The sequence below is a fragment of the Actomonas aquatica genome (assembly GCF_019679435.2).
Classification (GTDB): domain Bacteria; phylum Verrucomicrobiota; class Verrucomicrobiia; order Opitutales; family Opitutaceae; genus Actomonas; species Actomonas aquatica.
In genome coordinates, this window is record NZ_CP139781.1 from 1,152,651 (window position 1) to 1,210,321 (window position 57,671).

38 protein-coding genes and 1 tRNA gene (2 of these 39 cut by a window edge) are annotated in these 57,671 nt (G+C 64.4%); 25 read left to right on the forward strand and 14 right to left on the reverse strand.

Features of this window, described 5'->3' with window-relative positions; genetic code table 11:
• The 3 genes from K1X11_RS04400 to K1X11_RS04410 all read left to right on the forward strand — a co-directional run.
• Positions 1-470 carry the 3' portion of an LpxL/LpxP family acyltransferase gene (locus tag K1X11_RS04400; protein WP_221031735.1) on the forward strand. Its footprint begins 448 nt before the window's first position, so only the last 470 of its 918 coding nucleotides appear in the window; its start codon lies beyond the left edge, outside the window; it ends in the stop codon at positions 468-470.
• 106 nt (positions 471-576) lie between these two features.
• Positions 577-1,554, forward strand: a complete 978-nt coding sequence (locus K1X11_RS04405) for an ABC transporter ATP-binding protein (RefSeq protein ID WP_221031736.1) — start codon at positions 577-579, stop codon at positions 1,552-1,554.
• Positions 1,555-1,575: 21 nt separating this feature from the next.
• Complete coding sequence (locus tag K1X11_RS04410; protein WP_221031737.1) at positions 1,576-2,556, forward strand: ABC transporter ATP-binding protein; 981 nt, start codon at positions 1,576-1,578, stop codon at positions 2,554-2,556.
• Between the two features lie 108 nt (positions 2,557-2,664).
• Here the strand turns inward: K1X11_RS04410 and K1X11_RS04415 are convergent, their stop codons facing one another.
• Positions 2,665-3,135, reverse strand: a complete 471-nt coding sequence (locus K1X11_RS04415) for a tRNA (cytidine(34)-2'-O)-methyltransferase (protein ID WP_221031738.1) — start codon at positions 3,133-3,135, stop codon at positions 2,665-2,667.
• A 123-nt stretch (positions 3,136-3,258) separates the two neighbouring features.
• On the opposite strand from K1X11_RS04415, the gene K1X11_RS04420 reads away from it, so the two are divergent.
• Positions 3,259-3,654: a response regulator gene (locus K1X11_RS04420; RefSeq protein ID WP_221031739.1), complete on the forward strand. Its 396-nt coding sequence runs from the start codon at positions 3,259-3,261 to the stop codon at positions 3,652-3,654.
• A gap of 34 nt (positions 3,655-3,688) precedes the next feature.
• Here the strand turns inward: K1X11_RS04420 and K1X11_RS04425 are convergent, their stop codons facing one another.
• From K1X11_RS04425 to K1X11_RS04435, 3 genes are all read right to left on the reverse strand, one after another.
• Positions 3,689-4,600, reverse strand: a complete 912-nt coding sequence (locus tag K1X11_RS04425; RefSeq protein WP_221031740.1) for a homoserine kinase — start codon at positions 4,598-4,600, stop codon at positions 3,689-3,691.
• Between the two features lie 43 nt (positions 4,601-4,643).
• Positions 4,644-5,117, reverse strand: coding sequence for an SsrA-binding protein SmpB (gene smpB / locus K1X11_RS04430; RefSeq protein WP_221031741.1), 474 nt, complete (start codon positions 5,115-5,117; stop codon positions 4,644-4,646).
• Between the two features lie 130 nt (positions 5,118-5,247).
• Positions 5,248-5,445, reverse strand: coding sequence for a DNA-directed RNA polymerase subunit omega (locus K1X11_RS04435; RefSeq protein WP_221031742.1), 198 nt, complete (start codon positions 5,443-5,445; stop codon positions 5,248-5,250).
• Between the two features lie 154 nt (positions 5,446-5,599).
• Between K1X11_RS04435 and cutA the strand changes: the two genes are divergently transcribed.
• From cutA to K1X11_RS04455, 4 genes are all read left to right on the forward strand, one after another.
• The gene (gene cutA / locus K1X11_RS04440) at positions 5,600-5,920 is read left to right on the forward strand and encodes a divalent-cation tolerance protein CutA (RefSeq protein WP_221031743.1); all 321 of its coding nucleotides are present in this window, start codon (positions 5,600-5,602) and stop codon (positions 5,918-5,920) included.
• Between the two features lie 33 nt (positions 5,921-5,953).
• Positions 5,954-6,109, forward strand: a complete 156-nt coding sequence (locus tag K1X11_RS04445; protein ID WP_221031744.1) for a small basic protein — start codon at positions 5,954-5,956, stop codon at positions 6,107-6,109.
• Between the two features lie 99 nt (positions 6,110-6,208).
• Positions 6,209-7,132, forward strand: coding sequence for a DUF368 domain-containing protein (locus K1X11_RS04450; protein ID WP_221031745.1), 924 nt, complete (start codon positions 6,209-6,211; stop codon positions 7,130-7,132).
• A gap of 89 nt (positions 7,133-7,221) precedes the next feature.
• Positions 7,222-7,296 (forward strand) — tRNA-Arg (locus tag K1X11_RS04455).
• 184 nt (positions 7,297-7,480) lie between these two features.
• Here the strand turns inward: K1X11_RS04455 and lpdA are convergent.
• Positions 7,481-8,878: a dihydrolipoyl dehydrogenase gene (gene lpdA / locus K1X11_RS04460; RefSeq protein ID WP_221031746.1), complete on the reverse strand. Its 1,398-nt coding sequence runs from the start codon at positions 8,876-8,878 to the stop codon at positions 7,481-7,483.
• A gap of 102 nt (positions 8,879-8,980) precedes the next feature.
• Positions 8,981-9,424 carry a phage holin family protein gene (locus K1X11_RS04465; RefSeq protein WP_324726092.1) on the reverse strand — a complete coding sequence of 148 codons (444 nt, stop codon included), beginning with the start codon at positions 9,422-9,424 and terminating at the stop codon, positions 8,981-8,983.
• Between the two features lie 52 nt (positions 9,425-9,476).
• Between K1X11_RS04465 and K1X11_RS04470 the strand changes: the two genes are divergently transcribed.
• From K1X11_RS04470 to uvrA, 3 genes are all read left to right on the forward strand, one after another.
• Positions 9,477-10,598, forward strand: a complete 1,122-nt coding sequence (locus tag K1X11_RS04470) for a glycosyltransferase (protein ID WP_221031748.1) — start codon at positions 9,477-9,479, stop codon at positions 10,596-10,598.
• Positions 10,595-11,362, forward strand: coding sequence for a DeoR/GlpR family DNA-binding transcription regulator (locus K1X11_RS04475; protein WP_221031749.1), 768 nt, complete (start codon positions 10,595-10,597; stop codon positions 11,360-11,362). The genes K1X11_RS04470 and K1X11_RS04475 overlap by 4 nt, the downstream gene beginning before the upstream one ends.
• Before the next feature lie 116 nt (positions 11,363-11,478).
• Positions 11,479-17,202, forward strand: a complete 5,724-nt coding sequence (gene uvrA / locus K1X11_RS04480; RefSeq protein ID WP_324726093.1) for an excinuclease ABC subunit UvrA — start codon at positions 11,479-11,481, stop codon at positions 17,200-17,202.
• 39 nt (positions 17,203-17,241) lie between these two features.
• Here uvrA and K1X11_RS04485 read toward each other — a convergent pair whose 3' ends face one another.
• Together K1X11_RS04485 and K1X11_RS04490 are read right to left on the reverse strand one after the other, a co-directional pair.
• Positions 17,242-17,637, reverse strand: coding sequence for a response regulator (locus K1X11_RS04485; protein ID WP_221031750.1), 396 nt, complete (start codon positions 17,635-17,637; stop codon positions 17,242-17,244).
• Complete coding sequence (locus tag K1X11_RS04490; protein WP_221031751.1) at positions 17,637-18,059, reverse strand: response regulator; 423 nt, start codon at positions 18,057-18,059, stop codon at positions 17,637-17,639. Before K1X11_RS04490 ends, K1X11_RS04485 begins: the two co-directional genes overlap by 1 nt.
• A gap of 119 nt (positions 18,060-18,178) precedes the next feature.
• Between K1X11_RS04490 and K1X11_RS04495 the strand changes: the two genes are divergently transcribed.
• Entirely contained in the window at positions 18,179-19,204 is a 1,026-nt protein-coding gene (locus tag K1X11_RS04495; protein WP_221031752.1) for an ankyrin repeat domain-containing protein, read from the forward strand.
• A gap of 169 nt (positions 19,205-19,373) precedes the next feature.
• Positions 19,374-20,687: a phosphopyruvate hydratase gene (gene eno / locus K1X11_RS04500; RefSeq protein ID WP_221031753.1), complete on the forward strand. Its 1,314-nt coding sequence runs from the start codon at positions 19,374-19,376 to the stop codon at positions 20,685-20,687.
• 79 nt (positions 20,688-20,766) lie between these two features.
• Here eno and K1X11_RS04505 read toward each other — a convergent pair whose 3' ends face one another.
• The gene (locus K1X11_RS04505) at positions 20,767-22,386 is read right to left on the reverse strand and encodes an exosortase/archaeosortase family protein (protein WP_221031754.1); all 1,620 of its coding nucleotides are present in this window, start codon (positions 22,384-22,386) and stop codon (positions 20,767-20,769) included.
• 151 nt (positions 22,387-22,537) lie between these two features.
• On the opposite strand from K1X11_RS04505, the gene K1X11_RS04510 reads away from it, so the two are divergent.
• The 3 genes from K1X11_RS04510 to K1X11_RS04520 all read left to right on the forward strand — a co-directional run bounded on the left by K1X11_RS04510 (position 22,538) and on the right by K1X11_RS04520 (position 26,436).
• Positions 22,538-24,250, forward strand: a complete 1,713-nt coding sequence (locus K1X11_RS04510; protein ID WP_221031755.1) for a hypothetical protein — start codon at positions 22,538-22,540, stop codon at positions 24,248-24,250.
• 80 nt (positions 24,251-24,330) lie between these two features.
• Entirely contained in the window at positions 24,331-25,485 is a 1,155-nt protein-coding gene (locus K1X11_RS04515) for a collagen-binding domain-containing protein (RefSeq protein WP_221031756.1), read from the forward strand.
• Positions 25,486-25,602: 117 nt separating this feature from the next.
• The gene (locus tag K1X11_RS04520) at positions 25,603-26,436 is read left to right on the forward strand and encodes a DUF4097 family beta strand repeat-containing protein (RefSeq protein WP_221031757.1); all 834 of its coding nucleotides are present in this window, start codon (positions 25,603-25,605) and stop codon (positions 26,434-26,436) included.
• Positions 26,437-26,468: 32 nt separating this feature from the next.
• On the opposite strand, the gene K1X11_RS04525 is transcribed toward K1X11_RS04520, so the two are convergent.
• Positions 26,469-28,064, reverse strand: a complete 1,596-nt coding sequence (locus K1X11_RS04525; protein WP_221031758.1) for an exosortase/archaeosortase family protein — start codon at positions 28,062-28,064, stop codon at positions 26,469-26,471.
• Between the two features lie 99 nt (positions 28,065-28,163).
• Between K1X11_RS04525 and K1X11_RS04530 the strand changes: the two genes are divergently transcribed.
• Positions 28,164-29,921, forward strand: coding sequence for a tetratricopeptide repeat protein (locus tag K1X11_RS04530; RefSeq protein WP_221031759.1), 1,758 nt, complete (start codon positions 28,164-28,166; stop codon positions 29,919-29,921).
• Between the two features lie 71 nt (positions 29,922-29,992).
• A complete protein-coding gene (locus K1X11_RS04535; protein WP_221031760.1) occupies positions 29,993-31,120 on the forward strand; it encodes a collagen-binding domain-containing protein in 1,128 nt (375 codons plus the stop codon).
• Here K1X11_RS04535 and K1X11_RS04540 read toward each other — a convergent pair.
• The gene (locus tag K1X11_RS04540) at positions 31,117-32,700 is read right to left on the reverse strand and encodes an exosortase/archaeosortase family protein (RefSeq protein WP_221031761.1); all 1,584 of its coding nucleotides are present in this window, start codon (positions 32,698-32,700) and stop codon (positions 31,117-31,119) included. The two genes, K1X11_RS04535 and K1X11_RS04540, sit on opposite strands and share 4 nt — an antisense overlap.
• A 187-nt stretch (positions 32,701-32,887) precedes the next feature.
• Here K1X11_RS04540 and K1X11_RS04545 point away from each other — a divergent pair, with 187 nt between their 5' ends.
• Together K1X11_RS04545 and K1X11_RS04550 are read left to right on the forward strand one after the other, a co-directional pair.
• The gene (locus tag K1X11_RS04545) at positions 32,888-34,531 is read left to right on the forward strand and encodes a hypothetical protein (RefSeq protein ID WP_221031762.1); all 1,644 of its coding nucleotides are present in this window, start codon (positions 32,888-32,890) and stop codon (positions 34,529-34,531) included.
• 107 nt (positions 34,532-34,638) lie between these two features.
• Complete coding sequence (locus tag K1X11_RS04550; RefSeq protein ID WP_221031763.1) at positions 34,639-35,775, forward strand: collagen-binding domain-containing protein; 1,137 nt, start codon at positions 34,639-34,641, stop codon at positions 35,773-35,775.
• A gap of 91 nt (positions 35,776-35,866) precedes the next feature.
• Here the strand turns inward: K1X11_RS04550 and K1X11_RS04555 are convergent, their stop codons facing one another.
• Both K1X11_RS04555 and K1X11_RS04560 read right to left on the reverse strand, forming a co-directional pair.
• A complete protein-coding gene (locus tag K1X11_RS04555; RefSeq protein WP_221031764.1) occupies positions 35,867-37,066 on the reverse strand; it encodes a class I SAM-dependent rRNA methyltransferase in 1,200 nt (399 codons plus the stop codon).
• Between the two features lie 79 nt (positions 37,067-37,145).
• Complete coding sequence (locus tag K1X11_RS04560) at positions 37,146-37,310, reverse strand: hypothetical protein (protein ID WP_221031765.1); 165 nt, start codon at positions 37,308-37,310, stop codon at positions 37,146-37,148.
• A 194-nt stretch (positions 37,311-37,504) separates the two neighbouring features.
• Between K1X11_RS04560 and K1X11_RS04565 the strand changes: the two genes are divergently transcribed.
• The 5 genes from K1X11_RS04565 (at position 37,505) to K1X11_RS04585 (ending at position 56,132) form a co-directional block, all read left to right on the forward strand.
• On the forward strand, positions 37,505-39,142 hold the full coding sequence (locus K1X11_RS04565) for a peptide chain release factor 3 (RefSeq protein ID WP_221031766.1): 1,638 nt from the start codon (positions 37,505-37,507) through the stop codon (positions 39,140-39,142).
• A gap of 456 nt (positions 39,143-39,598) precedes the next feature.
• A complete protein-coding gene (locus K1X11_RS04570) occupies positions 39,599-44,080 on the forward strand; it encodes a YDG domain-containing protein (protein ID WP_221031767.1) in 4,482 nt (1,493 codons plus the stop codon).
• A 42-nt stretch (positions 44,081-44,122) separates the two neighbouring features.
• Positions 44,123-46,327: a hypothetical protein gene (locus K1X11_RS04575; protein WP_221031768.1), complete on the forward strand. Its 2,205-nt coding sequence runs from the start codon at positions 44,123-44,125 to the stop codon at positions 46,325-46,327.
• A gap of 386 nt (positions 46,328-46,713) precedes the next feature.
• Positions 46,714-53,868, forward strand: a complete 7,155-nt coding sequence (locus K1X11_RS04580) for a beta strand repeat-containing protein (RefSeq protein WP_221031769.1) — start codon at positions 46,714-46,716, stop codon at positions 53,866-53,868.
• 32 nt (positions 53,869-53,900) lie between these two features.
• Entirely contained in the window at positions 53,901-56,132 is a 2,232-nt protein-coding gene (locus K1X11_RS04585; protein WP_221031770.1) for an autotransporter outer membrane beta-barrel domain-containing protein, read from the forward strand.
• Between the two features lie 36 nt (positions 56,133-56,168).
• Here the strand turns inward: K1X11_RS04585 and K1X11_RS04590 are convergent, their stop codons facing one another.
• On the reverse strand, positions 56,169-57,671 hold the 3' portion of the coding sequence (locus tag K1X11_RS04590; protein WP_221031771.1) for a 7TM-DISM domain-containing protein. Its footprint extends 1,917 nt past the window's final position; the window shows 1,503 of its 3,420 coding nt (coding positions 1,918-3,420); its start codon lies off the right edge, out of view — the gene reads right to left on this strand; its stop codon occupies positions 56,169-56,171.

Here is a 57,671-nt window from a genome sequence, read left to right on the forward strand (position 1 = left end):
CCCTCTACCGCGATCCCAACAACCGCGTCATCGCTTGGATCATGCGCCGCAACCGCGAGCGCCACCTCAAGACCGCCATCCCCTTCGAGGACCTGCGCGCCCTCCTCCGCACCCTCAAGAATGGCGGACTCGTTTGGTATGCGCCGGACCAGGGCAAAAAAACCAAGATGTCCGAAGTGCTCCCGTTTTTTGGTGAACCCGCCATCACCAACGTCGCCACCAGTCGCATCGCCCAGATGAGCGGCTGCCGCGTCGTGCCTTACTTCGCCCGCCGCCTGCCCGACGGCTCCTACGAACTCGAGGCCTTCCCGGCGTGGGAAAACTTCCCCTCCGGCGATCACAGCGCCGATGCGATGCGCGTAAACCACTTCATCGAGGAGCAGGTCAAACGCGCGCCGGAGCAGTATTTTTGGGTGCACAAACGCTACAAACGCCGCGGCGAAGGTTACCCCGACGTTTATCGCGATTGACCTGCGACTGCATGGCATCGCCCTTGCAGCACCGAAGGCACTTGCGCCGCCGCCCAATTTCCCGGTAGCTCCTGCCACACACACACAACTTGAGCCCTCGGATTTAATGCCGCTCCTCTCAGTCAACGACCTCCGCACCTACTTTCACACCCGTAACGGAATTTACCGCGCTGTTGATGGCGTCAGCTTCAGCCTCGATCGCGGTGAGACCCTTGGCATCGTCGGCGAGTCCGGCTCCGGCAAATCGGTCACCTGTTACTCCCTCATGGGCCTCCTCCCCATGCCTCCGGGGCGCATCGAAAGCGGCACCGCCATGTTTGATGGCGTCGACCTGCTCAACTGCACCCGCGCCCAGGCCCGCTCCATTCGCGGCAAGCGCGTGAGCATGATCTTCCAGGACCCGATGACCTCGCTGAATCCCTACCTGCGGGTCAGCGAACAGCTCATCGAGCCGCTGATGATTCACGAAAAAATCTCCAAAGCCGAAGCGTTGAAACGCGCTCTGGAGATGCTCGACGCCGTCGGCATCAACGACGCCTCCAGCCGTATCCACTATTACCCGCACGAGTTCTCCGGCGGTATGCGCCAGCGCGTGATGATTGCCATGGCGCTCATCACCAAACCCGAGCTCCTCATCGCCGACGAGCCCACCACCGCGCTCGACGTGACCGTGCAGGCCCAGATCCTCGAGCTCATCCAAAAGATGCAGCAGGAGATCGGCATGGCGGTCATCTTCATCACCCACGACCTCGGCGTCGTCTCCGGTCTCTGCGACCGCGTGCAGGTGATGTATGCTGGCAAGATCGTCGAGACCTCCGACACGCGCACCCTTTTCTACGAGCCGAAGCACCCCTACACCCGCGCGCTGCAACGTTCCATCCCGTCCATGCAGCCCAAGGGCTCCGAGCTCTACACCATCAAGGGGCTGCCACCGGACCTTTCGAAGCCGCTCGCCGGCTGCAGTTTCGCCCCGCGCTGTGAGTTCGCCACCGACGTCTGCCGCGAAGGCGACGCCCCCGCCCTCGCCGCCACCAGCGACCACCACCAACACGCCTGCCGCCGCGTCCAACTCGGCGAACTTTGATCCTTTTCCAAGGCCCGGACCATGCCTGAGACCATTCTTGAACTAAAGAACCTCCAGACCCACTTCCCGATCAAGAAGGGGGCGTTTATTAAAAAGACCGTCGGCACCGTGAAAGCCGTCGATGGTGTCGACCTCAAGGTGCAGCAGGGCGAAGTCCTCGGCCTCGTCGGCGAGTCCGGTTGCGGCAAGTCCACCCTCGCCCGCACCGTCATGCAGCTCGTTCCCACCACCGGTGGCACCGTGGTGCTCGAGGGCCGCAACCTCACCTCCAGTTCCGACTCCGACGTGCTCTCCATCCGCCGCGATCTGCAGATGGTGTTTCAGGATCCCTACGCGTCGCTCAACCCCCGCTCGACCGTCTTCGCCACCCTCGCCGAACCTCTGCTCGTCCACAAGGTCTGCAAGTCCTCCGAAGTCACCGCGCGCGTGACCGAGCTCATGAAAACCGTCGGCCTCGCGCCGCGCTTCATGCAGAAATACCCGCACGAGTTTTCCGGCGGTCAGCGTCAACGTATCGCCATTGCCCGCGCTCTCGCGCTGCGGCCCAAGGTGGTCATCGCCGACGAACCCGTCTCGGCCCTCGACGTCTCCATCCAGGCTCAGATCCTGAACCTGCTGGCCGACCTCGTGCGCAAGATGGGCCTGAGCCTTATCTTCATCGCTCACGACCTGTCGGTGGTGAAACACATCTCCGATCGCGTCGCGGTCATGTATCTCGGCAAGATCGTCGAAATCGGCAAAGCCGAGGACATCATCGAAAAACCCGCGCATCCCTACACCCGCGCGCTGGTAAGTGCGATTCCCACGCCGAACCCGGACGAAGAGCGCAACCGCAAGCGTATCGTGCTCCCGGGCGATCCGCCCTCTCCGATCAACCCGCCTTCCGGCTGCACCTTCCACCCGCGCTGCCCCCACGCCAAGGACGTCTGCAAGACCGAGCGCCCGCTCCTCGAGGTGTTTAAGGACCGCGAAGTTTCCTGCCACCTGAAGGCGGAAATCTGAATCGCGCTTTGCGCGGTAAATCCTAACCGAACAAATCCTAAATCCTAAAAGCTGAGAGGCGTGTAGTCGCCCTCTGGATTTAGGATTTAGCCCCTAGGATTTAGGATTTCAGCTTTGGCCACGTGGCCAAAGTTGCCGCACTGCTTCGTAGGTCGCCACTCCCGCGGCCGTGCTGAGGTTCAGCGAGCGCAGTGAGTCGTTGCGATGCGGGATCGTGAGGCGTTGCTCCTCGCCGATTTCGTCATGCAGCCAGTCCGGCGCGCCGTGACCTTCGTTGCCAAACACCAGACCGTCCCCATCGGCATACGTCACATCCCAATAGGACTGCTTCGTTTTGGTCGTAAATAACCACAAACGCTGTGGGGCAAACTCACTCGCCCGGAACGCCGCCCAATCGTCGTGATGATGAACATCGAGTTCATACCAGTAATCCATGCCCGCCCGTTTCAGGTGCCGATCAGTGATTTCAAATCCCAGCGGATGCACCAAATGCAGCCGACTCCGCGTCAGCGCGCACATACGACCAATATTACCCGTATTCTGGGGAATCTCCGGTTGAAATAACACCACGTGTAGCATCTTGGCGCGGACCCTACGTCCAAACTTCCCGGATACAACCGCAACCCGCCGAGGCGTTTCACCACCTCATGCTTTACTGCCACAAAATTACATCCAAACTCAACCGATCCTGCTTCCCCCGCTTTGACCGACTTTAATACACCGCACGCAATCATTGTTGATGACGAGCAATCCTACTTGGATCTGCTGGCTGTCATCTTGGAAGAGCACCTCGATTGCCCCGTATCCACTTTTGTTCGAGCCAGCGACGCTCTGGCCGCCATGCGGACTCTGCCGGTCGGCATCATCGTGACCGACTACTACATGCCAGACATCGACGGCATCGAGTTCCTGCGCCGTTCGGCCAAGGCGAAACCCGGCGTGCCGGCCATCATGATCACCGGTCACGCCGATGCCATATCGCAGGAGCAACGAGACAGCTTGGAGAACCTCCGCGCCGTCCTCGCCAAACCCTTCCGCGCCCAGGTGCTCGCGGATTCCATTCGCCAATTCTGGCCCGCCGCTGGCGGTCAGGCCTGAGTTTTTGGAGCGGCTGTCGTGCCCGCCGGGGCGCTTACTCGACGACCAACCCGTGGTTGTCGGCGCTCAGCACGTTGATCGCACTGTCGATGCCTTTGGCGGCAAAGGCGCTTCGCATCGCGTCGCCCACGGCCGCGGCGGTATCCACCAACCCCACACACAGCACGCTGGAGCCACTGCCGCTCAACCAGCCGCAGAGGGCGCCTGCCTTCACCCCGGCCGCGATGGCTTCAGCCGCGCCCACGATGCCGGGCAGTCGGTAGGGCTCATGCAAGAAGTCGCCCACCGCCCCGCGCAGTGATTCGTAGTTTTTGGTCGCCAGTGCCGCCGTCAGATAGGCTGCACTGTTTACGCTGCGCACCGCATCGAGATGACTGATTTCCTGCGGCAAGACCCCGCGGGAGGCCTTGGTGGCCACTTCAGTCACCGGCGATACGACCACAAAGCGCAGCGTATCCTCCAATTCGATACGCACCAGCCCTTGGTAGTCGGCCGGAGTCGGCGCGCAACGCGCCACACAGAATCCGCCCAGCACGCCGGCGGTGGCGTTGTCGGGGTGCCCCTCCAGGCGCGTAATCAATGCCGCCAGTTCCTCCCGAGTCAGCGCCTCGCCCGCCCAATGATTCACGCCGCCCAAAATGCCGGCGATCACGGTGACGCTGGACCCCAGCCCCCGGGCCGGCGGCACGTCACCTTCGATTCGGAAACGGAACCCCGGCAACTCCGCCGCCGCCGCCACGCGTTCGCGCCACGCCGCCAGCGCCTCGTTCACCAAACCGTTGGCGCGCTCGTCCGACGCCCGTTCGCCTTTCGCCGTGCCCGCCGGCAGCGAGACGTCCGGCGTAAGCGTCACCCGGTTATAGATCTGCAACGCCAGACCCAAGGTATCAAAACCGGCACCGCAGTTGGAGGTGCTGCCAGGAACGCGAACGGTGACAGGAGACATGAAGGGAACGGCGAAGGAAGGAAGCGAAGAAGGAGGACTCGGCTCAGCGTCGGGCCTTGATCGCACGATCGAGTTCCCGCTGGACGATCTTGTTTTTGAGGTCGTCGCGTTTGTCGTAAAGCTTCTTACCGGTGCAGATTCCCACCTCCACCTTCACGAGCGCTTCCTTAAAATACATGCGCAGCGGAATCAGCGAACGCCCGCCTTGGTTCAGGGCCTGATCGATCTTCCGCAACTCCGGTTTGCGCAGCAGCAACTTCCGCGTGCGCTTCGGCTCATGGTTCGAGTAGGTGCCAAACCGATACTCATCGATGTGCGCATTCACCAACCACAGTTCCCCCTTCTTCAGGCGGCCAAAGGCGTCGTTGATCTGCGCCCGGCCATCCCGAATCGCCTTCACCTCCGTGCCCTTCAACGCGATGCCCGCTTCGAAGCGGTCTTCCACCAAGTAGTCCCGCCCCGCTTTCGCGTTGCGCACTTCGGTGAAGCGTTGGGCGTCTTTTTTGGAACGAGCCATGGGAATAGATTAAGTCGACGAGCGGAGACTTTCAATCGACTGCCGCTCCGCGGGCAAAAAACAGGCGGCTCCGCATTCAGCGGGCCGCCCTAAAAGAGTGAAATGGGAACCGCTCAACGGTCCCCGGCAATCATTCCGCCGTCTCGAAGACGATCTTACCTTCGATCACTTCGCGCAGCGCGACATCCTCGGGCGACAGCTTCTCGAGCGACTCGACCAACGGACGGCTCCCGCGCTTGAGTTGCTTGACGCGACGGGACACGACATTGATGAGCAGATTGGGATCGGGCACTACGGCGAGGGCCTCTTTGATATAATCGTCACGCATGAATCGGAGGAAAGTTGTATCGACAGAAACCGACGAAAGCATGGCTCCCGCTGTCCACCGTCAAGGCGAATTTCGCGCCGCCCTCCCCCCTAACCCCTGATCGCCACCTCTTTATTGGGTTCGAATCCCCGCCCAGACCCGTTATCACTTCGCCATGCTTATCGGCTGGACCACCACCTCAACCGAGACCGAAGCGACCACCTTGGCGCGCGGACTCATCGACCGGAAGCTCGCCGCCTGCGTCCAGATCGACGGCCCCATGACCTCCATCTACCGCTGGGGAGGCACCACCGAAACCAGCACCGAATACCGCCTCACCATCAAGTTTTTGGTCAACCGCCACTTGGAGGTGGAAACCTACGTGCACAACCACCATCCCTACGACACGCCGCAGTGGATTGTCGTCCGCGCCGAACATGTGGCGGAAAAATACTTGTCATGGGCGCAGGCGAACTCTAGCTCCCTTCCCCTTTAACGCATCGCAAGCACCACTTTAACCGATAACACCATGTCCCAACACAAGTCTCTCCAAGGTCCCCGTGGCCTCGTCGTGAAGCGCAACGTGCTCAAGCGTTTTGAGCGAGTCGAACTCCTCAAGAAGCGTGGCCAGTGGAAGGAAGGCGACCGCGTCGTCGGCCTCAAGAAGACCATTCCCGCCGTCTAAGCGACGATTTATCATCACTTTACTTGGCAGGTCGATGCACTTCGGCCTGCCTTTTTTGTGGCCGCGTGCCGTGCCACGCCCCATCTCCTCCCTCTCCTCATGCGCAGCTTGTCCCACCTCCGAATCGCTCTGGTTGGTTTCCTCATGGGCTCGGCCGACGTCGTCCCCGGCGTCTCCGGCGGCACCATCGCCTTCATTTGCGGCATCTACGAACGCCTGCTCAACGGCATCAAGGCCTTCGACCTCACCACGCTGCGCCTCGTGCTCAAGGGCGATATCAAAGCCGCCTGGACTCGACTCCCCATCGCCTTCTTCATCGCTCTCGGCGCCGGTCTGCTCACCGCCGTGCTCTCCATGGCCAAGGTGCTCGAGCACCTGCTGGTGAGCCATCCCGCCGAACTCTGGTCCTTCTTCTTTGGCCTCGTGCTCGGTTCGATCGTGCTGCTCGCCCGCGAGACGTGGAAATGGCGCCCGGTCGACTTCGTGCTCTTCGCCGCCTTCGCCGTCGGCACCTGGCTGCTCGTGGGCATGCAGGCCACCCAGACGCCTCCCGGCCTGCCCTTTGTGTTCCTCGCCGGTGCCATCGCCATCTGCGCCATGATCCTGCCCGGCATCTCCGGCTCCTACTTGCTGCTCATCATGGGCAAATATCAGCAAGTCCTCTCCGCGGTAAATGACCGCGACATCGTGACGATCGCCGTATTCTGCGCAGGTATCGCCACCGGCATCCTCTCCTTTGTCCGCGTCGTGAGCTGGATGCTCAACCACTACCGGCACGCCACCCTCATCGCCCTCACCGGCGTGATGGCTGGAGCGCTGCGCACTCTGTGGCCGTGGAAGGAAACACTCACCACCCGCATCAACAGCGCCGGTGAAGAAGTGCCGCTCGTGCAGGTCAACATCATGCCCGGCGCCGAAGCCTCCATCGGCCTCGCCATCGCGCTCGCGGTGGCCGGCGGCCTGGCCGTGCTGCTGATCGAGCGCCTCGCCCGTGCCGAGCAAAAGGTCGCCCCGCAAAGCTGAATCATTGGCGGACCGAGCGACCGCCATAAAAACCGCTCGACACCGCCGCCTCGCCGCGGCCACTTTCTCGCCTCAGTCCTCTGGGCAACGCTCCTGTAGCACAATGGATAGTGTAGCGGTCTCCGAAGCCGTTGATGTGGGTTCGATTCCCGCCGGGAGCACCATCGATCTCAATGAGATCGATGCCCGCCGAAGCCCAACGGGCGAAGGAGGGCGGTGCCAAACCCGCACAACACGCCCCACACACACAAGAAAGCCGCGGTCTAAAACCGCGGCTTTTGTCGTAATTGGAATCGGAACTGTAGCCGGGGTCGTCGACCCCGGCCCTTTGCCTCTCGGCCCGTTCGCTCAGATGTGAATCGCTTCGCCCATCGAGGCGGCGGCGGCTTCCATCAGCGCTTCGCTCAAGGTCGGGTGCGCGTGGATGGTCTTGTGCACCTCTTCCACCGAGCACTCCAATTCGATCGCGAGGCCATACTCCGCGATGAGTTCCGTCGCTTCCGAACCGATGATGTGCGCGCCGTAGATTTCGCCCGTCTTCGCGTCGGTCACGACCTTCACGAAGCCTTCGGAAGAACCACCCGCGACGGCCTTGCCGGACGCGGTGAAGGGGAACTTGCCAACCTTGATATCGAGCTTCTTCTCGCGGGCCGCACGCTCGGTGAGACCCGTGCTGGCCACCTGCGGCTGGCAGTAGGTGCAGCCCGGAAAATTGGACACCCGACGCGGCTCGCCGTGACCAAACATGGCGTTCACCGCGTTCACGGCCTCGAAGGTCGCGATGTGCGCCAACCAGGGCGGACCGATGATGTCGCCGGCCGCGTAGATGCCTTTCACGTTGGTCTCGTAGTTGTCGTCGACCTTCACGTAGTTGCGGTCGAGTTCCACCTTCACGCCCGGAGCGAGCACGCCTTCGATGTTGGCAACGACGCCGATGGCGGAAAGCACCACGTCGGCTTCGACCACTTCCTTCACGTCGTCCTTCACCAGGTCGACCGTGACCGACTTTTCGCCCACGCGGAAATTCTCACACTTGGTGCCGGTGCGGATCTTGATGCCCTGCTTTTCGAAGGACCGTTCGAGGGTCTTGGAAATCTCGTCGTCCTCGATCGGCAGCACCGTCGGCAGCATTTCGACCAAGGTCACATCCGTGCCGAGCGCGTTGAAGAAGTAGGCGAACTCCACGCCGATCGCGCCCGCGCCGACGATGATGATCGACTTCGGCTGCTTCGTCGAAGCCAAGGCTTCGCGGGAGGTCATCACGCGCTCGCCGTCCACCTCGAGGCCAGGGATGCGACGCATCTTGCAGCCCGTGGCGATGAGGATGCGCTTGGCTCTGAGCACTTCACCCTTGGCCGCGCCGTCCACGATGGAGACCAGACCCGGCTGGCTCACCTGCGCCTTGCCGCGGATGTAATCGACCTTGTTCTTCTTGAAGAGGAACTCGATGCCCTTGGCCATTTGCCCGGCCACGCCGCGCGAACGCTCGATGACCTTGGCATAGTCGAAGGTGATGTCGCCCACCGTGAAACCGAACTCGTCGGCTTTCTTCATCTTGAGGTAGAGCTCGGCACTCTTGAGCAGGGCCTTGGTCGGGATACAGCCCCAATTCAGGCAGGTGCCGCCGGCACTCTCCATTTCGACGCAGGCAACCTTCTTGCCCAGTTGTCCGGCGCGAATGGCGCCTGCGTAGCCCGCAGGTCCGCCGCCGATGACGATGAGATCGTATTCCTTGGAATCAGCCATGGTTGGTAAGTTGGTAAAAAATTTGGCCGCAACGTCGCCCGGCCCTCCCCCCCGGTCAAATCGTTTCGCTATTCCCGTGGAATGCCGCTCGGCCGAACGACCTCAAATGTCGATCACGTCGTCGTCCCGCCGCGAACGTCCGGAACCGCCACCGCCACCACGACCGCCACGTCCCCCGCCTTTACGTTGCTCATCCTTGGCTTTGGCCGATCCCAGCATGCCCCCCAACAACATATTGGTGACACTCACAATGACCGCGCCGATGAGCGCGCTGCCAAAGGATTGCACGGTGAAACCGTCCACCACTTCGCCCACGAGCCAGAACAGCACCGCGTTGATCAGGATGATGCCCAGTCCCATCGTCACCACGATGAAGGGCAGCGCGAAGAGCATCAGCACCGGTTTGAGCACCGCGTTCAGAAAACTCAGCAACACCACCACGATGATCAGCGTCGAAAGCTCATTGCATTCGATGCCGGGCACCAGCTTGGTCGCGAGCGTCACGCCCAGCGCCAATACACTCCACCGCAACAACAGTTGTATCATCGGATGATTCATCCCTAATTCCGACCATCCTCCCCGGCTGGGGTTTCCGGCAATGAAAATACTCGTCGTCCAAGATCATCTGCGCAGCGGCGGCACCGAACGCCAAACGGTGCTCCTCGCCCACGGTTTCGCCACTGCCGGACACGAGACTCACCTCGTCACCTTCCGCCCCGGCGGCGCCCTCTGGCCCGACGCCGCCACCCTGCCCGCCGGCCTCCACCTGCGCTCCCTGCAACAACGCGACACCCGCCTCGATTGGTGGGCCCCCGGCCTCGTCCGCCACGCCCGCCAACTCGCGCCCGAGGTCGTGCTCCTCATGGGCCGCATGGCCAACTGTTACGGCAGCGCCCTCCAAAAAGCCCTCCCCGCCGCCGCCGTGATCGCCACCTTGCGCACCGGCAAACCGCTCCCGCGCCTCTTCCGCCGCTCGCTGCAACACGTCACCCACATCATCGCCAACAGCGAAGCCGCGCGGGCCAAAGTCACCGCCGAGCAAAACCTGCCTGCCGCCAAAGTCAGCGTCATCCACAACGCCCTCGTTTTCCCGCCCGCCGACGCCTCCACCGCCGCCAACGACCTGCGCGCCACCACCCGCGCCCAACACGGCGCCTCCCCCGAAACCGTCGTGCTCCTCGATGTCGCGATGTTTCGCCCGGAGAAAAACCAGATCGCCCTCGTCGACATGCTGGCGGAGCTCGACGCGCCCGTTCCTGTCCACCTCTGGCTCGCTGGCGACGGTCCGGCTCTCGCCGCCTGCCAGGCCCGCGCCACCGCGCTCGGCCTCGACGATAGCGTGCATTTCCTCGGCTGGACCGATGACCCCGCTCCGCTCTACGCCGCCGCCGACCTCGCCGTGCACGCCTCCCGCCGCGAATCCCTTTCCAACTTCCTCATCGAAGCCCAGGCCCACGGCCTGCCCGCCATCGCCAGCGATGCCCTCGGCGTGAGCGAAACCTTTCTCGACGGCGAGACCGGCGTCCTCATCCCGCCCGACGACCTCGCTGCCTTTCGCGCCACCGTCACCCGCTTCGCAACCGATCCGACCGAGCGCGCCACCATGGGTGACCGCGCCCGCCAGCAAGCCCGCGAACGTTTCTCGACGGATCGCCAGATCGCTGCCTACCTCCACCGTTTCACCTCGCTCTTGGCCCCGCCCCCTACCTCTGCTGCATGACCAATCGCCGCCGCGTCGATCTGATCGAAAAATACCTCCGCGAACACCGCTACGCCGACCTGCAAAGTCTCGCCTCCCGTTTCGCCATCTCCGTCTCCACCGTCCGCCGCGCCATCGATGAATTGGAATCGCGGGGCGTCGCCCGCCGCCACCACGGGGGTGCCTCCATCATCGAGGCCGACGAGGTCACCCGCGAATACGACTTCATCGCCCACGACCAACGCATGGCCGAAGAAAAATTCGCCATGGCTCGCTACATCGCCGAGCGCGTGATGCCCGGCATGACCGTCATCATCGACGGCGGCACCTCTCCCTACGCCGTCGCCCGCCTCCTCATCGGCAAACGCCTCAAGGTGATCACCAACTCCCTCCCCGTCGCCGGCCTGCTCAGTGACGTGAGCGCCATCGAGACCATCGTCACCGGCGGCACCATCTACAATCGCATCGGCGTCCTCGTTGGCCCCTGTTGCGACGAAACCCTCGCCCACCTCCACGCCGACATCGCCATCCTCGGCGCCGTCGGCGTCACCGCCGAGGGCCTCTGGAACCACAACCCCACCATCGCCGCCACCCAGCGCCGCATGGTCCAGTCGGCCGACCGCACCCTCTTCGCCGTCGACCATTCCAAATTCGGCCGCAAGGCCCCCGTGCTCGCCGTCCCCTTCTCCGACGACCAGGTCATCTTCACCGACCGCGAGCCCCCCGGCGACATCGGCCGCGCCCTGCGCAACGCCAACGCCACCCTCGCCCTCTGCCCGACCTGAGGACGCCCCTCCTTGGCTACGAGCGTGAGCGAGTGGCTCCCTCGCCTCACGCACTCATCTCCACAATTTCCCGAGCCCGCGCTTGCTCGTCGGCCACAAGCCCCCTTCGTGGTTCTGTGGTCAAATCCGCTCAGCCTTCCGCCCCCGATTGCATCCGCCTGCGCGGTGTTCGCCAGAACAACCTCAAGGGCTTCGACCTCGATCTGCCCCTCGGCCGCTACATCGTCGTCACGGGCCTGAGCGGCGCGGGCAAAAGCTCCCTCGTCTTCGACACCCTGCACGCCGAGGGCCAGCGCCGCTACGTCGAAACCTTCAGCGCCTACACCCGCCAGTTTCTCGATCTGCTGGACAAGCCCGCCGTAGATTCGATCGAAAACATCCGCCCGTCGATCGCCATCGAGCAGAACAATACCGTCAAAACCTCCCGCTCCACGGTGGGCACGATGACGGAGCTCACCGACTACGCCAAAGTCTGGTTCAGCCACGTCGCCCGCTGCTTCGACCCCGCCACCGGCGCCCTCGTCGAGGACGACACCCCCGCCACCATCTGGGAAAAAGCCCGCACCAACCACGGCCCCGACGCCCAGATCGTCGTCGCCTTCCGCATCCCGCGGCCGCCAAAGATCAAATGGGCCGAGATCCTCCAAAATCTTCGCACCCAGGCCTACGTGCGTGTCCTCCTGCCGACGGCGACATCCGCCGCCGCCTCCGGGACCGCCGAGCTGGCCCCGCACCGCATCGAAGACCTCGAGCAAGACCCGTCCCCGCTCGCCGACCTCGACCACCTTTTCATCGCCCAGGACCGCGTCCGCCTCGCCGACGCCGACCGCAACCGTTTCCTCGAAGCCGCCGAAACCGCCCTGCACTTCGGCCAAGGTGAACTCCATCTATTCACGCCCGCCGCCACCGGTCGCAACGTCTCCGCCGCCGGACATTTTTCCCGCGGTCTCCATTCGCCCGCCACCGGCCGCTCGTTCCGCCCCGCCACGCCCGCCCTCTTTTCCTTCAACTCCCCCCTCGGCGCCTGCCCGCACTGCCGTGGTTTTGGCCGCGTGATCGAGATCGACTACCGTCTCGCCATCCCCGACCGCACCAAGTCCATCGACGAGGGCGCCATCAAACCTTGGGAAGGCCAGGTTTACGGCGAGTCGAAGAAGGACCTGCTCGTCTTCGCCCGCAAAAAGAAGATCCCCACCCACGTCCCCTTCGCCGAGCTCACGCCCGAGCAGCAGACCTACATCATCGAGGGTGAACCCGGTTACGGCTCCGACGGCGTCGAATGGCCGCGCGCTTGGTATGGCCTGAAGGGCTTCTTCGACTGGCTCGAAAAGAACACCTACAAGATGCACGTGCGGGTCTTCCTCTCCCGCTTCCGCGCTTACAACACCTGCCCGCAATGTCAGGGCACCCGCCTCCAACCCGACGCCCTGTGCTGGAAATGGCAGGGAGTCACGTTGCCCGAGCTCTACGTCAAACCTGTCTCCGAACTACTGGAGCTGCTTAACGATTCGCCCGACGCCAATCAGCCCACCAAAGCCTCCGCCTCGCACCAGGCCGACATCGCCCACCACGCCATGCTGAGCCGCCTGCGCTACCTCGATCAGGTGGGCCTCGGCTACCTCACCCTCGACCGCCCCTCCAAAACCCTCTCCGGCGGCGAGGTCGAACGCGTCAACCTCACCTCCTGCCTCGGCACCTCGCTCGTCGACACCCTCTTCGTCCTCGACGAGCCCTCCGTCGGCCTGCACCCGCGCGACATCGATCGCCTCATTGGTATCATCCGCACGCTCACCGATGCCGGTAACACCGTCGTCGTCGTCGAACACGACGAGGCCATGATTCGCGCCGCCGACCACCTCATCGAGATCGGCCCGGAACCCGGCAGTCGCGGCGGCCACGTGGTCTTCCAAGGCGACCTGCCGGCCATGCTCGCCTCCGACACCAGCATCACCGGCCGCTACCTCTCCGGTCGCGCCGACCTCACCGCACCGACTTCCCGCCGCCCCATCGACAAAACCACCCCGCGTCTCACTTTCCGCGGCGCGTCGAAACACAACCTGCGCAACCTCGACGTATCCATTCCGTTGGGACGCCTGGTCTGCCTCAGCGGCGTGTCCGGTTCCGGCAAATCCACTCTGCTCGATCACGTCATCTACCAAGGCCTGCTCACCCACCGCCATCAACAGACCGAAGACGTCGCCACCATCAAATCCATCGAGGGCGCCGACCTCTTCGACGAACTCGTCCTCGTCGATCAAAGCCCACTCTCCCGCACCCCGCGCTCCAACCCCGCGCTCTACTGCGAGGCCTGGGACGGCATCCGCGCCCTCTTCGCCGCCGAACCCGCCGCCCAGGAAGCCGGCTTCACCGCGTCGTCTTTTTCCTTCAACGCCGGCGACGGTCGCTGCGATCACTGCCAAGGCCTCGGCTACGAACGCGTCGAGATGCAGTTCCTCTCCGACGTCTTTGTGCCCTGCCCGATCTGCGAAGGCCGCCGTTTTAAACCCGAGGTGCTCGCCGTCACCTGGCAGGGCCGCTCCGTCTCCGAGTTGCTCAACACCTCCATCGGCGACGCTCTGCCGCTCTTCGCCGAACACCCCGCCATTCACGCCCGTCTCCAGTCTCTGGATACCGTCGGCCTCGGCTACCTCACGCTCGGCCAACCGCTCAACACCCTCAGCGGCGGTGAAGCCCAGCGCCTCAAACTCATCAAATACCTCGGACTCGGAGACTTCACCGAATCGAAAGTCCCGAATCCAAAATCGAATATCCCCGGCGCCCTGCTCCTGCTCGACGAACCCACCACCGGCCTCCATCGCCACGATGTGGGTCGCCTGCTCGGTGTGCTCCAGCAGCTCGTCGAGCACGGCCACAGCGTCGTCGTGATTGAGCACAACCTCGACGTGCTCGCCGCCTCCGACTGGATCATCGAAGTGGGCCCCGAAGCCGGTGCCGCCGGCGGCCGCATCATCGCCGAAGGGCCCCCCGAGCACATCGCCGCCCTCCCCACCACCCAATCCACCGCCACCTCCCCCTACCTCGCCGCCACTCTCGATCCGGACAAATCTTGTCACCTATTAGGTGACGAGTCCCTGCAACTCGCTGCCGAAGCGCCGGTTGCTTACGGGGCGGGCCGGGCGTCAGGACTAAACATTGTGGGGGCGCGGGAGAATAACCTCAAAAATCTTTCGCTCACGCTGCCGCACAAGGAGCTCACCGTCGTCACCGGCGTTTCCGGCTCGGGCAAGTCGACCCTCGCGTTCGACATCATCTTCGCCGAGGGCCAGCGCCGCTTCATGGAATCAATGTCGCCCTACGCGCGGCAGTTTGTGGAGCAGTTGCCGCGGCCCGACATCGATCAGCTCGGCGGCATTCCCCCCACCGTCGCCATCGAGCAACGCGTCACCCGCGGTTCGCGCAAATCCACCGTCGCGACCATCACCGAGGTCGCTCAATACCTGCGCCTGCTCTACGCCCGCATCGGCATCCAACACCATCCCGACACCGACCGCGCGGTGCAGCCGCTCAGCCCCGCTCAACTCCAGCAACTCCTGCAACGCGTTCTGCGTTCGGCCAAAGCTCGCCGCGCCAAACACCTTTACCTCTGCGCGCCCCTCATCCGCGGCCGCAAGGGTCACCACGAACCGATGGCGAAGTGGATCGCCAAGCAGGGCTACGAACTCATGCGCGCTGATGGACGCGTGTTTCCCGTCAGCGCCTTCACCAAACTCGACCGTTACAAGGAGCACGACATCGAGGTCGTCGTCGCCGATCTCAAAGGGGCCAACGACGCCGCCGTCGACGAGGCCCTCAGCACTGCGCTGCGCCTCGGTAAGGGCGGTTGCTTCCTGCTCACGCCCAACGGCGAAGTCATTTCGTGGTTCTCCACCACCCGCACCGATCTTGAGACCGGCGAGTCCTTCCCGGAACTCGACCCCAAACACTTTTCGCACAACTCCCCGCGCGGCTGGTGTCCGGCCTGCCGCGGCCACGGCCGCATTTTTGGGTGGATGATCAACCAGAAGGACGACGAGGAACTCTCGCCTGAAATCGCCGACATCGCCCACGACCTCGGTGAGCTCGCCGACTCGTCCTCCACGCCGTGCCCGGAATGTCACGGCACGCGGCTCAACCGCATCTCGCGCGCCGTCAAACTTCACTTCCCCGGGCGCAAGGCCGCCATGTCGCTGCCCGACCTGCTCGCCGGCACCGCCAGCGAACTGCTGCACCACCTCTCCACCATCGCCACCGATCAGCGCGGCCAACTTATCCTGCGCGACATTCGCCCGCAGATCGAAGAGCGCCTCAAGTTCCTCGATCACGTTGGCCTCGGTTACCTTTCGCTCGATCGTCCCACCGCCACCCTCTCCGGCGGTGAAGCCCAACGCATCCGCCTCGCCGCCCAGCTCGGCACCAACCTCGCCGGCGTGCTCTACGTGCTCGACGAACCCAGCATCGGCCTGCACGCCCGCGACAACGACCGCTTGATCGAGACCCTCGAAACCCTGCGCGACAAGGGCAACTCCATGCTTGTGGTGGAGCACGACGACGAGCTCATGCTGCGCGCCGACCGCATCGTCGACCTCGGCCCCGGGGCCGGCACCCACGGCGGTTCACTCCTCGCCATGGGCACGCCCGACGAGATCAAAGCCAGCGACCGCTCCCTCACCGGCCTCTTCCTCGCCAAAGGCATCGCCCACCCGCTGCGCGGCGCGTATCGAAAAATTCCTGACAAAAACTCCCGCGCGCCCGGCACCTGGCTCAAACTCTCCGACGTCACCTTCCGCAACCTCAGTGGCTTTGACCTGCGTTTGCCGCTCGGCCGCCTCATCATGGCCATCGGTCCCAGCGGTGCCGGCAAGTCCACGCTCTTCCGCGACGTCCTGCATCCCGCCGTCGCTGCCGCGATCAAAGCCAAAAAGAAGCGCCTCACCGGCGCCGCCCTGCTGAAGACCGGCACCTTCCACGGCGCCGAAGAATGCACCGACGGCGCGCCGTTCGGCGAGCTCAGCGGCTCCATCCCCTTCAAGACGGTGATCGAGGTCGATCAATCGCCCATCGGCAAAACCCCACGCTCCACCCCGGCCACCTACCTCGGTATCTTCGACCTCATCCGTCAGTTTTTCGCCGCGCTTCCCGAAGCCAAAATGCGCGGCTACAACGGCGGCCGTTTTTCCTTCAACACCGCTGGCGGTCGCTGTGAAACCTGCTCAGGTGCCGGCCGCATCAAGCTCGAGATGGCCTTCATGCCGGACACCTTCCTGCCCTGCGACGATTGCGGCGGTTCGCGCTACGGCCCCGAACTCAACGACATCACTTGGAACGGCAAAAACATCGGCCAGGTCCTCCAACTCACGTTCGAGGAAGCCGCCGAGTTTTTCTCCTTCCACAGCCAGCTCGGAGAGGTCTGCAAACTCATGGTCGATTGCGGCCTGGGTTACCTCACCCTCGGCCAAAGTTCGCCCACCCTTTCCGGCGGCGAAGCCCAGCGCCTCAAACTCATCACCGAACTCTCCCGCGGCCTCGCGTCCTACACCGAACGTTCCCGCGGGCAAAAGCCGCAGAACCTCTACCTCCTCGAAGAGCCCACCATCGGCCTCCACCTGAGCGACTGCGAAAAACTCATCCACCTGCTGCACTCACTCGTCGAGCAGGGTCACACCGTCGTTGTCATCGAGCATCATCTCGATCTCATCGCCGAGGCCGACTACGTCGTCGAACTCGGCCCCACCGGTGGCCCCGCCGGCGGTCGCCTGATGTATCAGGGCAACCTCGCCGGACTGCTCAAAAGCAAACGTTCGCCGACCGCCCCCTACCTGCGCACGAAGCTCAAAAGCTGAGCCGCACTCCGAGTTCGACGTCCGCGCCCACCGCGCAGCTCAGACCGCCAACGCGCCCGCCACGGCGGCTTTGAGCTGCTGCGCGTTCACGGGCTTGATCAGGTAGGCGCTCAACTCCGCCAAGGTCTGCGCCCGCGAAATGAGTTCCGGGTTCAGATAACCGGTCACCAGAATGCGTTTGGTCTGCGGGAAGTGCTCCCGCACCCGCATCAGAAAATCCAGGCCCAGTTCGCCCGGCATCAGGTGGTCCACCAACACCACATCAAAGTGCTGCAGGCCCATCTGCACATCGGCCTCCGCCGCCGAGTTGGCGATCTCGACTTCGTAGTCGTCGGCCAAGCGCGCCGCCATGACGTCCAACAACGCGGTCTCATCATCGACGATCAGGATCGCCGGTTTTGAAGTCTCCGCGCCGTTGTCGGCCGCCGCGCTCATTATTCCGCCACGGACTGATCGTGCAGTTTCACGGCCTCCGAGGTCACCTTGACCAACTCGGTCAGCGACACCGGCTTGAGCAGGTAGCGGAACAGCGCCGCTTCATTCACGCTGCGCAGTAACATCTCCGGCTTCATGTAACCGGTGACCAGAATGCGCTGCATATGCGGATACTCTTCGCGGGCCCGCACCAGAAAGCTCATGCCATTGCCGCCGGGCATCAGATGGTCGGCGATGACAACTTTGAACTCCTTCTTGCGCAGAATAAATTCCGCCTCGCGCGACGAGGTCGCCGTGGTGCACTCAAACTCCGAAGAAAGCGCCGAGACGAAGATCTCCAGCAGGGAGGCTTCGTCGTCGACCAACAGGATCGGGTCACGCTTTTTGGGCGCGGGTGCTGACGGGGCGGATTCAGAGCTCATCGTTCTTCGGAACCGTGAAATGTTGCCTCTCATTGGCAAACTCTAAAGCGAGCCGCCCTCGCCCTGTTTTTTGTTTTGCGTCCTGTTTACGAGCACAGAACTCTCCCCTCACCAGCAGCATGGATAACAAGGAACTTCACGCAGCGCTGCGCAATGGCTCGATCACCGCCACGGAATTGGCCGCGATTGACCCCGCAGATTTCCTGGTGCCGAACGCGGCCGGCAGCACCCCGCTGCACACCGCCGCACGTTATGGTCGCTTGGCCGACCTGCCCACCACCGTGCTCACCGCCGAAAACATGCTGGTGAAAAACGACTCGGGTTACACTCCGCTGCATCACGCTGCGATGGGTGAAACGCTCGCCCAGGTGCCTGCCTCCTTGCTGAAGCACGACCACCTGCTCACGCGCAGCAACAGCGGCTACACCGTCTACCACGCCGCCGCCAGCAACGGCTGCCTCGGCTCACTTCCCGCCGAACTGCTCACCACCGAACTCATCACGACGCGCAACGACCTCGGCCAAAACCTCCTCCACGAGGCCGCCGAACAAGGTTCGCTGGATCGATTCCCGCCCCAATTCATCACCGCCGAGCTACTCGCCACCACCAACGCCAGTGGCGAAACCGTCATTCACGTTGCCGCTCTCAACGGCCACCTTGATCAGATCCCGGCCGAGCTGCTCACCGAGGAAGCCCTGCTCCGCAAAACCCACTCCGGCGACACCGTGCTGCACGCCGCCGCCATCGCCGGCAACCTGCGCCAGATCCCCGACGCCTGCCTGATCCACGACAATCTCATCATCGCCTCCAAGGCCGGCTTCACCGCCATCCACGCCGCCGCCGAAACCGGCCAGCTCGACCACATTCCCGCCGAGCACTTCACGCCGGACCTGTTGCTGCATCGTAACGACCACGGCGACACCCCCCTGCACGCGGCGGCCTACGAGGGCCACCTCGACCAGATCCCGGAACATCTTTTCACGCCCGAGCTCCTGCAGTCGCGCAACTACAATGGCGTGACCGTCCTGCGCACCGCCATCGTGCGCGGCTTCGACAAACAACTGCCCGCCGCCCTGCAACCCAAACCGCCCAGCGGTTTGCGCCGCACCCTCGAAAAGTGGGGCCTGCTTCGACCGCAGTATTAAACCGCGCGTGCTAGCGCGGCCCACCGCGCACCGCCCCGCCACCACGGCACTTCGCATATCTTGGCGTCCAATCCGCAGGCGTCCTCTTTGGACTTCCCTCGCCCGCCCCCTGTGCTTCACTGCTGGTTCGCGCCGCGTCCGGCGTTTCAACTGAAAACCCTTTCACCTCATGAATACCACCATCACTGCCATCAACGCCCGTGAGATCATCGATTCCCGCGGCAACCCGACCGTTGAGGTCGACGTGAAACTCGCCGACGGCACCCTGGGCCGCGCCGCTGTTCCCTCCGGTGCGTCCACCGGTGAAAACGAGGCTCTCGAGCTCCGCGACGGCGCCGTCAAGGGCCTCAAGGGCGCCAAGGCCAAGGCCGCCTCCGCGCGCTACCTCGGCAAGGGCGTGCAGACCGCCGTGGCCAACGTGAAGGGCTCCATCGCTGAGACCCTCATCGGCTTCGATGCCTGCGATCAGGTCGGCGTCGACACCGCCATGCTCAAGCTCGACGGCACCAAGACCAAGTCGAAGCTCGGCGCCAACGCCATCCTCGGCGTCTCCCTCGCCACCGCCCACGCCGCCGCCGCCTCCCTCGGCCAGCCCCTCTACAAGTATCTCGGCGGCCCGAACGCCAAGGTTCTCCCGGTGCCGATGATGAACATCATGAACGGCGGCGCGCACTCCGATGCCCCGATCGACTTCCAAGAGTTCATGATCCGTCCGGTGAACTTCAACACCTTCTCCGACGCTCTCCGCGCCGGCGCCGAAGTGTTCCACGCCCTCAAGTCCGTGCTCAAGGCCAAGGGCCTCCAGACCGCCGTCGGTGACGAAGGTGGTTTCGCCCCCAACCTCGCCTCCACCACCGACGCCCTCGATGCCATCGCCGAGGCCGTGAAGAAGGCCGGTTACAAGCTGGGCAAGGACATCATGCTCGCCCTCGACGTCGCCTCCTCCGAGTTCTACGACAAGAAGAAGAAGAAATACGTCTTCAAGAAGTCCTCCGGTCAGGAGTTCTCCGGTGATGAGTTCGTCTCCTACTACAAAGAGCTCGTCGCCAAGTATCCGATCGACTCCATCGAAGACGGTTGCGACGAAGGCGACTGGGACACCTGGAAGAAGCTCACCGACGCCATCGGCGACAAGTGCCAGCTCGTCGGCGACGACCTCTTCGTCACCAACGTCGACTTCCTCAAGAAGGGCATCTCCCTCGGCGTGGCCAACTCCATCCTCGTGAAGGTCAACCAAATCGGCTCCCTCACCGAGACCCTCGACGCCGTCGAACTCGCTCACAAGAACAAGTATACCGCCGTCATCTCCCACCGCTCCGGTGAGACCGAGGACACCACCATCGCCGACATCGCGGTGGCCCTCAACGCCGGCCAGATCAAGACCGGCTCCGCTTCCCGCACCGACCGCGTCGCGAAATACAACCAGCTCCTCCGCATCGAAGAGGAACTCGGCGCTTCCGCGATCTACGCCGGCCTGCTCTGAGCTTCGGATTAGAACCCTTCGTTCTTCGCTTTTTCAGCCGGTCCCATCACGGGGCCGGCTTTTTATTGGGTCCCGGCGATCATGACCCGTCCGCCACCAGCGGGCTGCGCTCGAGCACCCTCGCCATTTCGCGCTGCAACCACGCCACGGCCGCCGCATCACTGGCGGCGTCCTGCAGCGCCACCACCACCCGATCGATCTGGGCTTCGCGCTCGCGCTGCAGCACGCGATCCAGTCGCGCGTGAACTATGCCTCTGGCTCCACTTAAACCCAAACGCCCCAAAGGCTCATTCTGCCGCGCATCCCAAAGCAGGTTAAACACGTGCTGCGTGTGACCGCGGGTTTCGAAGACGTAGGCCGCAAACGGCAAATGGGCGCCATCGACATCCACCACGACCGGCGGCAGTTCGCGCACCATCCGCCCACCGATCGCCGGCATGCAGATCTCCGGACCGTGCCCGGCTGCCGCCCCCGCCCGATCCTGCGCGTCATCTATCCAACGCAAAACCATCGCGACCGCCCCGCCACTACCGCCTCCGCTGGCACGCCACGAGAGCTGTTCCGCCTCGCTGCACTGCAACATTTCCAGCACGCGATCCTCAATTTCCAAGCCGGTCCAGCCGGGCACGGTCTCCAAATACCAATGACGTGTCGGCTCGTCCTGTCGGCCGCCGCCATACCACCATTGCGTGCCCACCTCGGCGAGCACCACCACGAGTGTCGCGGTCACTAATGCCACCCGCGAAACCCGCGGAATCGCTTCAGTCCTCCGCTTCGGCGCGACGTCCACCTTCGCCGCTTCCGCCGCTTTGGCCACGCGATTGGCGTCCCACCAAACCACCGCCAGCGTCACCACCAAGGCCACGATTCCGAGCGGGTCGTGCCACTGGTCTCCCGCGGTCGCGCCGCCGTCCTCGATCTTCCACGTGAGCACCAGTGTGCGCCCCAAATTACTGACCCAGGCCACCACCAGCGCGACGACCACGATCCGAATGCGACCGCTGACTCTCAACTGAAACAACTCTCCAAAAAGCCAACCGATCATCCAAACCGCCTGCAGGGATCGCAATCCGCTGCACGCCGCCTCCACGCCGATCAAACCTGACTCCACTTCGATGACGTTGCCACGCACCACTGCCGCTTTGCCCGCCAACGACAACACCTCGGCGGCGATTTGCGCGTTGGACTGCATCAGCCATTGCATGACCGGCTCGCGCAACATCGTCGGCCACGCGATCGCCGTGTGCATAAAAAACAGCGCAAAGCCGGCCCACCGACACGCCGCCCATCCCCCCATCACCCAGAGCGCGCCCAGGGTCGCGACGATAGCCGCCCCCAACGCGCCCCACTGTGCGGTCGGCCACAAGCGATTGGCCTCCAGCACGGGCATCACCATCAGCACACCGCCAAGGCCCAACGCATAACCCCACCAGCCCCAGCTTCGGCCACGCGTTCTTTGGGCCGCTGTAGTCACCACTGAAATTTCAGCACGCCGCAGCCACAGTCCGTAGATCGCCAACAGCGGCACCAACGGACCGTGCAGCAAATCTTCGTCCACCGCCCATGCTGTCCGCCATCGCCAGACCACCGGTATCCAAACAATCGCTACAAGCGTGACCCAACCGCTTACGGTCCAGCGCCCTCTCGCGTCATTCGCCAGACGAATCGCGGGGAAGTTTTGGGATTCGGGAGCCGACATTGGCGCGATGTTTTCGAGCACCCATCCGGGTTAGCGCAAGCCGGCTTCGTCGCCGGCAACATTTTCACGCCGCCGCGGCACTTTTGCTCGAACCTTTTCGCCAAGTAGGGGGTCAACCATGCGGCACCCGAACTGCTCAGCTACTTTTCCGATGCGTCTTCTGCCGCCGTCCTGGCGTGAACGATTTGAATCTTACCTCACCCGCCTCTCCGCTGGTGAACGCGCGCGCGTGGGGGGATTGGTCGTTCTGGTGGCCTGCGCCATCTTGGCGATACCGGCATGGAAACTCCTCTCCCCGGTCTGGCGTGACTGGCGCGTCAACCGCGCCCTCGAGCAAGCCTCCGCCTCCGCCGAAGCCGGCAACTACCGCGCCCTGTTGCTCCACCTGCAACGCGCCTCGCAACTCGCCCCGAGTAACCTGGAAGTGTGGAGCGAGACCGCCGGTTACCTCTCCGCTCTCGGTCAACCCGATACGCTCGTCGCCTACGAAAACCTGCTGCGCCTCGGCCAGAACGACGTCGACACCCACTACCAACTCGCTCGCGAAGCGCTGCGCTTCGACTCGCCCGAACGCGCCCGAGACGCGCTCGCTTCGCTGCAGTCCACTCCCGACCTTACCCGCCATCAACTCACCGCCGCCGTCGCGCTGCGTTTGAACGAGCCGTGGGTCGCCTTGGCCGAGCTGCAAGCGGCCCTGGCCCTCGCCCCGGATAACCCGGAGGTTCGCTACAACCTGAGTGTGCTCCAACTAAACCTGCCCGACGCTCACGACGAAGCGCAGGCCCGACTACTGGATCTTCGCCACAACGCCGACTACGTCGTGCGTGCCTCGGTCGCGTTACTGCGCGACGCCGGCCGCCAGCGCGACGCGACGACCGCCTCCACGGTGATCACCGGCTTGGTTGGCGACCGCGCCAACACCTACCCCGACTCCGACCAACTCTTCGCGGCCTTCCTGCAAACGTTGCAATCACGCGCCACCACCCAACCCACCGATGTCGCCACGGTTGCCCGTTGGATGGTTGAAATCGGTCGCGTCGATTCCGCTCTTGAATGGATCACGACCCTGCCCACCGCAACCGACCCCTCCGCGGAACTGGCGCCACTCACCGCCGAACTCGCTCTGCGCGCCCGCCGCCTCGATGTCGCCGCGCCGCTGCTCATGCAGGGCACTCTCGGACCACTCGCTCCTGAGACCGTCGTGCTCGCCCTCGCGGCTCAAGAGCAACTGCGCATGAACAAAATCGACCGCGCTCAGTTCACGTGGAGTGATGCCGTCACCCAAGCCAACGCGGCTCCCTCCGTCGCCCAGCTCCGCACCCTGGCGCGCATCGCCGCGACCGGGAGCAACAACGAGCTGAGCCTGGCACCGCTGCAGAGCATTCTGAAACGCGACCCCACGGACACCTGGGCATTCACCACTTTGCTCGGCCATTTCACCACGACCGACCGCCGTCGCGACCTGCAGGAGTTGCTCGACGAACGTCTGCTTCACCAGCCCTCCGATTTGATCGCGCTGCAATGGGCTGTCCGCCTCCACGCGACCAGCCCGATCAAGTCCGCGACCTTATCCGATCCCGTGTCCCGCGCGCTGTCCACGGCGCCAGCCGATTCGCCGGTCACCCTCTTCTGCCGGGCGCTACTCGTTCAACGCCAGCACCACACCTCGGACGCCGCCGCGATCTGGCAACAAGTCCCCGCCGCGGCCCTCACCCTGCCTGAGTTCCGGCACTGGGGCGCCGTGATCGCGGTCGCTGCCGGCGACACCGCCACCGCTCGTCTGCTCCTGGCGGATCCGCCTTCAACCAAGTTGCTCAACGCGGAACGCGAGCAACACCTCCAACTCCTGCGTCAGCTGCAGTGACCCCGAGTCACGCGAACTTTTTTCATACTCGCGGCTCCCTATTGACAATCGTCCCACTTCCCTCGTTAGGTTCAATCATCATGAGGAAATCACCCTATACCGGGCTTATGGTCGCCGCATCCGTTTCCATCGGCGCCGCGACTGCGTTGGGCCAAGTCTCGCTCGAATCGGACATCGCCCAACTCGATTCCTACCTCCGAAACTACAATCTCATCAGCTTCGGCAACGCCTCCTTTGCGGGCTCACAGGACACCCACGGTGGTCTCGCGGTAGCCGGCGACCTCTTCCTCGGCTCCGGCACCGATGTTGCCCAACGCGACGATCTTTTTGGTCTTTCCAGTGATCCGACCCTCTACGTGGGCGGTCAACTCACCACCAACGGCACCGTGCATCTCGAGAACGGTTACGCCGCCCTCCCCGGACTCTCCGGCAGTTGGAGCTACGACAGCGTAACCCAGCGACTCAGCAACAACGGCAACAGCACCCTGCTGAGTTCTTCCAACGCCTACGGCGGCGGCACCACGCTCGCCGGCAGTGACCCCCGCGGCAACCCCACCCCGGCCGATTGGGATTGGAGCGCCATGTCCACCGCGGTCACCGGTATCTCCACCAACATCGCCAACGCCACCGCCAACGGCACGATGTCCCTCAACAGCGGCGCCCTCACCTTCGACGCGGGTGCCATCACCGAAGGTGTTGTGGTCTTCGATCTCGATCTCAGCCGCTTCAACAACGTTGTCTACGACTTCAACGACGACGGCGTCTTCGAGTTCAATTCCGAGAAAGTCGACCGCATCGTCATGAACATACCGGACGACGTGGTCTTCGCCATCAACGTCCGCAACGGCACCGACGGCGACGTGCTCTTCGGTAACTCCATCGGCATCAATTTTAACGGCGGCGACAACATGGACCAGTTGCTCTGGAACATCGTGCCCGACTCCGATCCGCTCACCACCGACTCCATGTCACTCGGCGGAGGCGCGTCCTTCTACGGCACCGTGCTCGCGCCCCTCGTCGACTTGAGCAACATCGGCAACGTCGCCCCCAACGGCCAAATCATAGCGGCCAACTACTCCCACAATGCCAACGCCGAGCTCCACTACGTCGGCTTTGATGCTCCCGTCAGCTTCTCCGCCGTGCCGGAGCCCCGCACCTGGAGTTTGATCGCGCTGGCTTTCGCCGCCGTGGCCATGGAGTTTCACCGCCGCCGCCGCCGCCGAATCGAGGCCTGAACGACGCCTCCCGCTCCACCCGATTCCCCCCCCCCGACTGCGCCGCTGAAATTTCAGCGGCGTTTTTCTTGGATTTCTTTGCAACTTCGACCGGGGGCGGCGGGTTCTTCCCATAACATGCTCCGCAAACTCCTGCTCCCCGCCCTTCTCCTGCTCACGCCGGCGTTTACCTTCGCCAAGATCAACCGCGAGGTTGAGCGCAGCTTCACGGTGCGTCCCGGCTCGGAAATCAAAGTCGATATCTCCGGCGGCTCCATCAAGGCCGAGATCGTGCGCGGCGACACCGCCTCGCTCACCCTGCACCAAACCTTTCACACCAACGACGAGCGCGACATCGCCGAAATCCTCGAGCGCTATAAAATCACCTTCGAACAGCAGGGTGACGACGTGGTGCTCGATATCGAATCCGCCAAGAGCGGCGGCTGGTTCTCCGGTTGGTCCAAGAAAAACCGCGCCAGCTTTAAGGTGACGCTCACCTGCCCCGACTACGTCGACCTCAACCTCGACACCTCCGGCGGCTCCATCTCCGTCGATGGTGAAGTCACCGGCGACCTTATCGCCGATACCTCGGGTGGTTCGATCAACGTCACCGGCGGCACCGGCTACCTCAACCTCGACACTTCCGGTGGCTCCATCTCCGTCAAACGCGCCCTCGGCCGCGTCCGCGCCGATACCTCCGGCGGCTCCATTCGCATCAACTACGTCGGCCCCGATGTCGAAGACGTGAACGCCGACACTTCCGGTGGCTCCATCAAAATCGGTCTCGATCCGGACGGCAGCTACGACCTTTACGCCGACACCTCTGGCGGCCGCGTCACCATCGACGAACTTGCCATCACCCCTCACAAGATCACCCGCACCCACGCCGAGGGTGAGATCAACGGCGGCGGTGCCCGCGTCCGCGCCGACACCTCAGGCGGCTCCATCACCATCTACGCCGCCGATCAATAAGCACGCCCGCCGCGCTCCCTGGAAAAAGTTACTCAGCCCCGTCGCTGCTTGCCCACCGTGGGCTTGAGCAGCCGCGGGGCTTCTCTTTGCAACCACGCCACCGCGGCCGGCACGGAGTAATCGCCCTCCAGCACCAACACGACGCGATCGCGATCGGCATAACGTTGGCTAGCCCAGACTCGCGCGAGCCGTTCGTCCTCCACCGTCACTCCGCGTTGCGCGCGCGGCATCGACTCGCCTCGCATCGCGTCCCACACCGCGTTGAAGACCGTCTGCACCCGCCCCTGCGTTTCGAAACGATAGACATCGAAGATCAACTCCCGCGCGCCCAGCTTCAGCGCCACCTCGCCGGGTTGATCGAGCAACCGCCCCCCCACCGCCGGCATGCACACCGAAGGGTCGTGGGAATTGGTCAGTGAACTCGCCGCGGTTTGATCATTTTCCCACCGGAAAATCGCCGCCAGAGCCGCCGTGCGACTGCTGGCCGAGGTCTGCAACTGCCGCGCACTGGTGCACAACAAAATCTCTCGCGTGGTCTCATGCACCGCTTCTGCCACCCAATCGGCCGAAGGGTCGCACAACTCCCAACGTTGCGTCACCACCGCGTCCTGCCCGCGTTCATACCAATGCCGCACCGCCACCTCGACCAGGAGAGTTTCGAGTAACACGGCCAACAGCGCCGGACGCCACACACGCGGCCACGCCCCCGGAGTCGCGGCGATCGGCGCGGCCGCTTTCGACCGCGTGAACCGACCCGCCTCCCACTGCGCATACACCACCGCCACCACCAAGGTGCCGATGAGCACGGCCATGCCGGCCTCGTCGTGCCAGACCTCGTTGGCGTGCAGTCCCTCCACCCCGATCCGCCAGGTCAAAAACACCGTGCGCATCACATTGCCGACCAATGCCGCGATCACCACGACCGCCAGCACGCGTAGTCGGCCCGCCACGCTCAGCAGATGCAGCTCCCCAAAAAAGAGGCCAAACATCCACACCGCCTGCAGCGATCGTAGTCCGGCACAAGCTTGCTCCACCCCCACCAAACCCGACGCCACTTCGATAACGTTGCCACGCACCACCGCCGGATAACCCAGCAGCGATACGATTTCCGCCGCCATCTCCGCGTGCGACTCGGTCAGCACCGAAACCACCGCCGTGCGCACAAACGTCGGCCACGACAACGCCGTGAACATAAACAAAACCGGAAAGGCATAATGCCGCACCCGCGGCCACCCACCCGACCAATACAACACCCCCAAGCTGCCGGCCGTCGCGAACCCCGCCCCCACCCACTGCGCCTTCGGCCAGAGCGCATTGATCTCCAGCACGAGCGCCATGGCCCAGCAGCCCACCAGGCTCACGATCAAAACCACGATTCCAATCCACGCCGTTCCAACCTTCCGGCCTCCGGTCCGTTCCCCGACCCGCGCACGCTGCCACGCCAGATAGAGCGCCAGGAATGGCACCGCCACCCCGTGCATGAGCTCCGGATCCGCCCCCCATGCTTCACGCAGGCGCCACAGGATCGGCCCCCACAGGCACGCCACCAGCAACCCCACCGACCAGCGGTCCGCGCTCACCTCACGCCCCCGCTCGGGCGCCGCGACTGTTTCGATCTGGGATGACATTCAAGACTGGGCGAAATCCGCCGATAAACAGGGAGGAATCCCCTTCATGTATCGCCACATCCACTTCCCGATTGAGGCTAAATCCGGGGGACCGTCACCGTGATCGCCCGCTGGCAACGCCACTGGCACCTCTACTGGACCGGCTTCACCCACCGCCAACAGATCGCCGCCACCGCCGCAGCGGTCACCGCCCTGCTGGGCCTCGCACTCTGGCCCGTCGTGCAATTCTGGGGACTGCCTCGCCTGCAAACGTGGCGCGTCGACCGCACCCTCGCCCAGGCCAACGCCTTCGCCGCCGAGCAGGACTACCGCAACGTCCTGCTCGCCATCCGCCGGGCCTCCCAACTGGGCTCGCAAGACGTCGCCGTGTGGCGACGCATCGCCGATTATCTCACCCAACTCGGCTCCCCCGAGGCCCTGCAAGCCCGCCAGACTGTCACCGCCCTCGACCCGACCGACCTCCACGCCCGGGTGGAACTCGCCCAGACCGCCCTGCTCTTCGGCGATTACAAAACCTCCCAATCGGCCCTCGAGGCTGCCAAGGCCCTCGCGCCCTCCAGCACCACCTATCAGGAAGCCGCTGCCACCCTCGCGCTCTACTTGGGCGACGTTGATCAACTGAAAACCAATCTCACCGCCCTCGTCTCAGCCGACCCGTCCAACACACAGGCCGCCTACGACCTCGCCATCGCTCGCCTCTGGAGCCCCGACGCCACCGAACGTCGCAACGGCCTCGATACCCTCACCGTCCTCCTCGCCCAGCCCGAGCTGCGGGTGCGCGTCACCCTCGACCTGCTCAAGGACACCGCCCGCAACCAAGACCAACCCCAACTCGTCGCCCTCTTTCCGCACCTCGTCGACGCGCTCGACTACCCCACTGCCTTCACCGCCCGCACCACCAACCTCAACACCCTCATCCTCGGCCTCAAAACCACGGCACTCGACGACCCGGCCGACGTCGCCCGAGTCGCCGATTGGCTCGCCGATATCCGCCTCGGCCGGGACGCCCTGCAGTGGGTGCATACCCTGCCCGCCGAACTCCGCGAACACCCGCGCGTCGCCGAGATCGCCGCCGAGATCTCCCTGCGCGAGGGCATCCCGGCCGCCTCCGCTCATTACCTGCTGCAAAACGCCTTCGGTGACCTGCCGCCTGAAGCCGCCGTGCTCGCAACCGGCGCCCGCCAACTCGAAGCCCACAACCGCCTCGCCGCCGCTCAGGCCGCCTGGGACGAAGCCATCAATCTCGCCTCCGATGCCCGCGATCCCAACGCCCTGCGGGTCCTCGCCCGCGTCGGGGCTCTCTGGGGACGCAACGATTGGACTCAACAGGCCCTGCGCGCGGCCCTCAAACGCAACCCCAACGCATTCTGGGCCTACGCCGGCCTCCGAGACCAACTGCTCGCAGCCGACAACGCCAACGCCCTGTGGAAACTCTACCAGCAATGGATCGAACGGCAGCCAGACGATCTCACCGTTGTCATTCAGTGGATACGCCTGGGCACCTCGCTGCCCCAAGTCCCGACCGAACTCGAACGCGAGGCCACCCGTCGCCTCCTCGCCCTGCCCGCGAGTCCGCGCCGCGATGCCGCGCTCGCCGGGTGGCACCATCTCCACGGCGAAACCGCCCTTGCCCGCGAGCTGCTCCAGCGCGCCGGCAACGTGGTCGACCGCGAACCCGACGCCGCCTACTGGGCCGCTTTGATCGACCGCCCCCTCGACCCGAACCGCCGCTTCCCCGCCCTCTCCCGCCTGCTCCTCACCTACGAGGAACGCCGCCAGCTCTCCACCGACGACGACATGCCCGTCGGTGCTCCCCGCCCCGTCTCCACCAATTCCCACTCTCTGCACGTGAGGTAACTCCCCTGCGTAAAGATGCTCAGCTGCCGCCAATTGACCACCCCCTGCCCGGGCCCAAAATTTTCCTGCTCGTGAAGCCTCTTCGCCGTCCTCTCCAACTCCTGAGCCTCAGCGCCGCTCTCGTTTGCAGTGTCACCGCTCAGGTATCGGTGGACAACGCGGTGTGGACGGTCGACCAGACCATCCGCAACTACGGCCTGATCTCTTTCGGCAACGCCAGCTTCACCAACTACGGCGACACCTGGGGCCCCCTCGCCGTCGGCGGCGACCTCCATCTCGACGGCGGCTCCATCGCCCAGAAATCCTACCTGTTCGGCGCCTCCTCCGACCCCACCCTCTACGTGCAGGGCAACCTCACCATGAACAACTGGGTGCATTTGGAAAATGGATACGCCGCCCTCCCCGGTCTCGAAGGCTCGTTCTCCTGGGACAGCACCCAGCGCCGCCTCAGTGGCAGCAACGGCGTGCTGAGCACCAGCAACACCTCCGACCCACTCGGCGCCGTCGACCCGCGCAACAACCCCGGTCCCACCGACTGGGACTTCGCCACCATTCAGGCCGACCTCGCCCAAGCCTCCGCCGAACTCGCCAGCGCTACCGCCACCGGCCTCATTCAACTCTCCGGCCAAACGCTTTCCTTCAACGCCAATGGTCAGACCGAGGGAGTCGTCGTGTTCAACCTCGATATGAACGACTTCCAGGGCTACATCTACGACGCCAACGGCAACGGTCAGTTCAACCAAAACCAGGAGCGCGTGAGCCAGGTGAAGATCGATGTGCCCGACTCCGTCACCTACGTCATCAACGTGCTCAACGCCACCGGCACCACCATCTTCGACGGCATCAACTTTAATCAGGGCCAGAACAACAACCAGATCCTCTGGAACATCACGCCCGACTCCAACACCTCCCTCGGCGACTCTGTTTCCCTCGGTGGTCAATCCCGCTTCTACGGCTCGATTCTCGCTCCGCTCATCGATCTGTCCAACAGCGCCAACGTCGCGACCGAAGGTCAGGTCATCGCTGCGACCTACAGCCACAATAACGCCGAGCTGCACTACCAGTCTTTCACCACCTTCGTGTCGTTCACCCCGGTGCCCGAACCCCGCACCTGGGCCGCCGCCGGCATCGGGGCCGCCCTGCTCGCCATCGCCCTGCGCCGCCGCCAACGCCGCCCCGCCGTCGCGGAACTTAATTAACGCCCGTCCTGCAGTCGCAGCATCGCGCTCGCCGTGCGGCGCAGCCACGCCGCCGCGTCTGCCGGCGAGACATCGTCCTGCAGCACAAAAACCACCCGGTCTCGATCCGCGTAACGCCGCCCGCGTAGCACGCGGGTCAGCCGCTCGCTGTCCAAACTCGCCCCCACCACCGAGCGTGGCGTCGCCTCCCGACGCGACGCATCCCACACCGCGTTGAACACATACTGGCGCAGCCCATCGACGCGAAACTGATAGGCGTCAAACGCCAGCACGCGTCCCGCCACCTCCAGCTCGATCGGCTCATCCGTGGCAACCAGAGTCGCGCCTATCGCCGGCATACACACGCGCGGGTCGTGCACATTGGTCAACGTGCTTAACCCCGCCGCGTCCTCCTCCCAGCGAAAAAGCATCGCCAGACCCGCGACCCCATTCCACGTGCGCACCGTCGTGAGTTGCGTTGCCGAGCTGCACTGCATCACGGCCAACACGTCCTCCGAGATCGGATGCTCCTCCCAGCCATCGGGTGCCGCCACAAAAGCCCAGTGCTCCGCCCCGTCTTCGGATCCCTCCCGGTCGAACCACAGCCGTATCCCCGATTCCAATACGAGCACCGCCACCGCCGTCGCCACCACCCAACCAACCCGCGTCGAATGCCAAGTCGTGGTCGTGACACTCGCGCCCCGGTCCGCGCCCTCCGCATCATTGCTCCGCGCCAAGCGCAACGCGTAGAGCACGATCGTCAGGAGCGTGGCGATCATCACGGTCACGCCGGCAGGATCGTGCAGATCCGTCGCCGTCTCGCCGCTTTCACTGCCAACCATCCAAGTCAGGAACACAGTGCGCACGACGTTGAAGACCAACGCCGCCAGCATCGCCGCGCCGACCAGACGCAATCGGCGTATCCACCGCAGGCGATGCAGCTCACCAAAAAACCACGCAAACATCCACACCGCCTGCAAGGAGCGCAGGCCGCTGCAGGCGTCCTCCACACCGATCAGTCCCTGTTCCACTTCGATGATGTTGCCACGCACCACCGCCGCCCGCCCTGCCATCGTCACCACCTCTGCCGCCAGTTGCGCGTGCCACTCCGTCAGGGTGTGCACCACCGGCTGCCGCACCACCGAGGGCCACGTGATCGCGGTGAGCATAAAACACACCGGAAAGGCATAGCGCGCCATCGCCACCGCGCCGCCGCGGCGCCACAACCACGCCGCCGTCGTGCCCACGGCCGCCAGCCCCCCGACCCACTGCGCGCGCGGCCACAGTGGATTCACTTCCAGCACCACCACCGCCGCGGCCACCACCGCCGCCCCGCCCAACATCACCACCAAGGCCCACGGATGCGGCCGCTGCGCTTCCGCCACATCCACTTGGCGCAGCCGCGGGGACGCGAGTGCGCGCTGCCATGACAAATACAACGCCAACACCGGCACCGCCCAGCCGTGCGCCACCTCCGGGTCGACCGACCACGCCGCCGACCAGCGCCACAACAGCGGTCCCCACAACAACGCCAGCCATGCAAAATCGGTCCACTGCCACACCGGCGACGCGGTGGGGCACGCCTTGTGCTCGACTGCCATTGGTTGTCTTGAAGCCATTTTGTGCCGACGTCGTTTGCCTAAGAACGCACATCGTCTTCCGCTTACAAGATCCGGTTCCATAATTCCCGGTCCAAAACGTATGGCCCTCGCCGATCACCCACTAGTTCGACGCCTCGCAGAGACGTGGGAAAACCGTTCGTCCGCCGAACGCTTTTCACTTATCGCGATGGGAGCCGCGATCCTCGGTTTGCTGGTGCTGCTCCCCCTGTATACGTTGGCACTAAAACCGGCGTGGCGTCACTACCGCCTCGAGCGAGCGCTGGACCAAGCCGCCACCTTCGATGCCGAACAGGACTACCGCAACCTGCTCCTTTCGCTCTACCGCGCCGCCCAACTCGGCCAGGACGACATCGAGGCCTGGCAACGCATCGCCGGTTACCTTTCCAAAGTCGGCGACGAGCAGGCCATCTCCGCCCGCCAACAGGTCGTCGATCTGGCCCCGGGTAATATGCAAGCCCGACTCGACCTCGCCGCCGACGCCCTGCGCTTTGGCCGCTTGAAGGTGGGACAGGACGCACTCGATCCGGTCGTCCTCAGCGCCGCCGAACTGGACGCCCGCTACCTGCGCCTCGCCAGTTCGATCGCGCTGCACCTCGGCGATATCGAGACCATGAAGGCCCACCTGCGTGAGCTGCTGCGACTGACGCCCGACGACACCCAAGCCGCCCTCGATCTTGCCATCGCCCAAGCGTGGAGCCCCGACGCCACCGAGCGCGCCGCCGGCCGCTCCGCTCTCGATGATCTGCTCGACCAACCCACCGTCCGCGTGCGCGCCGCCCTCGAGTTACTCAAGGATGCCGCCCGCCAACAGGACGGCCCTCGCGCCGCCGCCTTGGTGGAGCGCCTGCTTGCCACCTTCCCTGCTCCGCCGACCACCACCGACCGCCCCGCTGTTCCGCTCGCCCCGCTGGAGGACGTGATCGCCCGCCTCAAATACAGCGCGCAGGACCACGATACCGACGTCGCCGCCCTCGCCGCGTGGTTGTCCAGCGTGCGCCGCTCCGATGAAGCCCTGCGCTGGCTGCAATCGCTAGCACCCGCGCGCATCCATGACAGCGCCATCACCGAGATCTACACCGAGCTCCTGCTCAGCACCGGCCAACTCGGCCTCGCGGTCGACCCGCTGCTCGACGCCACCTTCGGCCCCATATCATCCGACACGCTCCTGCTCGCCACCGGCGCCCAGCGCCTCGCAGTCACCAACCATCCCAACGCCGCCGATGTGGCTTGGACCGAAGCGCTCACCATCGCCAAGACCGCCTCGCACAACGGCGAACTGCGCGTGCTCGCTCGCCTCGCCTCCATTTGGCAACGACCTGCCTGGGGCGAAGCGGCCCTGCAAGCCGTCGTGACCCGCTCCCCGCAAGCCTTCTGGGCCTACGCCGCTCTGCACGACCAATGGGTCGCCGCCGGCAAGACCGAACTCGTCTGGTCGCTGCTCAGTCAGTGGGTGCAACGCGACCCGCACAACATCGACGTCGTCACCGCGTGGCTGCGCCTCGGTTTGGCGCGGCCGGAAACCCAGGGCCGCATTCGCTCCCTCGCCGCCGAACGTCTCGAGGGCCTGCCCGCCAGTCCCCGCACGCTCGCCGCCCAAGCCGCCTGGGCCTGGCTGCGTGAAGACTCGGCCAAAGCCCGGGAACTCCTGCAAGCCGCCGGGCCCGGCGCTCGCCAGAACCCCGACGCCGCCTTCTTCGTCGCCCTCATCGAGCGCCCCGCCCGCCCGCTGGAAAGCCTGCCGGTTCTCCGCCAACTTCAGTTGCTGCCCGAGGAACGAAACCTGCTCACGCAAGGGCTGCCCAAACCCTAACCTCTCGGCCGGCAAATGCGCACTACTACGAAGTCCCTGTTCATCACGATTGCGTAAGGCCCCTCCATTGACCCGACGCAGCTCTTGAATCATAGTAAGGACACAACATGAACCGTCTTTCTTTCCGTTCCTGCTTTTCGGCTGCCTGCCTCCTCGTCGTTGGAGTCTGGGGCACCTCCGCGCTGCATGCGCAGGTGGCAGTGAACAACGCCGTCTACGCCTACGACCAGGCGATGCGGAACTACGGCCTCATCACCTTCGGCGATACCACTCTCTCGAACTACGGTGACACGTGGGGACCGCTCGCCGTCGGCGGCAACCTCACCCTCAACGGCTCCGGCTCCATCGCCCAAAAGCCCGAACTCTTCGGCGTAACCAGCGACCCGACCCTCTACGTCGCCGGCCAGCTCAACCTCACCGGCGACACCCAGCTGCACAGCGGTTACGCGTCCACGCCCAACCTCACCGGCAACTGGTCCTACACCTCCAACCAACGCCGCCTCCAATCTCCCGGCAACGGCCGCCTCTACTCGGCCAACAGCTCCGACCCGCAGGCCGCCTTCGACCCGCGCACCAATCCCACTCCCGCAAACTGGGACTTCGCCAATCTGGAGAACGGCCTCGTCGCCATCTCCCAGACCCTCGCCGCCGCCACGCCGACCGGCAGCATCTCGCTCCAAGGCCAGACGCTCAACTTCAACGCCAACGGTGCCACCAGCGGCGTGGTCGTGTTCAACCTGGACATGAACCTCTTCAATGGCGTGCTCTTCGACGCCAACGGCAACGGCTCGTGGGACCAAAACCAAGAGCGCGTCAGCCAGGTGAAGATCGATGTGCCCACCGACGTGACCTACGTGATCAACGTCCTCAACGCGACCGACAAAACCATCTTCGGCGGCATCAATTTCAACTCCGGCACCAACAACGAACAGCTGCTCTGGAACATCACGCCCGACTCCAACGGCAGCCTCGCCGACTCAGTGAGTTTGGGCGGTGGTGCCCGCTTCTACGGCTCCATCCTCGCCCCCGAGATCAATCTGAGCAACAGCGGCAATGTCGCGCCCGAGGGTCAAATCGTGGCCTCCAGCTACACCCACAACGGCGCCGAGCTGCACTTCAAGCCCTTCGATTCCACCGTCGGATTCACTCCGGTCCCCGAGCCGCGCACCTGGGGCCTCATCACCGTCGCCCTCGCCGGCGCCATGATCTGGCACCAACGCCGCCGCCAAAAGCGCACCGCTTAAACCACGTAGGGTCGGCCTTCAGCCGACCCTTTTTGTTTTAACTCACTAGCCGCGTTGGAGCGCAGCGACAACGTGGTCGCGGGTCGGTCGCTCAATCCACCCGCAGCACGTAGCCGCGCAGGTATTCGCTTTCCGGCATCGTCACCAGCACCGGGTGATCCGCCGGCTGGTGGCAATACTCCACGATGTGCACCCGTCGCCGCGCATCCGCCGCCGCGCCCGCCACTACCTGGCGCAGCTCCGCATCCTGCATGTGGTGCGAACAGGTGTAGGTCGCCAGCAGCCCGCCCGCATTCAGGCTCTGCAACGCGCGCAAATTGAGCTCCTTGTAGCCGCGCATCGCGCCGTCCAAGGCCTTCTTCGACTTCGCAAACGGCGGGGGATCGAGCACGATCACGTCCCACTTCTCGCTCCGGTTGGCACTGAACCAGTCGAATACATTCGCCTCGGCAAACCGACAGGTATCCGCCACGTCATTACGCTCGGCGTTAAGCCGCGCCTGCGCGATGGCATCTCCGGCACTGTCGAGCCCGAGCACTTCGCCTGCCCCGGCCCGCGCCGCCTGCAGCGCAAAGGCACCCTGGTTGCAAAACGCATCCAGCACCCGCGGCTTGCCGCCGCCGCGCCGCGCCAACTCGGCCACCCACGCCGCCACTCGCGCGTGCTGTTCCCGCTGATCCAGATAGAAGCCGGTTTTCTGGCCAGACATGAGATCCAACCAATAATCAAAGCCATCAATCGTCGCCCACCGCGGCTCCCAGTCCCGCCCCGAGCGGGTGCGCACTTCGTGCGGCAATCCTTCAAATCGACGAATGGACGCATCGTCGCGATGGATGACCTCTCGGGCACCGGTGAGCTCGATCAGGATGTCCGCCAAGACGTCCTTCCAGCGCTCGAACGCCAGGGTTTGCACCTGCATCACCAGCGTGTCGCCAAATTGGTCGACCACCACGCCCGGCATGCCATCGGCCTCCGACCAAATGAGCCGGCGGTAGGTCGAACGACTGCCCAGCGCCTCTCGGCGGGTCAGCGCAGCCTGGGCCGCATGGCGCAGGTAACGTTCATTAAGCGGGGCCGGCCCGCCGTCCAAGCGCCGCCAAGCGATCTGCGACTGGCTGTTGTAAATGCCCACGCCCAGGCGTTTGCCGCGTCGATCCCGACACTCGAGAACTTCGCCATCAAATTCAGATCCCGCCAGCTCTGTCAGTTCGTTGCCAAACACCCACGGGTGCCCGAGCAATACACGCCCCTTGGCGTTGGGTTTGAGTTGGAGGAAAGGCAGGTCCGACATGGACGCGCACTATCGCGGCCCCAGCGTCACGGCGGAAGCCCATTTTACGCAACTCGGCGCCCCGATCGGGCGCACCGCCTCACAGCTTCGCCAAGAGCGAATCGGTCGTCGAACGCTCCAACGGGCGTTCGCCGTTATGGAATCCTTGGTCGTCTTCATAACCGACGGGCGCACGACGCACCATCAAGGCGATCAACAGCGCGATCGCGACATAACCGAGGAGGATGAAAGTAATGAGGTTCACGGTTCTAAGGGTTTCCTGCAGACTTTCGGCACGCTGGATTTAAACCTTAAGCCGGAAAGTTACGCATTTAAGTGCTATAACTACGCACCTGCTAACAGGATGTAGGATATAGCCCCTATCCCATCTGGGGGCCTACCCCCAAGGGTCCACTCTTGACGGTCTTACATCGGCACCGGACGCTCGCCGGTTTAGCCATGACGCCCGCCCAGGAAATCGCTCGCCGCCGCACCTTTGCGATCATCTCGCACCCCGACGCCGGTAAAACCACCCTCACCGAGAAGTTTTTGCTCTACGGTAATGCCGTGCATTTGGCGGGTTCCGTCACGGCGCGCAAAAACCAGCGCGCGACCACCTCCGACTGGATGGCGCTCGAGAAACAACGCGGCATTTCCGTCTCCTCCACCGTCCTGCAGTTCGACTACGAGGGCCACGCCGTCAACCTGCTCGACACCCCTGGCCACAAAGACTTTTCCGAAGACACCTATCGCGTGCTCACCGCCGTCGATGCCGCCCTCATGGTCATCGACTCCGCCAAGGGCATCGAGCCGCAGACCCGCAAGCTCTTCGAGGTGTGCCGCCGCCGCGGCGTGCCCATCTTCACTTTCATGAACAAGTGCGATCGGCCGACCCTCGACCCGCTCGCCTTGCTCGACGAATTGGAGTCCGTCCTCGGCCTCGAACCCGTCGCCGTCACTTGGCCGCTCGGCAATGGCCCGTCCTTCAAGGGCGTTTACGACATCCGCCAGAAACACGTGCACCTCTTCGAACGCACGCCCGGCGGCGCTTTCCGCGCCCCTGAAAAAGTCTCCGACCTCAGCGATGAATCCCTCCGCGAGGTCCTCGATCCCGATGCCTACGCCGCTGCGGTGGAACAACTCGAGATGCTCGATGGCGCCGGTCACCAATTCGACCTCGCCGCCGTGCACGCCGGCCAGCAGACCCCCGTGTTCTTTGGTTCGGCCGTGAACAACTTCGGCGTCGAGCTGCTGCTGCAAGGCTTCCTCACCGACTCCATCCCGCCGACCCCGCGTCGCTCCGTTGCGATGCACTCGCCCGGTCTGCCGGCTCCCACCGAAGCCCGCGAGTTGCCCGTCACGCACGAGAAGTTCTCCGGCTTCGTCTTCAAGATTCAGGCCAACATGGACCCGAAGCACCGCGACCGTATCGCCTTCCTGCGCGTGTGCACCGGCAAGTTCCAGCGCGACATGGTCGTCACCCATCAACGCACCGGCAAAAACGTGCGCCTCTCCTCCTCGCACAAACTCTTCGGCCAAGAACGTGAGACCGTCGATGAAGCGTGGCCCGGCGATGTCATTGGCCTCGTCGGTCACGACGCTTTCGGTATCGGCGACACCCTCACCGAAGACCGCACCATCGCCTTCGACGAGATCCCGCGCTTCGCGCCCGAGGTGTTTGCCTGGCTCACCAACCCGACGCCCGCCGACGCCAAAAAATATCGCTCCGGCCTTGAGCAGCTCCTGCTCGAGGGCGTCATGCAGTCCTTCGAGGTGCGCTTCTCTCCGCCCGGCGCGACGCTGTTGGCCGCGGTCGGCCCGCTGCAGTTTGAGGTCGTGCAGGCGCGCTTGGAAAACGAATACAACGCCAAGTCCCGCCTCGCTCCCGCCCCCTTTGAACACCTGCGCTGGATCGAGCCGCACCCGTCGCTCGATTCCCCGGAGACCTTGCTCATGCCCGGCGGCGTCCACCTCGGCACCGACAAGTTCGACCACCCGGTGGTCCTCTTCCCCAACGACTGGACGATGGATTACTTCACCGAGAAAAACCCGGACCTGAAGCTGCACGCCCAACCGATCGAGTTGGCGACCACTTAGGGCGTGCGCCCCTTCGCGCCCCCGCACGCGCGCTATCACCATCGCCTCGCTGCCTCATGAGGCAGCGAGTCACATCGCATATTTGCGCCGAGACTTTATGTATCCCATAATCGGATACACTGATCCGCCGCCCGCCTTAAACTGAGTGCTTTTTCACCCCATAACCATTCATAATTTCGTATCCTAAACATTAATACACTGGACAGCATTTTTCCCATTCGCGCCGCTTTTTCGGCACTTCGCCCCTTTCATTCGATTTCACTACAGTTCCCCCCCATCGGGTCGTAGGTCGCAGGTCTGGATTCATGAAATTCATGGATCTGCAAACGACTGACGACCCCGATGACTCCTTCCCAATTTGCTCGAAACGCAGCAAGCAACGCATCCGCATGGCTCCTGCATTTTTCCAACTTCGGACAACGCGCCTCGGCCGTAACCGCCTTTTTGTTGCTCCTCGTGTTGGGCCTCACAGCGACCGGGCTAGACGCTGAGCAAACCGTCGTTTCCAACTACTCCGGCGCCTCCCTTTTTGTCGTCGATCTCAACACCGGCGAGCGCACCGAGCTATCCTCCGCCACGCTCGGCACCGGCCCAAATTTCAGCTCCCCTTTGGGCACTGCCAAAGGGAGTGACGGTTACCTCTACGTAGCCAGCCGCGGCACCGACTCCATCATCCGGGTCGATCCGGCCACCGGCAACCGCACCACCGTCTCCTCCAGCACCGTCGGCACCGGTCCCTCCTTCAATGATCCGTGGGCTCTGGCCATTGAGGCCGACGGCAGTATCCTGGTTGGCGACCAAGGCAGCGGCTTCAATCTCTACCGCGTCAACCCCACCACCGGCGACCGCTCCTACGTCGCGCAGAACTTTGCCTCTATCACCGGCCTGTGGGTCGAAGACGACGGGAGCATTATCGTCGTCAACATCGGGAATCTGAATTCCGAGAACCCCATCATTCGCGTCGATCCTGCCACGGGCGCCCAAACCACCGTCACCACCCTCGCGCCTTATTTGAACCGCCCCACGGCCTTGGTGGTTCGTCCCAATGGCCACTACCTGGTGACCAACGAAAGAGGGAACAACCTCGTCGATGTCGACCCTGCCACCGGCACCCAAACCCTCGTCTCGGGAGATTCGCTGGGCACCGGTGACTCCTTGAGCTCCTGCTACGCTCTGTCGATCACGAATGCCGGCGACATCTTCGTCGCTTCCTACGGCCGGAACACGATCTATTCGATCGACCCCGCTACCGGCGACCGCACCGCCGTTTCCAGTTCCAGCGTTGGATCCGGGCCCGCCTTCAACGGCTTGCTTTCCATCATGGGCGCCGCCGTCACCTCCGTGGTCGGCCCCAGCAACACCGCCCCCACCGACATCGCTCTGAGCTCGAGCTCCGTGAATCAGTCCAGCGGCACCAACGCCACCGTGGGCACCCTCTCCACCACCGATGCCGACAGCGGCGACAGCCACACTTACACGTTGGTCGCGGGCACTGGCGACACGCACAACGCGTCTTTCAACATCAACAGCGACAGCCTCCGCGCCAATGACGCCTCCGCCCTCGCTGCCGGTTCCTACTCCGTGCGCGTCCAAACCGACGACGGCACCGACACCTACGCCGAGAGCTTCACCATCACCGTGGTCGATGACGTCGCCCCCGCCGCTCCCTCCACGCCCGACCTGAGCAGCGTCTCCGACTCCGGCACCTCCAATTCCGACAACACCACCAACGACACAACTCCCACCCTCACGGGCACCGCCGAAGCCGGCACCACCGTGACGCTCTATGATACCGACGGCACCACGGCCCTCGGCTCCGGGATCGCCACCGGCGGCAATTGGTCCATCACCACCTCGGTCCTCTCCGAGGGAACTCACACCGTCACCGCCAAAAGCTCCGATACCGCCGGCAACACCTCCGTCGCCTCCAGCGGACTCGCCGTGACCATCGACACGACCGCGCCGGCCTTCACCAGCGCAACCACCGCCAACGCCACCTACGGCACCTCCGTCAGCTTCTCAGTCACCGCCTCCGGCAGCCCCACCGCCTTCAGCACCGCCAGCATGCCGTTCGGCCTCGCGCTCAACAGCTCCACCGGCGCCGTAACCGGGTCGCCGTCATCGGCTGGCTCCTCCGCCGCGACCATCACCGTCACCGACCTCGCGGGCAACACCGCCCAACAAACCCTCACCATCGCCGTCGCCCGCAAACCGGTGACGCTCATCGGTCTCGGCGTGGCCGACAAGGTCTACGATGCCACCAACGCTGGCACCTTCAACAGCACGCCACTCGTCGACGGCTCCGTCTTCGGCGACGACGTCTACTTCGATGACACCAGCGCCACGGCCACCTTCGCCTCACCCAACATCGGCTCAGGCATCGCGGTCACCGTCGCGGGCTTCGGTCTCTCCGGCACCGATGCGGGCAACTACGCGCTGAGCCAACCCACCGGTTTCACCGCCAACATCACGGCCAAGCCTCTCACCATCACCGGCGTCACCGCGGAGCACAAAGTCTACGACGGCAACAACACCGCCACCCTCGACGTCAGCGCCGCCTCCCTCGTCGGCGCGATCTCCGGCGACGATGTGAACCTCTACCCGAACGCCGCCACCGGCACCTTCGCTTCCACGTCGGTCGGCACCGGCATCACCGTGACCACCGCCGACTTCCAATTGGCCGGCACCGCCAACGGTAACTACACCCTCACCCAGCCGTCCACCTCCGCCAACATCACCGCGCGGCCGCTCACCGTCACCGGCATCACCGCCCAGTCCAAGGAATACGACGCCACCGATGTCGCCACCTTCGACTTCTCCGGTGCCGCGCTGCAAAACAGCGTATCCGGCGACAACGTGAGCCTCGATTCCAGCTCCGCCTCCGGTGCCTTTGCCAACGCCTCCATCGGCACGGCCAAGACCGTGACCCTCTCCGGCCTCGGCCTCAGCGGCACCACCGCGGGCAACTACACCCTCACCACGCCCACCGGGTTCACCGCCAACATCACCGCCAAAGCGCTCACCATCACCGGCGTCACCGCGGAGCACAAAACCTACGACGGTAACAACACCGCCACGCTCGACGTCAGCGCCGCCTCCCTCGTCGGCGTGATCTCCGGCGACGACGTCTCCCTCTACCCGAACGCCGCCACCGGCAGCTTCGCTTCCACGTCGGTCGGCACCGGCATCACCGTGACCACCGCCGACTTCCAATTGGCTGGCACCGCCAACGGTAACTACACCCTCACCCAGCCGTCCACCTCCGCCAACATCACCGCGCGGCCGCTCACCGTCACCGGCATCACCGCCCAGTCCAAGGAATACGACGCCACCGACGTCGCCACCTTCGACTTCTCCGGCGCCGCGCTGCAAAACAGCGTTTCCGGCGACGACGTGAGCCTCGATTCCAGCTCCGCGGCCGGTGCCTTTGCCAACGCCTCCATCGGCACGACCAAGACCGTGACCCTCTCCGGCCTCGGTCTCAGCGGCACCGCCGCCGGCAACTACACGCTCACCAAGCCCACCGGTTTCACCGCCAACATCACCGCCAAGGCTCTCACCATCACCGGCGTCACCGCGGAGCACAAAACCTACGACGGCAACAACACCGCCACGCTCGACGTCAGCGCCGCCTCCCTCGTCGGCGCGATCTCCGGCGACGATGTGTCCCTCGACACCAACGCCGCCACCGGCACCTTCGCCTCCACGTCGGTCGGCACCGGCATCACCGTGACCACCGCCGACTTCCAATTGGCCGGCACCGCCAGCGGTAACTACACCCTCTCCCAGCCGTCCACCTCCGCCAACATCACCGCCGCCGGCATCACCGTCAGTGGTCTGGTGGCCAACGCCAAGGTCTACGATGCCTCCGTCGATGCCACCATCGACTACAGCGGCATCGCCTACACCGGCATCATTGGCTCCGACGACGTCTCGCTTGACCAAAGCAGCGTCACCGCGACCTTCGCCGACAAAACGATTGGCACCGCCAAACCCGTTTCTCTCACCGGCTCCGCTCTCACCGGTGCCGCCGCCGGCAACTACACCCTCACCATGCCGAGCGACCTGAGCGCCGACATCACTGCGGCGACACTCACGCTCACCGGCCTCGCCGTGGAGACCAAAGCCTACGACGGCACGCGCACCGCGACGCTCGACACTTCGGCCGCTTCGCTCAACGGCGTGCAGGGTTCCGACACGGTGTCGCCGGACTACGCCAACGTCACGCTCACCTTCGACACCGCCACCGCCGGCGTCGACAAACACGTCGCGCGCACCGAGCTCACCCTCACCGGCGCCGATAGCGGAAACTACACGCTCACCGACCCCGATGGTCTCCTCGGCGCCATCACTCCTGTGGCCGTCGTCGTTTCGGCGGAAAATATCAATCGTCCCTACGGCGATCCCAACCCCGCCCTGGTGCCCACCTACACCGGCCTCATCACCGGCGAGGACGCCAGTGTGTTGACCGGCGCTCCTGTGCTCTCGACCGACGCCACCCGCACCAGCGCCATCGGCGATTACACCATCACCGTGGGCCTCGGCACCCTCGACTCGACCAACTACACCTTCTCAGCCGCCAATGCGCAGTTCACCATCGATCCCGGCTATCACTTCGCCGACACCGATCGCGACTACACCATCGGTCTCTCCGAGCTGCTGCGGATGATCGAGCTCTACAACTACCGCGAAGGCTATCGTCGCACCGGCGCCTACCAATCCGACGACACCACCACCGATCGCTACGCCCCCGGCGACGGCGAACGATTGTTACCACACACCGCCGACTCCAACGGCGACGGACAACTCAGCCTCATCGAGCTGACCCGCGTGATCGAACTCTACAACACCCGCGAAGGCGGCACCCGCACGGGCGCCTACCACTACCGCGGCACGACCGAGGACGGCTTTGCCCCGGGCCCCGAGCTCAACCGCTAAGCCCCACCGCCCTGCAACACTTCGTCCCGGAATTCATCCCTCATGAAACGTCTTCTTCTCTCGATCTGCTTCAGCACCTTGTTCGCCGCGGTCGGCTTCGCCAGGTCCGACACCACCCCCACCGCCACGCTCGAGCTCACCGCCGATTCCCCCAACACCTCGACGGGGGGCGGCACGCTGACCTTCACCGCCAGTGCGGCCGACTATCCGACCGATACCACCGCCATTGCCTGGGCGGTCACGATTCCCGCCGGCTGGACCTATTCCGGCGGCGTGGATGAACCGAGCATCACCCCCGCCCCCGGTGATCTCGTGCTGCTGGAATGGGCCTATATCAACATTCCGGATACCGGCGCCATCTTCAGCTTCTCGGTCGATTACCCGGCCGATATTCTCGAAGCCAGCACCATCACCGCACAGGTGGTGCTGCGGGCGTCCTCCGCGACCGACTACGGCCTGCTCGATGTCGACCCGATCACCTTCGAGCCCGCCCCCTATCGCGACCAGACGATCAACTTCCCGGCGATCGCCACTCGCCGCGCCAACGACGACAGCTTCCAACTCGACGCCACCTCGCCGTCCGGCCTGCCCATCACTTACACGGTCGTATCCGGTCCCGCGTTTATCTCCGGGAATACTGTGACCCTCACCGGCGCTCCCGGCGAAGTCGTCATCCGCGCCGAACAAGCCGGCAACCTCTACTACCTCCCCGCCAGCTCCGCCACGCAGACGTTTACCGTCATACCGGCAAGCTCGCTGGTTTACTTTGGTGAGGCCAGTGACGGTGAGGACTTCGCCGCCGAAATTCCAGCCGGCGAGAAAAACGGCACGCTCTTCGGCCGCTTCCGCGCCACCGGCCAATACTTCATCCTCTCCTTCCAAGTCGACTCCAGCGGCAACGTCGTCGTGCTGGATCTGCAGGTGCTCGGTGAACCCACCGCAGACTCCGCCTCACTCGCCTTCAACTCGCTGCGTCGTCGCGCCGCCGGCGATGAGATCGCTCGCGCCGAAACCACCTACACCTTCACCGGCACGCTCAACGGCGGCGTGCTCAACCTGCAGATTGCGGAACTCGGAGTCACCATGACTGCACTGGTCGAACCGGCCGATGGACCCACCGCCGACCTCGCCGGACTCTACGAAGCGTCGTCCCTCAACGCTTCCAACGGCACCACCTCCTCCATCGTCGGCACCACCGGCAAGGTCTACGTGCTGGCAGTGACCCCGAACATCATCACGGGCGGCACCGGTGCGATCGCCACCTCGGGTGCATTTGACTTCAGCACCAACGAGTCCCTGCACATCGTCGGCAGCGTTGATGCGCCCAGCACCACCGTCAGCGGTCACCTCGTCTTCCCGGATGGCGCCGAAGACGACTTCGCCGGATTGGCCACCGACACTCAGCGCACCGATCGTTTGATCAACCTCTCCACCCGCGCTTACGTGAACGGCTCGCCGCTCATCACCGGCTTCGTCATCGGCGGTGATCAACCCAAACGTGTGCTCCTGCGCGCCGTCGGTCCCTCCCTCGCCGACTACTGCATCGACAACCCCGTCGCCGATCCGCGCATCACGCTCTTCGACGCCGCCGGCTCCGAGCTCATGTCCTCCGACACCTGGTCCGATGACGCCAACGCCGCCATGGCCGCGACCGTCACCGGCGCCTTCCCGCTCCCCGAGGGCAGCCTCGACGCCGCTCTCGTCACCGAGCTCGCCCCCGGCGTCTACACCCTGCACGTCAACCACACCGGCGCGGGCGGCATCGCCATCGCCGAAATCTACGACGCGGCCGAGAATCCAAATTCTGAATACCAACGCCTCGTCAACATCTCCTCCCGCGGTGATGTCACCGGCGGCGAAGGCGTGCTCATCGGCGGCTTCATCGTCACCGGCAACAGCCCCAAGCGTGTCCTCGTCCGTGGCATCGGTCCCGGCCTCGCCGCCCAAGGCGTCCCCGGTGTGCTCATGGACCCGCAGGTGAAGGTCTACAACGCCGACCGCCAGGTCGTCGCCGCCAACGACAACTGGCAGAGCGCCACTCCGGTCTTCGCCGGGCAACGCACCGCCACCGCGACCGAGATCACGACGGCCAACACCACCCTCGGCGCCTTCGCCCTCGCGGACGGTGCCGCCGACGCCGGCCTCATCGTCACCCTCGCCCCCGGCGCTTACACCGTCGAGCTGAGCGCCAGCGCCGACGGCGAACAAGGCAACGCCCTCATAGAAATCTACGAACTGCCCGAATAATCCGGACCGCTCTTCCCCCGACCTTTTCTCTTCCTTCAGCCCCGGCCGCCCCGTGCGCGCCGGGGCTTTTTCGCGCCCGTCCCGCACCGTGTTACGTCGCCTTGCTTGATAACGAGCTACCGAACGGGAAATGAAATTTCATTATTTTAAATTCTATGTAATATTACTTTTCCGAATATTAAACATTGCTTGGGCACGCAAGGCGCCTGCACCTTGGTTCACCATCTGCGATTACTGCGCCGGCTGCAGAGGGCGACCCACAAGAGCTTAGGTTCCTATATTTTAAGTAGTTACCCAACTTTCACCCCTCGCGCTGCCTGGTTTTTCGCTTCGGATCTTCCTGCCGGTCGCTTCCTCCAATTCCCTTTTTCCCTAGTTCGCCTACCATGAACATTCGCTCATACCTCGCCGTCGTATTATCGTGCCTTGCTGCAATTTCAGTGCAGGCGGAAACCTTCGATTTCGAATCCAATACCACGCCAGCAACCGGAGGGTCGGGCGCCACCGTTCAACAAACCGTCAGTGGTGTCACGGTCACGCTCTCCGACAGCGATACGAGTCCCAACCTGTGGACCCTCACTGACGCTGGCGATGCCGGCGGCACCAACAGCTTCACCGCCATCATGAATGGCGCGCAGGCTAGCTACACCGTTACTTTCGACACTGCGGTCGACCTGACCTCGCTGGTTATGGTTGAGGTATTCGGCGGGCAGCCTTCCGGGAACTACACCTTTCATCAGACCGCAGGTTCGGGATCCAACGCGGACGTCGTTGTGTCCACCGACAGCCTGTCACCGGCGGGGACGGTTGGCCGATACGGAACCATTACTCTGAATTGGACCGGTGTCTCTGCGTTCACGGTCAGTCATAGCTCGGCCCCGATTGCCTTGGCCTTCGATACGATCATTTGGACGCCAGCCCAGAACCAAGCCTCACTCAGTCCTGGCGACATTGTTTTTGTCCGGTTTAACACCGACACACCAGACGGGTTTTCCTTTGTCCCAATGGTCGATATCCCGGCGGGTCAGTCATTTTACCTTACCGATCAGGGTTGGTTGGGGTCAGCTTGGCAGTCCAATTCCGAACCGCACTTCCGTTACACCGCGCCAGGCGGCGGCCTTTCCGCTGGCACCGTTGTCCACGTGGACGAAACCGCCACGGATGGCGTGCTGAGCATCACCGGCGGTGGCGGCACAATGACTCAGCTAAATGGCTCTAATTTCTCACTTTTAGCAGGCGATTCCATCCTCGCCTACACCAGTTCGACCGGCGTCGCCCCGACTTCTCCCAACTTTGTGGGTGGCGTCCACGGCGACTACAATTGGGCAGCCGGAAAATACGACCCGATCACCACCTGGAACGCCGTCAACAACACCGCCACCTCGGATTCCGCGCTTCCCACCGGTTTGGTTAACGGTGCGACTGCCATATCCCTATTCCCCAATCCAGCGCACCGCGCGGACGACGACCCCGAATATGATTCGGCCTACACCACCAACCTAGTTTCTACTCTGGGCTACTACGGCGAAAAGAACAATGCCCGCTACAAACTGGGGTCACTGACGAGCGGCACCCGCACCGAGTTACTCTACTCGCTCAACAACCCTGCCAACTGGGACAGCAATGACGGGTCCGCCTACGGCACCGGCGCCACCATCACCTCTCTCACCATCACCGACGATCCCTCGCCGGCCGTGCTCCCGCTCGGCAGCCCGCGCACGTCTCTTTATGCCGGCGACTTGACACTGGAGAGCTACGAAGTGCCTGCGGGCACCAACCGCGTTTTGCTGGTCTCTGCCGGTAATTCTGGATCAACCGACATCACGGGTGTTTCGTTTGGCGGCTCTGCCATGACCCAGGTCACCGAACGTGATGACGGCACCGCAGTGGATTCGATTTGGGTTCTCGCGCTGGGCGATTCCGCCTCCTCGACCACGGGCGATATCACTGTAACTCACGCCGGGAGCGGCGACATCCAGTTTATTCACGCCGAAGCATTTTCCGGCGCTGATCAATCAACGCCAACCTCCGGCGCGCAAACGAATCAGGCCACCACTGGCACCACCTCTTCTCTCACCGTTTCCAGCAACCCCGGCGATCTCGTCTTCGAGATCTTTGATGTCTACCGATCTGGCGGCGCGGCAACGCTCACGCCCTCCACTGCTCGGCCTCTCACCAGCTACAGCCGCCTGCCGCTCGGCAGTGGTTACGGCACCTACACCACCGCCATCAAACGCGGTGCCAGTTCAGTCCCCCTCGCTTGGACTCATAACGGCGGTGCCCTCCTCCACCTGGCGGTCAACATCCAACAAGCCTCCGGCAATGCCGCCCCGACGGACATCGCGCTAAGCGCCACGACGGTCAACCAATCCGCCGGCACCAACGCCACCGTCGGCACCCTCTCCACGACTGACGCTGACAGCGGTGACAGCCACACCTACACGCTGGTCGCCGGCACGGGCGATACGGACAACGCGTCCTTCAACATCAGTGGCACAACCTTGCGCGCCAACGACGCCGGGGCCCTCTCCCCCGGCGCCTACTCCGTCCGTATCCAAACCAGTGACGGCACCGACACCTTTGCAAAGGCGTTTACGCTTTCCGTCGCAGTGTCGCTCAGCTCTTCCCCAACGCTTAGCTTCACCCGGAACGGCACCGATATTTCCGGCGATGACATCGCAAGCGACGGCGAAGGCGGATCAAATCCGATCAGCGACATTGATATCCAAATTTTCCTCATCTCGGACACAAACGGCACCCTGGACACTCCTCTCAGTTGGCATGACAACACGTTTCTAGGAAGCACCGATGCCAGCTTCACCGGGTTGACCAACGATACCAACGCTGGGTCTAAGGGCTTCGCCATCAAATCCGCTGACGGCAGTGAGTTTAGACTCACCTCCTTTGACTACTATAACTGGGGAGACACGGAATCGACGACGATCTCCGTCATTGGCTACCGCGACGGCACACAGGTCGCCGCCACTTCGTTCGAAGGCTATGACCCCAGCTACAGTCCGCAGACGGTCACCCTCGACAGCACCTTCAGCAACGTCGACGAGGTCAGACTCTTTATTTCTGCCGGCGGCTACATCGGAGACCAGTCGGCCAGCCATCATTCTATCAATGATCTAGTGCTGGGCTCTCCAGTCGCCAACACCGCCCCGACGGACATCGCGCTGAATAGCACTACGGTCAACCAATCCGGCGGCACCAACGCCACGGTCGGCACCCTCTCCACGACCGACTCTGACAGCGGCGACAGCCACATCTACACATTGGTCGCCGGCACGGGCGACACGGACAACGCGTCCTTCAACATCAGTGGCACAAGCCTTCGCGCCAACAACGCCGCAGCCCTCTCCGCCGGTGCCTACTCGGTGCGCATCAACACCAACGACGGCACCGACAATTACGCCGAAGCCTTCTCCATCACCGTGGTCGACGACGTGGCCCCAGCCGCTCCCTCCACGCCCGATCTCGCCGCGGGCTCCGACAACGGCACCTCCAACACCGACAACATTACCACCGGCACCCAACCCACCTTCAACGGCACCGCCGAAGCCGGCGCCACCGTCACGCTCTACGACACCGATGGCACCACCGTGATTGGCACGGGCACCGCCACCGGCGGCAACTGGTCGATCCAGACTTCCGTCCTGAGCGAAGGTGACCACACCGTCACGGCCAAAGCCACCGACGCGGCCAACAACACCTCAAGCGCGTCCACCGGCCTGACCATCACCTTGGACAACACCGGCCCGGTCATCACCAGTTCGATCACGCCTACCCTCAACTACGGCACCGCTTCGACCTACACCCTCACCGCCAGCGGTGGCCCGGTCAGCTTTGTCGCCCCCACTGGCCTGCCCGCCGGCCTCTCGCTCAACCCCACCACCGGCGCCGTCACCGGCACCCCCACCGCCGTCGCCACCGCGACCGGTTATCCGGTGCTGGTCAGCGACACCGCCGGTAATACCACCGGTGGCTTTCTCTCCATCACGATCGCCCCGAAGCCGGTCACCCTCATCGGCATGGGCATCGCCTCCAAGGTCTACGACGGCAATACCGCCACTACCTACAACAGCACGCCGCTACTCGATGGCGCTCTGCTGAGTGACACCGTCGACTTTGACGAAAGCGGCGCGACCTTCACCTTCGCCTCAGCCGATGTGGGCACCGACATTCCCGTCACCGTTGCCGGCTTCACCCTCACCGGTGCCGACGCCGCCAACTACAGCCTCACCCAGCCGTCCGGCTTCACCGCCAACATCACCGCCAAAGCGCTGACCATCACCGGCGTCACCGCCACCGGCAAAATCTACGACGGCACCACCGACGCCACTTTGGACACCAGCTCGGCGGCCCTGGTCGGTGTGGTCAGCTCCGAGGACGTCAACCTCTACCCCAACGCCGCCACCGGCACCTTTGCCTCGGCCAATGTCGGCAACGGCATCGCCGTCACCGCCGCCAACTTCCAGTTGGCCGGCACCGCCATTGGCAACTACACCCTCACCCAACCCACCGGCCTCACCGCCAACATCACGGCCGCCCCGATCACCATCGCCGACGCCAGCGCCAACCCCAAGGCCTACGACGGCACCGCCGATGCCACCTTGGACCTGAGCGCGGTCACCCTCACCGGCAAGATCGGCAGCGATGACCTCTCGCTCAACACCGCGAGCCTCACCGCGAGCTTCCCCAGCGCCGACATCGGCGACGACCTCGCGGTCACGGTCTCCGGCTTGGCCTTGGACGGCACCGCCGCGGGTAACTACTCGCTCAGTCAACCCACCGGTCTCACCGCCAGTATCACTCCGGCGCCACTGTCCATCACCGGCATCACCGTCGACTCCAAGACCTACGACGCCACCACCGACGCCACCCTCACCGGCACCGCCGCGCTAAGTGGCATCGTCGGCTCCGAGGACGTCACCCTCGACGCGACCGCCGCGACCGCCAGCTTCACCACCAAGACCGTTGGTTCGGCCAAGGCCACCGCAGTTTCTGGTTACACCCTCACCGGAACCGACGCCGGCAACTACACCCTCACCCAGCCTTCTGGTCTCACTGCCGACATCACCGCAGCCGGTCTCACCGTCACCGGTGCCCTGGCTGAGAACAAGGTCTACGACACGACCACCGATGCCACCCTCGACCTCACCGGCGCCAGCTTGGTCGGCATCATCGGCTCCGACTCCGTCGGTCTGGAAACCTCCGGTCTGGCCGCCAGCTTCGGTGACAAGACCGTCGACACCGCCAAGGCTGTCACGGTCACCGGTCTTGCTCTCAGCAGCACCGACGCCGGCAACTACACCCTCACCCAGCCGACCGGCCTCACCGCCGACATCAACCCGGCCACCCTCACCGTCACGGGGGTCACCGCCGGCCACAAAACCTACGACGGCTCGGCCATCGCCGCCCTGTCCACTGGCAGCGCCGCCCTCCAGGGTATCCTGTCCTCGGATACGGTGGACCTCGACACCAGCGCCGCCGCCGGTGCCTTCGTCGACCCCAACGTGGGCGCGGGCATCACCGTCAACGTCTCCGGCCTCGCGTTGTCCAATACCGACGCCGACAACTACACGCTGACCCAACCCACCACCGCCGCCGACATCACCCCGGCACCACTCACCGTCACCGGCGTCACCGCCGTGGATAAAACCTACGACGGTTCCACCGATGCCACCCTCGGCGGTTCCGCCGTCCTCGTCGGCATCATCGGTTCGGATACGGTGAATCCCGTCACCACTGGCGCAGCCGGCACCTTTGCCAACGCCAACGTCGGCACCGGCAAAACCGTGACGGTCACCGGCATCACCCTCTCGGGCAGCCAGGCCGGTAACTACGCGGTGGTCCAACCCACCACCACGGCCGACATCACTGCCGCCCCGCTGACCGTCACCGGTGTCACCGCCACCACCAAAACCTACGACGGTTCCACCGACGCCACCCTCGATACCGGATCGGCCGCTCTCGACGGCGCCGTCTCCGGAGACGACGTCGGCCTGGACACCAGCGCGGCCACCGGCGCCTTCGCCGATGCCAACATCGGCACCGCCAAGTCGGTCACCGTCTCCGGTATCACCCTCACCGGCACCACTGCCACGAATTACGCCCTCACCCAGCCCACGCCCACCGCCGACATCACCGCGGCCGAGCTCACGGTCACCGGCGTCACCGCGGCCAATAAAGTCTACGACGGCAACAACACTGCCACCCTCGACACCGACTCCGCCGCCTTGGTGGGTGTGGTCGGCAGCGAGGATGTGACGCTCGATAAGACCGCCGCGGCCGGCGCCTTCGCCGACGCCAACGTAGCCACCGGTAAAGATGTCACCGTCAGCGGTCTCGCCCTCGCGGGCACCGCCACCGGCAACTACACCCTCACCCAGCCGGCCACCACGGCCGACATCACCGCTGCTGAACTGGGCCTCACCGGACTGGTCGCCGAAGACAAAGTCTACGACGCCACCACCGCTGCGACGATCGACTACAGCGCCTTGGGTTACACCGGCATCGTCGGCTCCGACGACGTGAGCCTCGACCAAGTCAGCGTCACCGCGACCTTTGCCGACAAAGCGGTCGGCACCGCCAAGGCTGTCACGCTCTCCGGCTCGACCCTCACCGGTGCGGCCGCCGGCAACTACAGCCTCACGGTGCCCACCGGGCTCATCGCCGACATCACCGCCGCCGAGCTCACTCTGCCGGGCCTGGCCATCACCACCAAAGCCTACGACGGCTCCACCGCCGCCACCCTCGACAGCTCCGGTGGCACGCTCACCGGTATCCAAGGCTCCGATACAGTTACGGCCGACTACACGGGCGTCACCGTCAGCTACGACACCGCCGATGTCGGCACCGGCAAGCCGATCACCCTGTCAGGGCTAGCCCTCAGCGGCACCGACGCGACCAACTACACCCTCACCGACCCGGTCCTCACCGGTGACATCACCGCGGTGCTGGTCACCGTCTCGGCCGATGCCATCAGCCGCGTCTACGGCGATGAAAACCCCGCGCTGACCTTCAGCTACGCGGGCTTCGTCAACGGCGAGGACGAGGCCGTCGTCACCGGCACCCCGGTGCTCACCACCGATGCCACGCGAACCAGCGCGATCGGCGACTACACGGTCTCGGTCGATGTGGCCGGCCTCTCGGCCACCAACTATGCCTTCGCCGGCCAAAACGCCGCCTTCACCATCACCCCGGGTTACCACTTCGGTGACACCGATCGCGACTACCACATCTCGCTCTCCGAGCTTTTGCGCATGGTAGAACTCTACAACACCCGCGAGGGCACGCGCCGCACCGGCGAATATCGTTCCAACGACGAGACGGTCGACAGATATGAACCGGGGCCGGGCACGCGCATATTGCCTCACACCGCCGACTCCAATGACGACGGTCAGCTCAGCCTGCTCGAGCTCACCCGCATCATCGAGCTCTACAACAGCCGTGTCGGTTCCACTCGCACCGGCGAATACCACTACAACCCGAACACCGAGGACGGCTTCGCCCCCGGCCCGGCCATGGTCCCCTGAACCCGGCACGTCACCACCAACCGGATACCACTATGAAACGCTTCGCTTTTACCGCGTTCCTGCTCACCGCCGCCACCCTCTTCGGTCTGAGCACCGCCGAGGTGCCCATGCCGGCGCCCATCCCCACGCCGACCGCCACGCTCACGCTCGGGGCTGACTCAGATGAAACCTTCACCAGCGGCGGCACGCTCACCTTCACCGCGACGGCCACCGATTACCCGGAAAACACCTCCGCGCTCGCCTGGGCCGTGACTCTGCCCGAAGGCTGGGCCTATGTCTCCGACGACGGTTCGGTCGATCTGTCGCCGTCCGTCGGCACCACCGACCTGTTGGAATGGGCTTACTTTAATGTGCCCACCGCCCCGGCGTCCTTCACCTTCACCGTCAGCTATCCGGCCGACGTGACGGTCGACACCGAGGTCACCGCCGAGGTCATTATCCGCACCGAAGACACCCCTGATGCCACCACCCTGCCGGTCGATCCGGTCGCGTTCACTCCGGCCCCCAGCTTGGACAATGGCATCACCTTCCCGGCCATCGGCACCAAACGCGCCAACGACCCGTCCTTCACCCTGGACGCCACGTCCCCCTCCGGTCTGCCCATCACCTACACCGTCGTCTCCGGGCCGGCCATGATCTCTGGCAACGTCGTCACCCTCACCGGTGCCACCGGCGCAGTCGTGATCCGCGCCGAACAGGGCGGCGACCTGTATTACGTGCCTGCCGACGCGGTCTCTCAGACCTTCAACGTCGTGCCCGCCGGTCCCCTGATCTACTTTGGCACCACCAGCGAAGGCACGGACTTTGCCGTGCAGATCCCCGCTGGTCAGACCACCGGCACCCTGTTTGGCACCATCGCCTCCACCGGTCAGTTTTACATCCTCACCTTCCAGGTGCAGAACAACAACACCGTCACCGCCATCTCCCTGCAGGTCCTCGGCAACCCGAGCACAGCAGCCGCTGCGCTCGCCTTCAACTCCCTGCGCAAGCGCACCGGCGCCGACCAGCCTCGCCAGAGTGCGGCCGACATGGCCTACACCTTCACCGGCTCAGTCGCCAACGGCACGCTCAACCTGCAAATCGCCGAACTGGGCATCACCCTCACCGGCACCCTCGAACCCGCCGATGGTCCCACCGCGCCCCTGGCCGGCCTCTACGAATCATCTTCGGTCAACTCTGCCAGCGGCACCGTCTCCTCCATCGTCGGCACCACCGGCAAGGTTTACGTGCTCGCGGTCACCCCGACCATCATCGGCGGCGGCGCCGGCACCATCGCCACCAACGGCTCCTTCAGTGTCACCACCGCGAATAACCTCACCATCAACGGCGCCGTTGATGCGGCGAGCACCACCGTCACTGGCACCATCGTGCTGCCCGACGGATCGACCGATGCCTTCGCGGGTCTCTCCACCGGCACCACCCGCACCGATCGCCTGGTAAACCTCTCTACCCGCGCCTACGTGAACGGCTCGCCGCTCATCACCGGCTTTGTCATCGGCGGTGACCAACCCAAACGTGTGCTCCTGCGCGCCGTCGGTCCCACCCTCGCCGACTACGGCATCGACAACCCCGTCGCCGATCCGCGCATCACCCTCTTCGACGCCGCCGGCTCCGAGCTCATGTCCTCCGACACGTGGTCCGATGACGCCAACGCCGCCATGGCCGCCACCGTCACCGGCGCCTTCCCGCTCCCCGAGGGCAGCCTCGACGCCGCCCTCGTCACCGAGCTCGCCCCCGGCGTCTACACCCTGCACGTCAACCACACCGGCGCAGGCGGCATCGCCATCGCCGAAATCTACGACGCCGCCGAGAATCCAAATTCTGAATACCAGCGCCTGGTCAACATCTCCTCCCGCGGTGACGTCACCAGCGGCGAAGGCGTGCTCATCGGCGGCTTCATCGTCACCGGCAACAGCCCCAAGCGTGTTCTCGTCCGCGGCATCGGCCCCGGCCTCGCCGCCCAAGGCGTCTCCGGTGTGCTCATGGACCCGCAGGTAAAGGTCTACAACGCCGACCGCCAGGTCGTCGCCGCCAACGATGATTGGCAGACCGCCACTCCGGTATTCGCCGGCCAACGCACCGCCACCGCGACCGAGATCACCACGGCCAACACCACCCTCGGCGCCTTCGCCCTCGCGGACGGTGCCGCCGACGCCGGCCTCATCGTCACCCTCGCCCCCGGCGCCTACACCGTGGAACTGAGCGCCAGCGCCGACGGCGAACAGGGCAACGCCCTCATCGAAATCTACGAACTGCCTGAGTAAACCGCTCCGCTCAACTCGGCGCCGCCGCGGTCAACCCTATACCGGGTTGACCGGCGGCATGAGGTTTCGTCGGTGGGCCGCCTGAAGGAGTTGCTCCAAGGACGCGTTCAAACGCTCGCTCGCTGCCGAGGGGCGTTTCGAACAGCTGAGCACATAGTGAGCGGTCTTGATCACGTTGCGCCACCGCGGTCGCTGCGGCAGCCGCTCCACATCGAGGTAGCGCTCGAGCGAGCGCGCCCGCAGGCGTCCGTCATCAATGTTGACCGCCCAGATGCCACTGGCCTCGGCCAACTCGATGGCCGACTTGCCGGTGTCCGCTTCCCAACATCCGATCGCATCCGTCATCACCCGCACGATCAGCGCCGGGAAATCAGCCGGGGCGCCCTCCGGCTCCAACTGCTGACTCAGCTTCGCCATCGCGCCTTCGAGTGACTCCAGCTCCTGCAACACCTCCGGACGCTTATCCATCAGCGCCGCGGGGAGTTCTTGGAATACCTCCGAGAGCCGACGTAGCCGAGCCCGGTGGACCTCGACCGACTTCATCCATTCCAGCGAACGCGGCGGAGTCACCGTTTCGTGCTCGCGGTCGGTCCGCGCCCTAAAACTGAACAGCCACGCTTCCTCGCCCAAGTCCAACTCGGCGCGCCACATTTGCCCGGACCATGACTCGCCTGCCCCGGTCCGCAGCGTGACCGCCTGCGCAACGTCCGCGTCAGTCCCGCGCTCGGGCGGGGGCCAATCGGCTGCGTCCCCCGATTCGCTCAGCTCGCGCCACGACATGCCCTCCAAGGCGTCCACCGCGTAACCCAGGGTCTCCGCCAGCGCCGGACTGGCGTAGGTGATCGTGCCCTGCCCATCCACCACCAGCGAGGCCTCCTTGGACCGCTCCAGAATTTGCAGCAAGCGATGTTCCGAGGCTTTCAGCACGTCTTCCGTTTGGCGGAAGTGCTGCACGCGTTCGGCCAGCCGCTCGTTCTCCCGCAGCACCCCGGTCGCCCGCAGTTGCGCCAACTGGCTCTTGATGCGCGCCAACAACTCTTCGCGATAGAACGGTTTGCTCAGGTAGTCGTTTGCCCCGGCCCGCAAGCCCCGCACCAGGTCCTCCATCTGCCCCTTCGCCGTCAGGATGATGACCGGCAATTCCGCCGACGTATGGGACTCCCGGATACGCTGACACGTTTCGTAGCCATCCATCCGCGGCATCATCAAATCCAACAGCACCAAATCCGGTCGCTCGGTCTCGAGCACCTCCAGCGCCTGGATTCCATCCATGGCCGAGACGACCCGGTAACGCTCCCGCTGCAGCTGGCTGCGCAGCAACTCGATATTCAGCGGCTCATCGTCGACCACCAAAATCAACGCGCTTTCCTCCGCCCCGGCCGCCGCCTCCACCGAAAAAGGCGACGTGCTGATCGAAGGCGCAGCCTCTCCCCGCCCCACGATCAACAACGGCGGCGGACTGACCGCCACCGCGGCCGCTGGGACCTGTCCCTGCGCCACGGGCAGAGTGAACGCGAAAGTCGACCCGCGACCATGTTC

Bases quoted from the DNA above. Each gene is read 5' to 3' on its own strand.
- lpdA (WP_221031746.1), bottom strand. From the start codon at position 8,878: ATGGCTGATTCCAAGGAATACGATCTCATCGTCATCGGCGGCGGACCT.
- K1X11_RS04520 (WP_221031757.1), top strand. From the start codon at position 25,603: ATGCTCCGCAAACTCCTGCTCCCCGCCCTTCTCCTGCTCACGCCGGCG.
- eno (WP_221031753.1), top strand. From the start codon at position 19,374: ATGAATACCACCATCACTGCCATCAACGCCCGTGAGATCATCGATTCC.
- cutA (WP_221031743.1), top strand. From the start codon at position 5,600: ATGCTTATCGGCTGGACCACCACCTCAACCGAGACCGAAGCGACCACC.
- K1X11_RS04555 (WP_221031764.1), bottom strand. From the start codon at position 37,066: ATGTCGGACCTGCCTTTCCTCCAACTCAAACCCAACGCCAAGGGGCGT.
- K1X11_RS04585 (WP_221031770.1), top strand. From the start codon at position 53,901: ATGAAACGCTTCGCTTTTACCGCGTTCCTGCTCACCGCCGCCACCCTC.
- K1X11_RS04415 (WP_221031738.1), bottom strand. From the start codon at position 3,135: ATGCTACACGTGGTGTTATTTCAACCGGAGATTCCCCAGAATACGGGT.
- K1X11_RS04540 (WP_221031761.1), bottom strand. From the start codon at position 32,700: ATGGCAGTCGAGCACAAGGCGTGCCCCACCGCGTCGCCGGTGTGGCAG.
- K1X11_RS04475 (WP_221031749.1), top strand. From the start codon at position 10,595: ATGACCAATCGCCGCCGCGTCGATCTGATCGAAAAATACCTCCGCGAA.
- K1X11_RS04505 (WP_221031754.1), bottom strand. From the start codon at position 22,386: ATGTCGGCTCCCGAATCCCAAAACTTCCCCGCGATTCGTCTGGCGAAT.
- K1X11_RS04470 (WP_221031748.1), top strand. From the start codon at position 9,477: ATGAAAATACTCGTCGTCCAAGATCATCTGCGCAGCGGCGGCACCGAA.
- K1X11_RS04465 (WP_324726092.1), bottom strand. From the start codon at position 9,424: ATGATACAACTGTTGTTGCGGTGGAGTGTATTGGCGCTGGGCGTGACG.
- smpB (WP_221031741.1), bottom strand. From the start codon at position 5,117: ATGGCTCGTTCCAAAAAAGACGCCCAACGCTTCACCGAAGTGCGCAAC.
- K1X11_RS04545 (WP_221031762.1), top strand. From the start codon at position 32,888: ATGGGAGCCGCGATCCTCGGTTTGCTGGTGCTGCTCCCCCTGTATACG.
- K1X11_RS04575 (WP_221031768.1), top strand. From the start codon at position 44,123: ATGAAACGTCTTCTTCTCTCGATCTGCTTCAGCACCTTGTTCGCCGCG.
- K1X11_RS04405 (WP_221031736.1), top strand. From the start codon at position 577: ATGCCGCTCCTCTCAGTCAACGACCTCCGCACCTACTTTCACACCCGT.
- K1X11_RS04435 (WP_221031742.1), bottom strand. From the start codon at position 5,445: ATGCGTGACGATTATATCAAAGAGGCCCTCGCCGTAGTGCCCGATCCC.
- K1X11_RS04515 (WP_221031756.1), top strand. From the start codon at position 24,331: ATGAGGAAATCACCCTATACCGGGCTTATGGTCGCCGCATCCGTTTCC.
- K1X11_RS04580 (WP_221031769.1), top strand. From the start codon at position 46,714: ATGAACATTCGCTCATACCTCGCCGTCGTATTATCGTGCCTTGCTGCA.
- K1X11_RS04495 (WP_221031752.1), top strand. From the start codon at position 18,179: ATGGATAACAAGGAACTTCACGCAGCGCTGCGCAATGGCTCGATCACC.
- K1X11_RS04410 (WP_221031737.1), top strand. From the start codon at position 1,576: ATGCCTGAGACCATTCTTGAACTAAAGAACCTCCAGACCCACTTCCCG.
- K1X11_RS04490 (WP_221031751.1), bottom strand. From the start codon at position 18,059: ATGAGCTCTGAATCCGCCCCGTCAGCACCCGCGCCCAAAAAGCGTGAC.
- K1X11_RS04510 (WP_221031755.1), top strand. From the start codon at position 22,538: ATGCGTCTTCTGCCGCCGTCCTGGCGTGAACGATTTGAATCTTACCTC.
- K1X11_RS04425 (WP_221031740.1), bottom strand. From the start codon at position 4,600: ATGTCTCCTGTCACCGTTCGCGTTCCTGGCAGCACCTCCAACTGCGGT.
- K1X11_RS04445 (WP_221031744.1), top strand. From the start codon at position 5,954: ATGTCCCAACACAAGTCTCTCCAAGGTCCCCGTGGCCTCGTCGTGAAG.
- K1X11_RS04550 (WP_221031763.1), top strand. From the start codon at position 34,639: ATGAACCGTCTTTCTTTCCGTTCCTGCTTTTCGGCTGCCTGCCTCCTC.
- K1X11_RS04525 (WP_221031758.1), bottom strand. From the start codon at position 28,064: ATGTCATCCCAGATCGAAACAGTCGCGGCGCCCGAGCGGGGGCGTGAG.
- K1X11_RS04450 (WP_221031745.1), top strand. From the start codon at position 6,209: ATGCGCAGCTTGTCCCACCTCCGAATCGCTCTGGTTGGTTTCCTCATG.
- K1X11_RS04565 (WP_221031766.1), top strand. From the start codon at position 37,505: ATGACGCCCGCCCAGGAAATCGCTCGCCGCCGCACCTTTGCGATCATC.
- K1X11_RS04485 (WP_221031750.1), bottom strand. From the start codon at position 17,637: ATGAGCGCGGCGGCCGACAACGGCGCGGAGACTTCAAAACCGGCGATC.